Origin of the sequence: Nostoc sp. (assembly GCF_036917815.1) — a bacterium.
Lineage (GTDB): Bacteria > Cyanobacteriota > Cyanobacteriia > Cyanobacteriales > Nostocaceae > Nostoc.
The window spans coordinates 1-57,671 of sequence record NZ_JBALEK010000102.1 but is presented as its reverse complement, the minus strand read 5'-3'; the positions used below and the strand labels follow the sequence as shown (position 1 = coordinate 57,671).

The 57,671-nt window shown below is 40.2% G+C and carries 39 protein-coding genes and 1 pseudogene (1 of these 40 running past the window's edge); 25 read left to right on the top strand and 15 right to left on the bottom strand.

What is annotated here, in order from left to right; translation table 11 throughout:
• The 12 genes from V7K97_RS31425 to V7K97_RS31370 all read left to right on the top strand — a co-directional run.
• On the top strand, nucleotides 1-1,752 hold the final stretch of the coding sequence (locus V7K97_RS31425; RefSeq protein ID WP_334804895.1) for an amino acid adenylation domain-containing protein. It extends 3,528 nt beyond the left edge of the window; only the last 1,752 of its 5,280 coding nucleotides appear in the window; the start codon falls outside the window, past its left edge; it ends in the stop codon at nucleotides 1,750-1,752.
• Entirely contained in the window at nucleotides 1,749-7,541 is a 5,793-nt protein-coding gene (locus V7K97_RS31420) for an SDR family NAD(P)-dependent oxidoreductase (protein ID WP_334804894.1), read from the top strand. The genes V7K97_RS31425 and V7K97_RS31420 overlap by 4 nt, the downstream gene beginning before the upstream one ends.
• Before the next feature lie 111 nt (nucleotides 7,542-7,652).
• Entirely contained in the window at nucleotides 7,653-8,873 is a 1,221-nt protein-coding gene (locus V7K97_RS31415; protein ID WP_334804893.1) for an aspartyl/asparaginyl beta-hydroxylase domain-containing protein, read from the top strand.
• Between the two features lie 15 nt (nucleotides 8,874-8,888).
• The gene (locus V7K97_RS31410) at nucleotides 8,889-10,484 is read left to right on the top strand and encodes a condensation domain-containing protein (RefSeq protein WP_334804892.1); all 1,596 of its coding nucleotides are present in this window, start codon (nucleotides 8,889-8,891) and stop codon (nucleotides 10,482-10,484) included.
• An 8-nt stretch (nucleotides 10,485-10,492) separates the two neighbouring features.
• Nucleotides 10,493-11,521 carry a TauD/TfdA family dioxygenase gene (locus V7K97_RS31405; RefSeq protein WP_334804891.1) on the top strand — a complete coding sequence of 343 codons (1,029 nt, stop codon included), beginning with the start codon at nucleotides 10,493-10,495 and terminating at the stop codon, nucleotides 11,519-11,521.
• Nucleotides 11,522-11,540: 19 nt separating this feature from the next.
• Nucleotides 11,541-15,911, top strand: a complete 4,371-nt coding sequence (locus V7K97_RS31400; RefSeq protein ID WP_334804890.1) for a non-ribosomal peptide synthetase family protein — start codon at nucleotides 11,541-11,543, stop codon at nucleotides 15,909-15,911.
• Nucleotides 15,912-15,956: 45 nt separating this feature from the next.
• Nucleotides 15,957-16,715, top strand: coding sequence for a class I SAM-dependent DNA methyltransferase (locus V7K97_RS31395; protein ID WP_334804889.1), 759 nt, complete (start codon nucleotides 15,957-15,959; stop codon nucleotides 16,713-16,715).
• A gap of 40 nt (nucleotides 16,716-16,755) precedes the next feature.
• Complete coding sequence (locus tag V7K97_RS31390) at nucleotides 16,756-18,192, top strand: aspartate aminotransferase family protein (RefSeq protein WP_334804888.1); 1,437 nt, start codon at nucleotides 16,756-16,758, stop codon at nucleotides 18,190-18,192.
• Between the two features lie 293 nt (nucleotides 18,193-18,485).
• Entirely contained in the window at nucleotides 18,486-19,847 is a 1,362-nt protein-coding gene (locus tag V7K97_RS31385) for a nucleotide disphospho-sugar-binding domain-containing protein (RefSeq protein ID WP_334804887.1), read from the top strand.
• Nucleotides 19,848-20,168: 321 nt separating this feature from the next.
• Complete coding sequence (locus tag V7K97_RS31380) at nucleotides 20,169-21,131, top strand: class I SAM-dependent methyltransferase (RefSeq protein WP_334804886.1); 963 nt, start codon at nucleotides 20,169-20,171, stop codon at nucleotides 21,129-21,131.
• An 85-nt stretch (nucleotides 21,132-21,216) separates the two neighbouring features.
• Nucleotides 21,217-21,441, top strand: a complete 225-nt coding sequence (locus V7K97_RS31375; protein WP_334804884.1) for an MbtH family protein — start codon at nucleotides 21,217-21,219, stop codon at nucleotides 21,439-21,441.
• A 281-nt stretch (nucleotides 21,442-21,722) separates the two neighbouring features.
• Nucleotides 21,723-23,756 (top strand): acylase, encoded by a 2,034-nt coding sequence (locus V7K97_RS31370; RefSeq protein WP_334804883.1) that lies wholly within the window; start codon nucleotides 21,723-21,725, stop codon nucleotides 23,754-23,756.
• 667 nt (nucleotides 23,757-24,423) lie between these two features.
• On the opposite strand, the gene V7K97_RS31365 is transcribed toward V7K97_RS31370, so the two are convergent.
• A complete protein-coding gene (locus V7K97_RS31365) occupies nucleotides 24,424-25,353 on the bottom strand; it encodes a carbohydrate ABC transporter permease (RefSeq protein WP_334804882.1) in 930 nt (309 codons plus the stop codon).
• 228 nt (nucleotides 25,354-25,581) lie between these two features.
• Between V7K97_RS31365 and V7K97_RS31360 the strand changes: the two genes are divergently transcribed.
• The 7 genes and pseudogenes from V7K97_RS31360 (at nucleotide 25,582) to V7K97_RS31330 (ending at nucleotide 34,077) form a co-directional block, all read left to right on the top strand.
• A complete protein-coding gene (locus V7K97_RS31360) occupies nucleotides 25,582-26,244 on the top strand; it encodes a GIY-YIG nuclease family protein (protein WP_334804881.1) in 663 nt (220 codons plus the stop codon).
• Nucleotides 26,245-26,579: 335 nt separating this feature from the next.
• A complete protein-coding gene (locus tag V7K97_RS31355; protein WP_334804880.1) occupies nucleotides 26,580-26,729 on the top strand; it encodes a helix-turn-helix domain-containing protein in 150 nt (49 codons plus the stop codon).
• Nucleotides 26,730-26,885: 156 nt separating this feature from the next.
• Nucleotides 26,886-29,519, top strand: a pseudogene (locus V7K97_RS31350) (tubulin-like doman-containing protein); the annotation flags it as partial.
• Nucleotides 29,520-29,667: 148 nt separating this feature from the next.
• Nucleotides 29,668-31,188 carry a phosphate ABC transporter substrate-binding/OmpA family protein gene (locus V7K97_RS31345; protein WP_334804879.1) on the top strand — a complete coding sequence of 507 codons (1,521 nt, stop codon included), beginning with the start codon at nucleotides 29,668-29,670 and terminating at the stop codon, nucleotides 31,186-31,188.
• 174 nt (nucleotides 31,189-31,362) lie between these two features.
• A complete protein-coding gene (locus V7K97_RS31340) occupies nucleotides 31,363-32,400 on the top strand; it encodes an ABC transporter substrate-binding protein (protein WP_334804878.1) in 1,038 nt (345 codons plus the stop codon).
• A gap of 36 nt (nucleotides 32,401-32,436) precedes the next feature.
• The gene (locus tag V7K97_RS31335; protein ID WP_334804877.1) at nucleotides 32,437-33,273 is read left to right on the top strand and encodes an ABC transporter permease; all 837 of its coding nucleotides are present in this window, start codon (nucleotides 32,437-32,439) and stop codon (nucleotides 33,271-33,273) included.
• Between the two features lie 24 nt (nucleotides 33,274-33,297).
• Nucleotides 33,298-34,077, top strand: a complete 780-nt coding sequence (locus V7K97_RS31330) for an ABC transporter ATP-binding protein (RefSeq protein ID WP_334804876.1) — start codon at nucleotides 33,298-33,300, stop codon at nucleotides 34,075-34,077.
• Between the two features lie 41 nt (nucleotides 34,078-34,118).
• On the opposite strand, the gene V7K97_RS31325 is transcribed toward V7K97_RS31330, so the two are convergent.
• On the bottom strand, nucleotides 34,119-34,895 hold the full coding sequence (locus V7K97_RS31325) for an ABC transporter ATP-binding protein (RefSeq protein ID WP_334804875.1): 777 nt from the start codon (nucleotides 34,893-34,895) through the stop codon (nucleotides 34,119-34,121).
• A gap of 87 nt (nucleotides 34,896-34,982) precedes the next feature.
• Nucleotides 34,983-35,456 (bottom strand): DUF4385 domain-containing protein, encoded by a 474-nt coding sequence (locus V7K97_RS31320; protein ID WP_334804874.1) that lies wholly within the window; start codon nucleotides 35,454-35,456, stop codon nucleotides 34,983-34,985.
• Between the two features lie 77 nt (nucleotides 35,457-35,533).
• Here V7K97_RS31320 and V7K97_RS31315 point away from each other — a divergent pair, with 77 nt between their 5' ends.
• The 3 genes from V7K97_RS31315 to V7K97_RS31305 all read left to right on the top strand — a co-directional run bounded on the left by V7K97_RS31315 (nucleotide 35,534) and on the right by V7K97_RS31305 (nucleotide 37,043).
• Nucleotides 35,534-36,001, top strand: a complete 468-nt coding sequence (locus tag V7K97_RS31315) for a VOC family protein (RefSeq protein ID WP_334804873.1) — start codon at nucleotides 35,534-35,536, stop codon at nucleotides 35,999-36,001.
• Between the two features lie 40 nt (nucleotides 36,002-36,041).
• Entirely contained in the window at nucleotides 36,042-36,620 is a 579-nt protein-coding gene (locus V7K97_RS31310) for a Uma2 family endonuclease (RefSeq protein ID WP_334804872.1), read from the top strand.
• 147 nt (nucleotides 36,621-36,767) lie between these two features.
• Nucleotides 36,768-37,043, top strand: coding sequence for a hypothetical protein (locus V7K97_RS31305; RefSeq protein ID WP_334804940.1), 276 nt, complete (start codon nucleotides 36,768-36,770; stop codon nucleotides 37,041-37,043).
• Here the strand turns inward: V7K97_RS31305 and V7K97_RS31300 are convergent.
• The 12 genes from V7K97_RS31300 to V7K97_RS31245 form a co-directional block, all read right to left on the bottom strand.
• Nucleotides 37,034-37,702 carry a Uma2 family endonuclease gene (locus tag V7K97_RS31300; protein ID WP_334804871.1) on the bottom strand — a complete coding sequence of 223 codons (669 nt, stop codon included), beginning with the start codon at nucleotides 37,700-37,702 and terminating at the stop codon, nucleotides 37,034-37,036. The two genes, V7K97_RS31305 and V7K97_RS31300, sit on opposite strands and share 10 nt — an antisense overlap.
• Before the next feature lie 416 nt (nucleotides 37,703-38,118).
• The gene (locus V7K97_RS31295) at nucleotides 38,119-38,757 is read right to left on the bottom strand and encodes a peroxiredoxin (RefSeq protein WP_334804870.1); all 639 of its coding nucleotides are present in this window, start codon (nucleotides 38,755-38,757) and stop codon (nucleotides 38,119-38,121) included.
• Nucleotides 38,758-38,927: 170 nt separating this feature from the next.
• Nucleotides 38,928-40,109, bottom strand: coding sequence for a hormogonium polysaccharide biosynthesis glycosyltransferase HpsP (gene hpsP, locus V7K97_RS31290; RefSeq protein WP_334804869.1), 1,182 nt, complete (start codon nucleotides 40,107-40,109; stop codon nucleotides 38,928-38,930).
• A 168-nt stretch (nucleotides 40,110-40,277) separates the two neighbouring features.
• Nucleotides 40,278-41,453 carry a hormogonium polysaccharide biosynthesis glycosyltransferase HpsO gene (hpsO, locus tag V7K97_RS31285; RefSeq protein WP_334804868.1) on the bottom strand — a complete coding sequence of 392 codons (1,176 nt, stop codon included), beginning with the start codon at nucleotides 41,451-41,453 and terminating at the stop codon, nucleotides 40,278-40,280.
• Nucleotides 41,454-41,505: 52 nt separating this feature from the next.
• The gene (gene hpsN, locus V7K97_RS31280; protein WP_334804867.1) at nucleotides 41,506-42,486 is read right to left on the bottom strand and encodes a hormogonium polysaccharide biosynthesis glycosyltransferase HpsN; all 981 of its coding nucleotides are present in this window, start codon (nucleotides 42,484-42,486) and stop codon (nucleotides 41,506-41,508) included.
• 435 nt (nucleotides 42,487-42,921) lie between these two features.
• Nucleotides 42,922-44,073, bottom strand: coding sequence for a glycosyltransferase family 4 protein (locus tag V7K97_RS31275; protein ID WP_334804865.1), 1,152 nt, complete (start codon nucleotides 44,071-44,073; stop codon nucleotides 42,922-42,924).
• Between the two features lie 11 nt (nucleotides 44,074-44,084).
• Nucleotides 44,085-45,740, bottom strand: coding sequence for a hormogonium polysaccharide biosynthesis protein HpsL (hpsL, locus tag V7K97_RS31270; protein WP_334804864.1), 1,656 nt, complete (start codon nucleotides 45,738-45,740; stop codon nucleotides 44,085-44,087).
• Nucleotides 45,741-45,775: 35 nt separating this feature from the next.
• Nucleotides 45,776-46,543 carry a glycosyltransferase family A protein gene (locus V7K97_RS31265; protein WP_334804862.1) on the bottom strand — a complete coding sequence of 256 codons (768 nt, stop codon included), beginning with the start codon at nucleotides 46,541-46,543 and terminating at the stop codon, nucleotides 45,776-45,778.
• Nucleotides 46,544-47,275: 732 nt separating this feature from the next.
• A complete protein-coding gene (locus tag V7K97_RS31260) occupies nucleotides 47,276-47,683 on the bottom strand; it encodes a hypothetical protein (RefSeq protein WP_334804861.1) in 408 nt (135 codons plus the stop codon).
• Nucleotides 47,684-48,023: 340 nt separating this feature from the next.
• Complete coding sequence (locus V7K97_RS31255) at nucleotides 48,024-48,458, bottom strand: CAAD domain-containing protein (protein ID WP_334804859.1); 435 nt, start codon at nucleotides 48,456-48,458, stop codon at nucleotides 48,024-48,026.
• Between the two features lie 181 nt (nucleotides 48,459-48,639).
• The gene (locus V7K97_RS31250) at nucleotides 48,640-49,101 is read right to left on the bottom strand and encodes a BON domain-containing protein (protein WP_334804858.1); all 462 of its coding nucleotides are present in this window, start codon (nucleotides 49,099-49,101) and stop codon (nucleotides 48,640-48,642) included.
• 122 nt (nucleotides 49,102-49,223) lie between these two features.
• Nucleotides 49,224-50,483, bottom strand: coding sequence for a histidine kinase (locus tag V7K97_RS31245; protein WP_334804857.1), 1,260 nt, complete (start codon nucleotides 50,481-50,483; stop codon nucleotides 49,224-49,226).
• A gap of 468 nt (nucleotides 50,484-50,951) precedes the next feature.
• On the opposite strand from V7K97_RS31245, the gene V7K97_RS31240 reads away from it, so the two are divergent.
• The 3 genes from V7K97_RS31240 (at nucleotide 50,952) to V7K97_RS31230 (ending at nucleotide 57,419) form a co-directional block, all read left to right on the top strand.
• Nucleotides 50,952-54,146: an MFS transporter gene (locus tag V7K97_RS31240; RefSeq protein ID WP_334804856.1), complete on the top strand. Its 3,195-nt coding sequence runs from the start codon at nucleotides 50,952-50,954 to the stop codon at nucleotides 54,144-54,146.
• 316 nt (nucleotides 54,147-54,462) lie between these two features.
• Nucleotides 54,463-55,110, top strand: a complete 648-nt coding sequence (locus V7K97_RS31235; protein ID WP_334804855.1) for a calcium-binding protein — start codon at nucleotides 54,463-54,465, stop codon at nucleotides 55,108-55,110.
• Between the two features lie 1,019 nt (nucleotides 55,111-56,129).
• The gene (locus V7K97_RS31230; RefSeq protein WP_334804854.1) at nucleotides 56,130-57,419 is read left to right on the top strand and encodes a calcium-binding protein; all 1,290 of its coding nucleotides are present in this window, start codon (nucleotides 56,130-56,132) and stop codon (nucleotides 57,417-57,419) included.
• The last annotated feature ends 252 nt before the right edge of the window (nucleotides 57,420-57,671 follow it).

Below are 57,671 nucleotides of genomic sequence, written 5' to 3'. Positions count from 1 at the left end.
GTGGGAATCTGCGTGGAGCGATCGCTCGAAATGGTGATCGGAATTTTAGGCATTCTGAAAGCTGGTGGCGCATACGTGCCACTTGATCCAGCATATCCCCCAGAAAGATTAGTTTTCATATTGCAGGACGCACAGATACCAATACTACTGACCCAGCAGTGCTTGATAGAGAATTTGCCGAAAAACTACACCAGGGTTGTCTGTCTAGATACAGATTGGGAAAGTAGAGTTCAGGAAAGTCAACAAAATTTAATTAGTAATTATAGAACTGATAACTTAGCTTATATAATTTACACCTCAGGTTCAACAGGCCAACCTAAGGGTGTTTTAGTCAATCATGCCAATGTTGTCCGTCTATTCGCAGCAACTGAGTCCTGGTATCATTTTAACCAAGAGGATGTATTTTTACTTTTTCATTCAATTGCCTTTGATTTTTCAGTTTGGGAACTCTGGGGTGCCCTGTTGTTTGGTGGACAGTTAGTGATAGTACCGTACTCGTTAAGTCGTTCACCTGAAGATTTTTACAAATTCTTGTCAACCCAGCAAGTGACAGTACTTAACCAGACACCTTCAGCTTTTCGCCAACTCATACAGGCGGAGGAATTGTTGGGAGATACCAAAAAGTTGAGCCTACGACTGGTCATTTTCGGTGGAGAAGCTCTAAAACTTCAAAGCTTAAGACCTTGGTTTGAACGACATGGCGATCGGTTTCCACAGTTAGTCAATATGTACGGTATTACAGAAACAACTGTCCATGTGACATATCGTCCATTGACGATGGCAGACTTAGAAATTGCTCCAGGGAGTGTTATTGGTCGTCCAATTCCTGACTTGCAAATTTACTTGTTGGATCAACATGGACAGCCAGTACCTATTGGAGTCATGGGTGAGATGTACATTGGTGGTGCTGGTGTGGCACGAGGTTATTTAAATCGACCAGAACTAACCGCCCTTAGGTTTATCCCCAACTCCTTTGGTGATAAACCAAACGCACGCCTTTATAAATCAGGCGACTTAGCCCGCTATCTGTCCAATGGAGATATTGAATACTTAGGACGCATTGACCATCAGGTTAAAATCCGTGGTTTCCGCATTGAACTAGGGGAGATTGAGGCGATGCTAGCTCAACACCCAGGTGTGCGGGAGACTGTGGTACTGGCTCAGGAAACCCAACCTGGTGACAAGAACTTAGTGGTCTATGTTGTTCCCTGCAACAAGCAAACACTGACAACCAGTGAACTACGTAATTTCCTTTTGAAGCATCTGCCAGAGTATATGGTGCCATCGGTCTTTATTATGCTGGAGGTGCTACCACTGACATCGAACGGCAAGGTAAACCGCCAAGCTTTGCCAGCACCAGAAACTCTCCGCCCAGAGTTAGAAGCTGCCTATGTAATGCCACAAACTGAAATAGAACAAGCGATCGCTACAATTTGGCAAAAAGCTCTCAATATCGAGAATATCGGCATTCACGACAACTTCTTTGAACTCGGCGGTCATTCATTACTTCTGCTGAAAGTGAATAGCCAATTACGCGAAATATTCAAAACCGATTTATCAATGCTCGATATGTTTAGATACCCGACTATTAGCTCACTTGCAGAGTTATTTAGTCCAACGAAAAATAAAATATCATCTTTCAGTGAAACTAATATTTCAATAGAAAAAATTGCCGATGGAAAATCTCAACAAAGAAAACGTCTGCAAAAAATGAAGTCGATCATGAATAATCAAGGAGCTAATGAAGAATGACTATCCCCACAACATCTACTCACATAACTGGTTCCGAAATAGCAATTATTGGCATATCCGGGCGGTTTCCTGGGGCTAAAAATGTTGATGAATTTTGGCAAAATCTCCAAAATGGTACAGAGTCAATTTCAGTTTTTACTGATGAAGAACTGTTAGCTTATGGGCTAGATGCAGCTACACTCAATAATCCTAAGTTTGTGAAAGCACGGGCTGTATTAGAAGATGTAGAACTTTTTGATGCTGCATTTTTTGGCTTTAATCCTAGAGAAGCGGAAATTACAGATCCACAACATCGTTTATTTTTAGAATGTGCATATATTGCCCTAGAAGATGCTGGCTATGATTCAGAAAGTTATCAAGGTTCTATTGGAGTTTACGCCGGGGCTAGCTTCAGTGGATACTTACTCAATGTTTATTTAAACAAAGATATCGTTGGATCTATAGATAATCATCAACTGGCGATCGCAGGTGACAAAGATTATTTAACTACCCGCGTTTCTTACAAACTGAATCTACAGGGTCCGAGTTTTACTGTCCAAACCGCCTGCTCTACCTCATTAGTCGCTGTGCATTTAGCCACTCAAAGCTTACTCAGTGGGGAATGCGATCTAGCTTTGGCAGGTGGGGTTTCCATCAGTTCTTTTAGAAAAACTGGCTATCTTTATAAGGAGGGAGGAATTAATTCGCCTGACGGACATTGCCGCGCCTTTGATGCTCAAGCCCAGGGGACTGTCGGTGGTGAAGGTGTAGGCATCGTAGTTTTGAAAAGATTAGAGGATGCTCTAGCAGATGGAGATACCATTCATGCCCTGATTAAAGGTTCCGCTATTAATAATGATGGATCTTTCAAAGTTAGCTACACAGCACCACGAATAGACGGTCAAGCCAAGGTAATTCAAACCGCTCAAGTTGTTGCCGAGGTTGAACCTGAAACGATTACCTACATTGAAGCTCATGGCACAGGAACATCATTAGGAGATCCCATTGAAATCGCGGCATTAACGCAAGCTTTCCGAGCCAGCACTGAAAAAAAAGGCTTCTGCGCTATTGGCTCAGTCAAAACTAACATTGGACATTTAGATGCTGCTGCTGGGGTAACAGGTCTAATCAAAACCGTCCTAGCCCTGAAGCATCAACAAATACCGCCTAGTTTGCACTTTCAAGAACCTAATCCGCAGATTGATTTTGCCAACAGTCCTTTTTATGTCAACACCAAACTTGCCCAATGGACAACAAACGGCACTCCTCGCCGTGCTGGAGTCAGTTCTTTTGGGATTGGCGGCACTAATGCCCATGTAATTTTGGAAGAAGCACCTGTGGAGGAGCAGCAGGAGAGGCAGGGGAGGAAATATCATCTCTTAGTTCTTTCTGCAAAAACGGAATCGGCACTAGAAACAGCTACGGCGAATCTGGCTCATCATCTCAAACAGCATTCCCATATCAACTTAGCTGATGTGGCTCATACCCTTGGTGTCGGTCGTCGAGCTTTTGAGCATCGCCGGATGGTGGTATGCCAAGACATCAATGATGCGGTGCAGGTGCTTTCTACTTTAGATGCACAACGAGTTTTCACTCAATATCAACAGCCTGCCAATCGTCCTGTAGTGTTTATGTTTTCTGGGCAAGGAACGCAGTATGTAAATATGGGTAGAGAACTCTACGAAAGTGAGCCAACTTTTACACTTGCAGTTGATCGTTGCTGTGAATTGCTGAAACCACATCTAGGTTTTGATTTACGCCATATACTGTATCCAAATGAGGCAGCAGAGGTAACAGAGCAACTCAAGCAGACATCTGTCGCCCAGCCAGCATTATTTGTCATTGAGTACGCCCTAGCTCAATTGTGGATGACATGGGGTGTACACCCAGAGGCGATGATTGGTCACAGTATCGGAGAGTATGTAGCGGCTACTTTAGCTGGAGTTTTCTCGCTGGAAGATGCTCTAATGCTAGTGATAATTCGAGGACGACTGATGCAGCAACTTCCTAGTGGGGAAATGCTCTCTATCCAACTTCCCGAATCAGAGATACAACCATTACTAAATAGGGAATTGTCTTTAGCCGCAAGTAATGGGCCTTCATACTGCGTGGTTTCTGGTGTAAGTGAAGCGATCGCACAATTCCAACAACAGCTAGAAGCCAAAGGTGTAGCCTGTAGGAAGTTGCATACTTCTCACGCCTTTCATTCTCCCATGATGGAGCCAATTCTCCAGCCATTTACAGAGCATCTACAAAAACTCCAACTTCATCCCCCGAAGATTGAGTTTATCTCTAATGTCAGTGGTACTTGGATTACTGTAGCCGAAGCAACAGACCCCAAATATTGGGTCAAGCATTTACGGCAAACAGTACGCTTTAGCCAAGGGATAACTGAGTTAGTCAAAACACAGGAGCGGATCTTTTTAGAGCTGGGGCCAGGAAGGACTTTAAGTACTTTTGTCAAGCAACATCATCAAGATCAACTGGTGGTACTAACTTCAATCCGTCATCCGCAAGAGCAACAGTCAGATATAACATTTTTACTCAACTCCTTCGGGCGACTCTGGCTTTGTGGTGTCAAAATAGACTGGTCTAGTTTTTATGCTCATGAACAACGCGATCGTATCCCCTTGCCGACCTACCCGTTTGAACGCCAGCGTTACTGGATTGAAGCCCAAAAACAGTCAAGACAAACGGCAGTTGAGTTGAGTAAATCTCTCATAGAGGCTTGTAAAATAAAGGCTCGTGCTAGCATCACCGCACTGGATGAGCAAACTTATTTGTTAAAAAAACAATACTTAGATAGTTTGTGTACTGCTTATATAAACCTCACCCTCCAGCATCTAGGTGCTTTTAGCAACCTTAATGAACGGTATTCTTTTGAGGCGGTGTATGAGCAATTTAAAATTATTCCTCGTTATCGGCAATTGTTCTATCGCTTTTTAGATGTACTCGTAGAACAAGGTCAATTGCAACAAGAAAAGGATTTATTTACAAACCTTGTTCCCTGTTCTACAGACTTTATTAATAGTCTGGTAGAAGAAGTTAAACTCAGATACGTAGATACACCCCATGAGCTAAATATAGTCAGGGAATGTGGCGAGAATCTGCTGGATGTATTGATTGGTGAAAAAGAACCCTTAGAGTTGTACTTTGCAGTAAAAGACAACAAACCAGAAATTGCCAATTCCGAATTGCCTCTGCATACCCATTTAAAAGGGATCATGCGGGCAGGTGTGGAACATCTGGTAAAGTTATTACCGTCAGATGTTAGCCTGAGAATTGTAGAAATTGGTGGTGGACGGGGTATTGCGACAACAGAATTGCTACCTGTGTTACCATCTGAACGCACCAACTACACTTTTACAGATGTCGGTGGTTTGTTTTTGAATCAAGCCAGACAGAGGTTTAGCGCTTATCCATTTGTTGAGTATCGTTTTCTAGATATTGAAAAACCTCCGGTTGAACAAGGGTTCAATAACCATAGTTTTGATGTGGTGGTAGCTGTGAATGTGTTGCACGTAACCCGGAATATGGCAAAAACTCTGGAGAATGTGCGATCGCTATTAGCTCCTGGAGGATTTCTGTTATTGTGGGAAATAACTCAACCACAATTAGACTTTGATCTCACCGATGGTCTGCTGATGAATCCTTTGGAGGATGAAGGACGCAGCCGTGGTAATCCATTTTTATCACAAAAGCAATGGCAGGAAGCACTACGCTCTCATGGGTTCGTTGAGGTTGCGGCTGTTTCGGAAACTGAAGCTTTCGGTGAACAGGTTTTGGTAGCTCACATTGCTGCATCGGTAACTGACTCAGCAACTACAGCATTTACCATCACGAAGCAAAAACAGAACCAAGATTTATTGGCTAAAAAGTCACATATTGCTGACTGGTTTTACATTCCTTCTTGGAAACGTACCATGCCACCGCAGTCTTTTCAACCTGGACTTGAGGGAAAACCAGGATGCTGGTTAGTGTTTGTGGATGAGTGCGGCTTGGGTGAAAGCTTGGTAAAACGGCTATTACTTGAGAATCAAGATGTTATTACTGTCAAAGTTGGAGAGCAATTTCAACAGAGTAGCGAATATCCTCAACGCACATATACGATTAATCCTGAAAAAGAGGATGACTATAACATCCTGCTCAAAGAACTTCGGAGTTTGGGTAAGATTCCCAAAAGGATTATTCATCTGTGGAGTGTGACACCAAATAGTTACACCAACTCAGCAATTGAAGCTTTAGGCTGGTCGAGTCTATTGTTTTTAGCACAAGCTATTACAGAAAATAATCAAACAGATGCTTTAGAAATTAGTATTCTCTCCAACAATTTGCAGGAAGTAACAGGTTCAGAAATACTGTGTCCAGAAAAGGCGCTGGTTCTTGGAACTTGCAAAGTTATGCCGCTAGAGTATCCAAATATAACCTGTCGTAGTATTGATGTTGTAGTTCCTGTAGAAAGTGGTCAAGAAGAACTCATCCAAACCCTAATAGCAGAATTTACGACCCCTACATCTGACCAAATTATTGCTTACCGTGGACGTAATCGCTGGGTACAAGATTTTGAACCTGTTCAATTAGATGAAACCATTACTGAAAATCTCCGCCTCAGAAAACAGGGAGTGTATCTCATCACTGGTGGATTAGGAGGTGTTGGTCTGCTGCTAGCAGAATATTTAGCACAGACTATGCAAGCAAAATTAATATTATTGGGGCGTTCAGCTTTTCCCGACCAAGAAAATTGGTCTGAATGGTTATCGACTCATAACCAGCAAGATAGCATTAGCCAAAAGATCCAAAAATTGCAGGCGATGAAAGCATTAGGTGCAGAGGTAATGGTAGTTAGTGCCGATGTTACCAACCTTGAGCAGATGTCAGCAGTGCTTAACAAAAGTAATCAGCGATTTGGTGAAATTCATGGAGTAATTCATTCCGCCGCGGTTTTCGGTGGGGGAATGATGCAACTCACAACAAAAGAAACTGTAGCCAAAGCTTTAGCCCCAAAAGTGCAAGGAACACGAATACTTGAAACTCTATTTAAGGAGAATAACCTGGATTTCTTTGTACTCTGTTCATCACTAAATTCATTTATTGGCACATCTGGAATGGCAGATTATACAGCTGCAAATGCCTTCCTTGACTCCTTTGCTCACTACAGCACTTCTAAATATGTAACATGGAAATTTATTAAATCTATTAACTGGGATAGATGGAACAGTGTAGGAATGGCAATTGCTGTTGAAGCCCGCCATCAAGAAATCACGGGCGAAAATTTAACAGCACGAATGGTTGATTTTGAGGGCATAGAGGCATTTAAACGTATTCTGAGTACTAGCACATTTTCTCAAATAATTGTATCAACACAAGATTTTACCAGCTTAATTAAGCCAAAAGAATCTGCTAAATCTTTGGAAGAAAAATTAGCCCAGCTTCGTCAATCCAAACCTAATCACCCCCGCCCTAACTTGGCGAATGCTTATATCGCTCCTAGTAATGAAATTGAGCGAACCCTTGCTGACGTTTGGCAACAACTTCTAGGTATTGAAAAAGTCGGGATTCACGACAACTTCTTTGAGTTAGGAGGAGACTCTTTATTTGCTACTCAATTAGTTTCTGAACTGTGTAGAACTTTTCAAATAGAACTTTCTTACAAAGGCTTCTTTAATAGCCCGAATATAGCTGAATTAGCTGAAGTTGTTATCCAAAAACTGGCTGAACAGACAAATTTAGAGGAATTAGCTCAAGCTTTAGCAGATATTGAACAACTATCACAAGATGAGGCACAGGCATTAATTGCTTCACAAAACTAAGTAATTAGCTTGATTGAATCTGATATCAATCATTTAGTTGTTTATAAAGTACACCAACTAACGAATTTTAAAATATGCTGCAATCTCTAAAAATCAAAAGGAGATATTCTCATGCTTAATTTGTACAACTTAAATGGCAAAAAATACATATATCAATTGTTGATATGTCAATTAAGTATTTTTTTCACAGGTTTGTTATTTGTCTTATTGTTTGTACTTAATTTGGATGGTTGGATTGATATTTCCGATACAATTATTAGCATACCTTTATTATTTTTCTACGGTATATTAGCTTTGTGGATAGGATTATTTTGGAAAGCTTTATCAAAAATAACATTTAGCCATAGCTCTTCAACCAGAACGATTTTTCAGCGATGGTTTCTTATACCAATAACTGCCTTCTGCCTGATTGGTGCTTACACTACTCATACTCTGTTGTTACTTCATCAAGGCAATAACCATTTTGTAATTGCTTTTATTCCATTATTATTGGCTGGAATTTTAGGAGTATTTACCACATCATTTTTTGTGGCAAAGCTTTTATCTACCATAAAAGATGACGAAAAATTATACCTTCGGAGTCAAAAGTTACTGAGCGAGCTTAAGGAGAAATTTGGAACCAGTCCTATTAAGCGAATAGAGCTTTCAATCAACATGGCTTCTGGTAAATCAGTTGCTAGTCCTACTCCCGATCAACAAGGATTTCAAGTTATGGGACTGATGTCTAAACCTTGGTATGATATGAGCGATTTACCTGGTGCAAAATTGTTAGAGAATAGCTATGAAATAATTAGGCAAGAAGCCCTTGAAGCTATAGAAAATAAAGCAATACTACAACCATATCATTACTTAGGTGTCAATCGAGGTGGATGGGATTCGATCGAGCTAATAGAGGCAGGTAAGAAAGTAGAAAAAAATAGTTTACATTTCCCAAAAACAGTATACTTATTAGAAAATATTTCAACTCATACAAGATTAACAGATGCAGCATTATCAGTCTTAAAGCCTGGGGAAGTCATTAAACCTCATCGTGATCCAGATAATTTCCATATTACCTGTCATCTCGGTATTGTCATTCCTAACAAGTGCGGTATTAGCGTTGCTGGCGAGTCACGTACTTGGGAAGAAGGAAAGTGTCTATTTTTCGACTCTTCCTATGAACATACAGCATGGAATGATAGCGATACTCCAAGAGTTGTTCTGCTGTTAATTTTTTACAAGCCTGAACTGACAGATATTGAAAAGGACTTTTTACAATATGTTTTTATTGAGAATTTTCCTGATAGAATGATCACCTCTTTAGAAGACCATCTTGTATCTCAACAAAGGTAGAGCCAGGGAATTAAAATGAGTGACCTTTCGCAACGGATAGCTGGTCTTTCCCCAGAAAAACTTCAGCTTCTTGCACAACGCCTTCAGAAGAAAAAAGAGATTGTTTTTTCAGGATCAAAAATATGTTCTCAAAGTCGAGATTCCAACTTATTCCCTCTATCTTTTGCCCAGCAAAGATTGTGGTTTATCGACCAATTGCAACCTGGTAGCAGCGCTTATAATATCTCTCAGCCCATGCGTATTGTCGGAGCGCTAAATGTGGCGGCGCTGGAGCAAAGCTTTGATGAAGTTGTGAGACGGCACGAAGTTTTAAGAACTACATTCACAGTAGTTGATGGACAACCTCTGCAAGTTATTGCTCCTAATTTGAGCTTCAAACTACCAGTGTTAGATTTACAAGAACTTTCTCAAAAGCAGAGAGAGGCTGAAGTTTTGAGACTGGTAAATCAGGAAGCCCAACAGCCTTTTAACCTAAGCAAAGGGTCTTTATTCCGAGTTACTTTACTGCAATTAGCGGCGGCAGAATATGCATTATTGTTGACGATGCATCACATTGTGGCTGATGGCTGGGCTATAGGTGTATTGATTCATGAAATCGCAACTTTGTATGAAGCTTTTTCTGTTGGCAAACTTTCTCTGCGAGACGCTACGCGAACACCGCTTTCGGAATTATCCATCCAGTATGTAGACTTTGCTGTGTGGCAACGAAACTGGTTACAGGGAGAACGATTAGAAACTCAACTTGCTTACTGGCAAAGAAAATTAGGCGGTAAACTACCCGTTCTGGAACTCCCTAGGGTTCGCGGAGCTTCTCTACGAGACGCTCCGCGAACCCTAACGCCTAGCCAGACTTTCTCAGGAGGCAGGGAAGCTCTGGTTCTACCCAAAACCTTATCTGAGAAGCTGAAAACTCTAAATCAGCGCCAAGGCATCACACTGTTTATGATTCTGCTAGCAGCTTTTCAGACTTTGCTGCATTGGTACACCGATCAAGAAGATATTGTTGTCGGTACTGATATTGCCAACCGCAATCAAGCCGAGACGAAAGAATTGATCGGATTTTTTGTTAATCAATTAGTATTGCGTACAGATTTATCAGGAAATCCTACTTTTATAGAGTTATTAGAACGAGTCCGCGAAATGACTTTGGAAGCTTATGCTCACCAAGATTTGCCCTTCGATAAATTGGTAGATGTTCTGAATCCAAAACGGGAGTTGAACCGTACACCTTTATTTCAAGTCAAGATTGTTTTGGAAAATACTCAAACCCCGTCTTTGGAACTTCCAGGCTTAACTATCACATCTTTGAAGGTGGAAAACAAAACAGTGCAGTTTGACTTGTTATTGGAGTTAAACGAAACAGATCGGGGACTATTTGGTGTATGGGAATATAACACTGATTTATTTGATCGGGGCAGAATTGTTAGGTTATCGAATAATTTTGCAACCCTTCTCAATAAGATTGCAACGCATCCAGAAACTAAATTAAGTGACTTAAAAATAATTCTCAATGAAGTAGATAATAAACAGCATCTCGCTAGAGAAGAAGTTTATCAAAATACTATCGAGCAGAAATTAATCAACGTTAAACGTAGAGCAAATAACAGATAATAAAAATCATGGCAAAAATCGAATCTCTAGGTTATGTGAGACGAAAAGCTGTTAATATATCCACAGAAGAGTTAATCAAAACTGAATTTCTCAAGCCAGATACTAATTTTCCTTTAGTAATTAAGCCTAGTGTGAAGGGAGTTAATCTGCAAAACTGGGCTAATAATAATCGGGAATATTTGAAAGCTGAATTATTAAAATATGGAGCAATACTTTTTCGTGATTTCAAAGTTAATTCCATAGAAGAATTTGAGCAAATTATCGCAGCGATTTGTGGAGAAGCGATGGAATATCGTTATCGGGCATCTCCGCGAACTCAAGTAGGTGGGAGAATTTATACTTCAACTGACTACCCAGCCGATCAAAGTATTTTTCCTCACAATGAACACGCTTACTCGCCTACCTTTCCGTTGAAAATCTTCTTTTTTTGTATGAGTCCAGCGCCAGAAGGAGGGGAAACCCCGATTGGTAGCTGTCGAAAGGTTTTTGAGCGAATTGATCCAATTATCCGCGATCGCTTCATCCAAAAGCAAGTTATGTATATGCGTAACTTTGGTGATGGATTTGGTCTTCCTTGGCAAACTGTATTCCAAACAACAGACAAAACTAAGGTAGAAGAGTATTGCCAAAGCAATGGAATTGAGGTTGAATGGAAAGCAAATAATCGCTTAAGAACTAGACAAGTTGGGCCAGCTGTTATCAAACATCCTCAAACAGGTCAAATGGTCTGGTTTAATCACGCAACTTTTTTCCACGTTTCTACATTAGAACCAACAATACGTGATTCGTTATTAACAAGTTTGCCAGAAGAAGATTTACCAACTAACACATATTACGGTGATGGTTCTACAATTGAGCCATCAGTATTAGCTGCTCTGCGAACTGCTTATCAACAAGAAATGGTCACTTTTTGTTGGCAGAAAGGAGATATATTGATGCTAGATAATATGTTATCAATACATGCTCGTAAGCCATTTATCCCTCCCAGAAAAATTTTAGTCGGAATGGCTGAACCTTATACACCCCCAAGCATTTAACTAACATCAAGGTATAAATATGCAAGTAGAAAGTATCGAAGGGTTTAGACTTTCACCTCAGCAAGAGCATTTATGGTTGCTACAACAAATTGATCAAAGTTGGGCTTATCGTAGTGATTGTGCAATTTTGATTGAAGGAAATATTGATGTCAATAATTTAGAATTGGCGTTGCAAGATGTTGTCAATCGCTATGAAATTCTCCGCACCAGTTTTGTTTGTCTACCTGGAATGACTATTCCGGTACAGGTAATTACAGATAGCAAGGTCATTTTAGAGAATAAATCCGATATTAGTAATTTGAAGCCTCAAGAACAAGAGGCGAAGATTGAGTTAATTTTTCAGAAAATTAAACAACAAAATTTTGAGTTTGAACAAGGTTTAATTTTACATACATATTTCGTAACTATTTCGGCAGATAGGTATGTATTATTTATCAGTTTGCCTGCTCTCTGTGCAGATAGCGTAACCCTTAATTGTTTAGTACAGGAACTGGCTATTTCTTACTTAGGAAAATTGGATAAAGGATTATCTAAAGAACCACTTCAGTATGCAGACTTTTCAGAATGGCAAAATCAAATATTAGAAGCAGAAGAAACAAAAATAGGCAGAGAATATTGGCAACAGCAAAATTTATCTACTATTGACACTTTTCAGCTTCCTTTTGAAAGTCATCTCTCGAAACAACAGAAATTTCAACCAAAATTAGTAAATTCAATTATTACTCCAGAACTGGTAGCTAATATTGAAACATTGGCTCAGAAGTATAATACTTCTGCATCTAACTTTTATTTAACTTGCTGGCTGGTTCTGCTTTGGCGACTGAGTGGACAATCTGAGATAATCATCGCCAAGGAATTTAATGGCAGAAAATATGAGGAACTTAAAGGAACATTGGGACTATTTGCGAAATATTTACCACTTCATTGTCATTTAGAAGATAATTTTAAATTTAGTCAACTTTTACAGCAAGTGCATGAGTCTGTAGAATCTATCGACAAATGGCAAGAGTGTTTTACTTGGGAACAAATATTAGAAGGAGATAATAAATCAGATATTTTGCCTTTTTTGGCTGTGGGTTTTGATTTTACAGAAGAAGATACAAAGGATTGTGCAGGTAATATCTCATTTTCTATTTTCAAGCTTGATACTTGTACTGAGCGTTTCAAAATTAGACTTTCTTGCAAACGCCAGAATGATTTTTTTAATATAGAGTTTTATTATGACTCTAACCTCTTTTCTGCACAGGACATTGCAGGTTTATCAGAGCAATTTCACAAGTTAGTAGAAAGTGCAACGTATAATCCAGAAGGTTCAATCAGTGAATTAGAAATTTTAAGCGATCGCACACTCAATCAACTTCTCTTCGAGTTCAATCAAACTAATGCAGATTATCCCCAAAATAAGTGCATTCACGATTTATTTACAGAACAAGTAGAACGTACACCAAACAATATTGCTGTGGCATTTAACAATCAGCAAATAACTTATGCTGAACTTAATACACGGGCAAATCAATTAGCTCATTATCTCCAATATTTGAGGGTAAGAACAGAAGTATTAGTGGGAATTTGTGTCGAGCGTTCACTAGAAATGATTGTTGGTATTTTGGGCATTCTTAAAGCTGGTGGTGCTTATGTTCCCCTCGATCCGCACTATCCCCAAGAGCGTTTAGCCTTCATGCTAGAAGATACTCAGGTATCTATATTATTGACTCAGCAGCATTTACTGCAAGGCTTACCCAACCACAATGCACAGACAATTTGCTTAGATACCGATTGGGAAGCGATGTCTAGAACGGCCTACGCCTACACGCGCGAGAGTCAGGAAAACCCCCTGATAACAGTAGATGCTGAAAACTTAGCTTATATAATTTATACTTCTGGATCTACGGGTAAACCGAAAGGAGTTGCGATCGCACATCGGAACTTAGTCAATTCAACAACTGCACGTATTAGCTACTATCAACAACCTGTCAGCAACTTCTTGTTACTCTCATCCTTTGCATTTGATAGCTCTGTTGCAGGTATTTTCTGGACACTTTGTTGTGGCGGAACTCTACACTTACCAGAAGAAGGTATGCAACGGGAAGTACCTAAACTCATAGAGCTAATTTTCCAAAATCGGATTTCCCATTTATTAAGCCTTCCTTCTCTGTATGATCTAATTTTGCAACAAGCAAAACCAGAACAGTTAAGTTCTCTTAGTGCTGTCATAGTTGCAGGTGAATCTTGTTCACAAGAATTGGTAAAACATCATTCTCAATTGCAGTCTGAAGCATCTTTATTTAACGAATACGGGCCGACAGAAGCAACTGTTTGGAGTAGTGTATATTATTGTTATACCCCAAAAACAGAAACTCAAATATCTATTGGTTGTCCCATAAACAATACACAAATATATATACTCGATTCTCATTTACATCCGGTTCCTGTTGGTATTCCTGGCGAAATTTATATTAGTGGTGAAGGTTTAGGGAGAGGTTATTTAAATCAATCTGCAATTACATCTGAGAAATTTATTCCCCATCCCTTTAGTCAAAAACCAGGAATGCGCCTATATAAAACTGGGGATTTAGCAAAATATCTCACTGATGGTAATATTGAGTTTTTGGGGCGTATTGATAACCAAGTAAAAATTCGTGGCTTCCGAATTGAGTTAGGCGATATTGATACAGCACTAAATCAATATCCTGAAGTACAGGAAACAGCAGTTATTGCTCGTGAAGATGTACCAGGAAACAAACGCTTAGTTGCTTATGTAGTTCCCCAGCCAAAATCAGCCATTACAGTTAATGAACTACGCAACTTTTTAAAAGAAAAATTACCAGAATTCATGATACCGTCGGCTATAGTGCTGTTAAAAGAATTACCTCTAAGTGCCAATGGTAAAGTTGATAGAAAAGCCCTACCCGCACCAGAGCAAGTTAGATCAGACTTGATCGGAGATTTTGTTTCTCCTCGCACCCCTGTAGAAGAAACGCTGACTCAAATCTGGGCTGAAGTCTTAAAAGTTGAGAAAGTTAGTATTTACGATAACTTCTTTGAATTGGGTGGACATTCTTTATTAACAACTCAACTACTTGGCAAAGTTAAACAAGCTTTCAACTTAGATATATCTTTACGCAGTTTGTTAGAAAAACCGACTATAGCGGGTTTAGCGGAGAATATTGATCGAGTTTGTCAAACAGAAATTGATTACCCACCTTTGGATCTCAAAGCTGAAGCTGTTTTAGATTCAACAATTCATCCCCAAAATATCTTTAAGTTTATCCTTGAACCCAGTGCTGTTCTATTGACTGGAGCCACAGGTTTTTTAGGAGTATTTTTACTAGCTGAACTTTTACAGCAAACCAAAGCAGATATTTATTGCTTAGTTCGTTCCAAAAACCTTCAGGATAGCCATAAAAAGCTACAAATTAACCTAGAATCTTATGGAATTTGGAACAAACTTTGGAGTTCCCGAATTATTCTGATTGCTGGCGATTTGTCAAAGCCACTTTTGGGATTAGAAACTGAAAAATTCCAACAATTGGCAAGTACTATTGATGTGATCTACCATAATGGTGCTTGGGTACATCATATTTATCCTTACTCTATCCTGAAATCTACAAACGTATTGGGTACAGAAGAAATTCTGAAATTAGCTAGTCAAATTAAAACTAAACCAGTACATTTTATTTCTAGCTCTGGTGTTGTATCTGCAAAACTTGAATCGGGAATTAAATTAGCTAGAGAACAGGATAGCCTGAATGAAAACGAATTTCCTAATAATGGATATTGTCAAACTAAATGGGTAGCTGAGAAGTTAGTACAAACGGCGGCTGAAAGAGGAATTCCCATCTCTATTTATCGACCATCACGTATATCGGGACATAGCCAAATAGGGGTATTTAATACTAATGACTTTCTGTATAAACTGATAATCGGTTGTGTGCAATTGGGAAGTGCGCCAGATATAGATATTAGAGAAAATATAGTTCCTGTAGATTACGTCAGCAAAGCAATAGTTCATTTATCGAAACAGGAAGAATCTTTAGGAAAAACTTTTCACTTAGTGCATCCTCAAACTCTCCACTCAAATACACTTATCGACCATATTCGCTCATCTGGTTATGCAATTGAGCAAAATTCTTATGAGCAGTGGCGAGATAAATTACTCAATGTTACTCAAAGTTATTTTGAACATCCTTTATATTCATTAATACCATTTTTCCCAGCAAGACAAGCTGTAGAAGAAGATTCCAATTCAGAAGTTTTACAGTTTGATAACCAAAATGTCATCAATGGATTAGTCGGTACTTCCATTACTTGTCCTCCAGTAGATAATCAATTACTCAGCGCTTATTTTTCCTATCTGATTAAGCAGGGGTTTTTGGATAATAAAGTTTGAAGACAATAATTTAACTTTTTGTAATAGTTTCAGGAGTGATATTTTATGATTTTGACAACTCGTTATGATGATTATAATGTTCTTGCTCGCATATATAATGAAGATTGGTCATCAGGAATTTTTCAGGAAACATTACCAGTTTTAGAAAAATTGTTACTACCCCATTTAACTAAGGGAGCGCATATTCTTGATCTTTGTTGTGGTACTGGACATTTAGCACAACAATTACTCAAACATGGTTATAAAATTACAGGGATTGATGGTTCTGAGGAGATGTTGCATTATGCTCGTGAGAATGCGCCAGAAGCGAAACTAATCCTTGGTGATGCTCGATTTTTCAATTTACCAACTACCTTTGATCTAGTGGTTTCAACAACTGGTTCTCTAAACTATGTCATGAAACTTGAAGAATTGGAGTGTGTATTTAAGAATGTTTATAACGTATTAATTGACGATGGGATATTCTTGTGTCATTTCTTTTCAAAAGAAGAATATCAATCAAATTGGGACGGCAAAGTTTCTGGTGATGTAAAAGATGATTATGCTTGGTCAACAAAAAATATCTATAATTCAGAAAACCAAGTAGGTCAAATTTATTTGACTGTGTTTTCATTAGTAGAACAAACCTGGAAGCGTTTAGATAAAGTTATTTCCGAAAGATGTTATGCCAAAGAAGAAATTATATCGGCTTTAGAAACTGCTGGATTTAGCGAAATTAGTAGTTACGATGCTTATTGTGATTTACAAATATCTGAAACTCCTGGTAGTACTTATTTTATTTGCTATAAGCGTATATATACTTAATAGTACTTCTGTAAATTATTAAATCTGAAGAGAAAATTGCATGAATACACAACCAGTTACATTACATCAAAAATCAGACATTTTAACCGAACTTTTAGCTAAAGCCGGACTGACTAATCAGCAGCAAAAGTACTTACAATATTTCATCAATAGCTATAGCGATCGCACCAAAACATCAAAACATCTTTCCCAATCTTATCGCCCAGTTCTCTCTGACGATAAAAACTTAGGAGAATTCAATTTACTCTTCAAAGAAATGTATTATCCCATTGTTGCTAATCGCTCTCTGGGTTCCAAAATCTGGGATGTAGATGGAAATGAATACGTAGATTTAATGATGGGGTTGGGAATAAATCTCTTTGGTCATAACCCCCCCTTTATTAAAGAAGCCTTAATCGCCCAACTTGATAAAGGAATTCAAATTGGCCCCCAATCAGAAATTGTTGGCGAGGTAGCTGAGTTAATTTCTCAACTTACAGGAATGGAGCGGGTTTGTTTTAGTAATACTGGTACAGAAGCAGTAATGACCGCTATCCGCATTGCTAGAGCAGTTACAGAACGTCAGAAAATTGTCATATTTTCAGGTTCTTATCATGGTCATTTTGATGGCACTTTAGTTAACAAAAATAAGGCAGAAGATAATCAATATGCTATACCCTTAGCACCTGGAGTATTACAAAACTTTGTCAATGATGTTTTAGTTTTAGATTATGGCAATCCTAAATCATTAGAAGTTATTAAAGCACATAAGCAAGAATTAGCAGCAGTTTTAGTAGTTCCTGTACAAACTGCTAGACCGGCTTTACAGCCAAGAGAATTTCTTCAGGAATTGAGGAAAATAACACAAGAATCTGGAATTACCTTAATCTTTGATGAAATGGTAACAGGGTTTCGGATTCATCCTGGTGGCGCACAAGCTTATTTTGATGTACAAGCAGACATAGCCACCTATGGAAAAATTGTTGGCGGTGGGATACCAATTGGGGTGATTGCTGGTAAAAATATTTATATGGATGCAATTGATGGAGGTATGTGGAATTATGGCGATGCTTCTTATCCTCTGGTAAAAAAGACGTTTTTTGCAGGTACTTTTTGTAAGCATCCGTTAGCGTTGGCTGCTGCGAAAGCCGTACTAATATATATGCAAAATTCGGGGTCTTCTCTCCAACAGAATTTGAATGAACGGACAACGCAATTTGTTATAGCTTTGAATAATTATTTTGCAGCTGATGGAATACCTCTACAGATGGCGAATTTTGGCTCACTATTTGGTTCTGCATCTGTAGAGCTTTCTGAGGGAAATTCTGCTGCTTCTGTAGTAATGAGCTTGTTAAAATATCATCTTCTCAATAGGGGAGTTCACCTATTAGGTGTAAGTGGTTATTTATCAACAGCCCATACAGATGAAGATATTAACTACATTATTCAAGTCGTTAAAGATAGTGTCAGTAATCTGCGGGAAGGGGGCTTTATATAATTTTAAGCTGGGACATTGTAATTTTCGAGTTATCAATAGGGACTGACAAGAAATAAATTATCCAAATAAACGTAGACGCGATAGCGGCTTGCCGCAGGCTACCACAGAGACAATAGAGTTGCCAGTGCGCCCTTGCGGTTAAGAGACTTGTTCGCGTAGCATCTCCCCCTGGGAGAAGCAACTGGCGCAACACAGAGAAAGGAGAAATAGAGAGGGTTTTTTGGTCAGTTTTGGGACATTTTTTTATTTGCAAGTCCCATACTTAAACTAACAGTTTTGGTGGTATTTAAAACATGGCAACTATTGCATTTTGTATTTTCAATTACCAAGGTGAATTAAATAGTACTTTGAAACTAGCAAAAACACTACGTTTGCTTGGGCATCAAGTTTTGTATTTAGGGTTGCCAGATTATGAGGAAAAAGTTTGTAGCTACGGATTTACATTTATGCCAATTCTAGAAAAATGGTTTCCCAAAGGATTTATGAAACAGCTAGAACTTAACGAGTCAAATTCAAACAGGCTTCAATTATTCCTAAAGCAGCTAAGATACAGAAAAGGTCTAAAGTCTTTAATTAATTCATTAATTAAAGGAGAAAATAGAGAAATACACACTCTACTAAAATCAGCTAATCCTGATTTGCTGGTAATAAGTACATACGAAGAACTCTACTCTACCTTCATAGGAATGATAGCCTATGAATGCCAAGTTATGAGTATATACTTTACGGATATGTTTACCTCATTACCATTGCCAAATCTCCTTCAAAAGGAGACGTTTTCAAACTTTGACAATAATTTTATTGCTAAATCACTTGATTTCAAAAACAAATATATTTATCAAAATTTACTCCAAGCAACTAAAAAGATAATTACTTTGCTGAGTAAAACAGATTTTTCTGAGGAAGATTTGATCACAAAATTTGCAATTAATAGGAAAATTCCTCTTGACCTATTAGATTTATCTCAACCAATACCTTTAAAATTAACACATCTGGTTTTATGCCCGAAAGAATTAGATTTACCTAATATTTCAAGAGAAAAATGCTATTATGCTGAAGCTTCAATAGACTTGCAAAGAGAAGAGCCATCTTTTATCTGGTCGGATTTAGATAAAAATAAGCCCCTTATTTACTGCTCTTTAGGAACTACAGTAAACACCTTTTCTACTTTAGGTATAAGTAGAATTAAAGACTTATTTCAAAATGTGATTGATGCTGTATCGCTTAAAAATGAATATCAATTAGTTTTATCAATCAGCGATTATATTAGTGTTGAAGACTTAAAATATATACCTGAAAATGTAATAGTTGTTAATAAAGCACCACAATTAGCACTTCTTAATAAAGCATCTATAGCAATCATAGCCGGAGGAATAAACACTATTAAAGAATGCATATTTTGCGGAGTACCAATGATTGTATTTCCTGTATGGGCTGACCAACCAGACAATGCAGAAAGAATTGAATATCATGGTTTAGGTCTAGTTGCTGATGTCAAGAATACATCTGCTAATATCATTGTCAATTTAATTGAGAAAATAGAAAATGATTTGTTGTTAAAACAGAGATTAAAACTCTGGGGAGAAAAATTTCAGGAGATAGAAAACTCTGGGAAGGCGACGAAATTTATCTTGCAAATGTTAGAGGATGTTTGAAAAGTCCTTCTCCTGGTAGCAAAACGTTTTAGATACCCCTAAATCCACGCCACGTGCTTCTCCCAAGGGGAGACGCTGCGCGAACAAGTCTCTTAACCGCAAGGGCGCAGTGGCTCCCCGATAAATTGGGGGACTTTGATTCCGCTTCCCCCCTTTTTAAGGGGAGCCAGCGCGGTCTTGGGGTCTCCCCAAGTAGAGCGACTGGCGTGGGTTAGGGGGGATCAACAAGTGCCTAAAATCACAGCTAAATACTTTTCAAATAACCTCTTAGAACAAGGTTAACATCTCCTAAGCAAAATTTGAGTTAATACGGAACAAAAAATGAGTTACTACTTAGAAGAAATCCCGTCTTCAGATAGAGTTAAATATCTCGATCAAGATAATTATAGTGAAGCGATCGCTTTTTATCAGCGAGGTATTGAAACTGATCCTAGCTTGATGTCAAATTATTGGCATCTATGCTTGGCGCTACTACTTCAGGGAGAAGAATCAGAGGCTAAGGCTACTTGGTTATCGGTGATGGAACAAGCAGATGATATAGAGAAAATTAACACTTGGACACTAGAAATTGTTGAGTTACTAACGGCAGAAGCTATAAAACGCGAAGCTATTTCTGACTTGGAGTTTGCTCAAAAAATGCACGGTTATGCTGCTATTGCACGAGGTGAAGCATGGAAAAAAGTCAAAGGATATAAGTTTACAACTGATTGGTTTATTCAAAATCTCCCAATCTGGGAACGGTATTTAATACACTTAGCTAATCAGCCTGAAATTAATGTTCTAGAAATCGGTAGTTGGGAAGGTATGTCTGCTTGCTGGCTTTTAGATAACATTCTCACTCATGAATCATCAAGAATAACGTGCATAGACACCTTTGAGGGAAGCGTTGAACACAAGCTTGAATATGACGATAGTTATCTAAAATATGTTGAGGAAAGATTTGATTTCAATATTTCTCAAACCAAAGCTTTAGAGAAGGTAACGAAAATTATTGGTAAGTCGCAAGATGTGATGCGATCGCTCCCTTTTAATCATTACGATATACTTTATATTGATGGTTCTCATTTAGCAAGTGATGTCCTCACCGATGCTGTCTTAGGTTGGGGACTTGTTAAGGTTGGAGGTGTGATTATTTTTGATGACTATGATTTTGAATTTGATGATAGTTTAAATGCAGGACAAGACACAAAAATTGGCATAGATGCTTTTTTGAACGTATTTCATAAAAAAGTCAATATAGTTTATCAAGCTCATCAAGTTCTAGTTGAAAAGATATTGTATTAAGAGGCATTTTATTGATAAAATGCTGGATTAATATATATTCTCAGGTTTTCAGAGAACATAAATAATCAATTATCAGGCAATAAAAATGTATCAGAACGAAACAGAAGACATGACAATTTACAAAGTTGTAGTAAATCACGAAGAACAATATTCAATCTGGCTTGCTAACCGAGAAAACCCTTTGGGCTGGAAAGATGTAGGCAAAACTGGTCTCAAGCAAGAATGCCTTGAATATATTAAGGAAGTATGGACAGATATGAGACCTCTAAGCCTCAAGAAGAAAATGGAAGAATCTGCTCATCAGACTTAGGCATTGTTTGAAAAGTATTAGTCAAAATGGCGATCGCGTAGCATCTCGTAGAGATCATCTTGATTTTGATTCCTGAATTCTGACTTTTGAATTCTTCTTAAATACCCTTTTTTAGCCTATCTAGACAAATCGACAGTCTAAATTATTGGGGATTATTCAACAATCCCCATTCATTAACTCTAATGTTTATTAGCAAAATACAGTTGTTTGGTTTTATAGGTTTAAAGTCGAATGGCAATAAACACTATATCTTGAGAGTTTTACCATTTTTACTTGCGCTCATGTTTGTTTTGGTAGTAGGAAACCAAAGCTTTAGTTCTTCGCCAAAAACAACTGAAATACTTTGGGATACTTATGGTGTGCCGCATATTTATGGCAAGGATAACCAAAGTGCCTTTCAAGCTTTTGGTTGGGCGCAGATGCAGAGTCATGGCAACCTGCTTTTGCATCTCTACGGTCAAGCACGGGGACGCGCTGCCGAATATTGGGGAGAAAAGTATTTAGAATCAGATCGTTGGGTACAAACGATGGGAGTACCAGAACGATCGCATTCTTGGTACTTAGCACAAAATCCCAAGTTTCGGCGTTATCTTGATGCTTTTGCTAGTGGAATTAACGATTATGCTCAGAAACATGGGGATTTGATTGCTGATGAAGTTGAAATTGTGCTACCAGTTAAAGGCGAAGACGTACTGGCTCACCTGATGCGGGTAATGAATTTCACTTTTATTGTCAATCCAGAAGAAGCCGCAGGTGTAACAAAAAATGAGTCACAAGCAGGGTCTAATGGTTGGGCGATCGCACCATCACATTCTGAAAATGGTCATGCTATGCTGCTAGCTAATCCCCACCTGCCTTGGTCAGATTTATTTCTGTGGTATGAAGCACAAATTACTGCACCAGGAATTGATGCTTACGGAGCTACACTGGTGGGAATTCCCGTTTTAGCGATCGCCTTTAATGATAATTTGGGTTGGACTCATACAGTAAACACCCTTGATGGCTGGGATGCCTACGAACTAAAACTAGCTGATGGTGGTTATCGCTTCGATGGTCAAGTCCGAGCTTTTAAGACCAAAACCCTGTCTTTGAAAGTGAAACAAAAAGACGGTACGCTACGCTCAAAAAAACTTGTAGTGGAAAGTTCTATCCACGGGCCAGTCATATCACGGAAAGATGGTAAAACTGTGGCACTGCGTGTTGTTGGTCTTGACCAACCAGGTGTACTACAACAGTGGTGGGATATGGCACGCTCCCAAAACCTTACCCAGTTTCAAGCTGTAGTGCAACGATTACAACTGCCGATGTTTACAGTGATGTATGCAGACAGAGAAGGGCATATCATGCATCTGTTTAACGGTCAAGTACCAATTCGTCAACAAGGCGATTTTGAATACTGGCAAGGTTTAATTCCTGGCGACACATCTAAAACCTTATGGACAAAAACTCATCCATATCAGGATTTACCACGCGTAATTGATCCAAAAAGCGGCTGGTTACAAAATACAAATGACCCACCTTGGACAACAACGTTTCCTGAGGTTCTCAACCCAGATAATTATCCCCCTTATATGGCACCGCGCGGGCCAATGGAGTTTAGATCGCAACGTTCGGTGCGGATGCTAGCAGAGGATGACAAAATCTCTTTTACTGAAATGGTTTCCGATAAACATTCAACACGTATGGAACTGGCAGATCGGCTTTTGGATGACTTGATTCCAGCCGCCCGAAAGTACGGAGGCGAATTAGCTCATCGAACTGCTGATGTACTATCAGCTTGGGATCGACAAACCAATGCAGATAGCCGAGGTGCAGTACTATTCGCTGCTTGGGTGGATGCGATAGACTTCGATAGTGTATTTAGCAAACCCTGGAGTGAAGACGCTCCACGGACTACACCTGATGGCTTGGCTAATCCTCAAAGTGCAGTCACAACACTCTTAACTGTTGCAGCTAAAGTGGAAAAAACTTATGGAAGCCTAGATGTAGCGTGGGGAGATGTTTTTCGGCTACAGTCTGGTGATGTCGATTTGCCTGCAAATGGTGGTGATGGCGGACTTGGTATTTTCCGCGTCTTCAATTTTGTTCCACTGTCAGACGGGCGCTTCAAATCTGTTTCTGGTGATTCCTATGTTGCGGCGATTGAATTTTCTCAACCTGTAAAAGCGATGGCGCTTACCAGTTACGGTAATGCAACTCAACCAGGTTCACCCCATAGCGACCAGTTGAAATTTTTAGCCCGCAAGCAGTTGCGACAAGTTTGGCGATCGCACCAGGATATTCTATCCCATTTGGCTGAACGCAAGGTATTCTAAAATCCAATATGGTTCAGTTAGTGGTCATTGTGGTCAGCTAAACCATATCTATCTTGAAACCTGTAGTTTTTCCCTGACGAAAAGGATTTGCCCTCATCCCCCACCCCCTTCTCCCAGATATGGGAGAAGGGGAGCCAGAATTTCAAAGTCCCTCTCCCATGTCTGGGAGAGGGATTTAGGGTGAGGGCAAAACTACGGTTCTCAACTTAGATGAGGTTTATACCGCAATACGCTTGGGTTAGCGCCAAAAACCTTAAACTCTGTAGGTTGGGGAGCCAGCGCGGTCTTCTCCCAAAGGGAGAGGCTAGCGCCTTTCCTTCGGAACGCTCGCTGACTTACTTAGGGTGTATTTCAACAATCAAATATGAGTCCCAATACCCTTGGGTTAAGGCTAGTACTATGAGTGAAAGTCATTTTTTTAACGTAGACGATTCGGCTTCCCGCAGGGTACCGCAGAGGCAATAGAGTTGCCAGTGCGTTGGGCGGGTTCCCCGACTTGTACCCCTCCGGGGATCTTGCTACGCGCAGCGTCTCCCCTTCTCCCAAAGGGAGAGGCTAGCGCCAAGGGAGAAGCAACTGGCGCGACACGGAGAGAGAAGAAAGAGGACGAAAAAATTGCTTAACCGAACTGTATTGATATGAGTTCTATATTTAAATTAAGTCAATATCAAATTCTGATATTATCGTCTCCCTGCTGATTAATAACTAATCGCAAAATTGACAACCCCAAAATTATCAAAAATAGCACTAGTCCAATTGTGCAAGCATAGCTAATTTCCAAATTGTTGAAGGCTTGCTCATATAGATAATAAACAATCGTTTTCGAGCTATTGAGTGGTCCTCCTTGAGTCATAATGTATACTTCTTCAAACACTTTGGTCGCAGAAATTGCCGAAATCACCGCCACTAATGCTAAATATGGTTTCATCAAAGGTATGGTAATATCCCAGTGTTTGTTAATACCATCCGAGCCATCAATGGCTGCGGCTTCGTACACATCAGAGGGAATTGATTGTAACCCCGCTAAATAAATCACCATATAGTAGCCTAGTCCCTTCCACACGGTGACAGCCATCACGCTGGCTAGAGAAATTGGTACAATACCAAGAATTTTTGCTGGGCTAGTTAGCCAAGGAATACCTTCTGGAAAAATACCTAAAACTTTTAGCAACTGATTCAGTAATCCGTTTTCTGCATAGAGCCATTTCCAAGCTATTCCCGCAACCACCATTGAAATTACTACTGGGGTATAGTATGCTGCTCTAAACCAATTCATCCCCCGTAGTTTCTGATTTACCAAAATTGCCAGTACTAAAGGAGCAATTACTAAAATTGGGACTACACCCACAAGATATAGAAAAGTGTTTTCTAAGGTTTTCCAAAAAACTGCATCTTTCCAAAGCTTGAGGAAGTTGGCTAAACCTATCCATTGTGGCGGTTGAGCAATATCTTCGTAGCTGGTAAAGCTGAGGTAAAACGCTTGCAATGCAGGCCAAAAGACAGTTAACCCCAAAAGAACTAAGGCGGGTAGCAAAAATAAATAAGGGGTTAGTCTTTGTTTGATGAACATCAAATTTTTCGGTGTAAATTGATTCATAGGAAGTTTAATAGTTGTTTAGGCTTTGTCAGAATAATTATAGGACTTACGCAAAATATCTCTCAAACTCTGATTTCTCTGTGTTCTCCGTGTCTCTGCGGTTCGTTATTCCATAACTCTTGCGTAAGTCCTAAAGGATTTGGAGATGTGAGTAGATTTAAGCTTCAATATTTGAAGGGCATATATTTGCTTTGCGATCGCTAATTAATAACTCGGAGATCAACTGCGATGGAAACTCAGCACAACGCGCCAATTGAACATCAAAATGTCCCCATAAACCACCGTGGACTACATGAATTTTTGTACAGTTCTGAGGATGAACACACCGCCATTGAGGTGAGTATAACTCCTGAACTGCCAAACAATAGCGCTGAAATCATTGACCTTGAAGCTTGGTGTGCGGCTGCTGAGAACGCAAAAATTGCAGGTGTTTACGCAGTATTGGACGCAGAACGTCTCACCCAGTACATTGGCTATTCTCGAAATGTGTTGCTTTCGCTAAACAGTCATGTCACCCAAAATGGTGAGCAAAAGTGTACTTTTGTGCGTGTGCAAGCATTCAAGTTCCCCAAGCGTCAAGAAATGGAAGATTTGCGAGATGCGTGGATAGCAGAACTCCAAAGTACGCCACCTGGTAACGCAACCGATTGCGGAATGTGGGCTAGCACGGTAGGGAATGCTGCGAAGGCGGTAATGTCAGAAGCCCAACTTCAAGCCTACGAGGAGAAAAAGCTAAAACTGCGGAAAGCAATGGCTGACACAACCCTTTCTAAAGAGTCAGAAACAGCAGATGCGAGTGAAGCCGAACGTCAGCGCCTACTTGAAGCGGCTGTGAAAAATGATGACTGGAGTATAATTATCGACGCACAGACACAAGAAACTAAGTCTTAGGTGTCAATTAAATTAGTTGTTTGTATTGAGAAATTAGTGTTTAGTTTAAATTAAACTTAGATGGTAGCACTTAGGACTTATGCAAAACTACACACGGTAGGGGCAATTCATGAATTGCCCCTACGGGTGTACCTCACGTGAACGAGAACCGCTATATAAAAACACATTTCAGTGTATGTACGGTGGTTGTGCAGATTTACCATGAATAATATGTAACAAAGAATATAGCATTAGCGACTTAAGCTAGTGAATTAAGTTTAGAAGTTAAATGACTGTCAAAAAACCCTTGGCTATCAACCAGCCAAAAGTCGCAGATCATTCGTGATCTGCGACTTTTGGCTGGGCTTACGCAAGAACAATTTGCAGCCACTCTAGGTGTTACCTATACCACGATTAATCGTTGGGTAAATAGACGCTCTAAACCGTCGCCGCTAGCGATGGAGAAGATTGAGAGGATGTTGGAGGAGATGGGCGGTCAGGGCTAGGATTTACTGGCGAAATATTTGCCGAATTAGTTCTGGCAACAGGTTTCTTTAGAAGAGAAATGCTTGTTCCGTTTGGATGTGAGCGATGGCTTGTAGCTAAACCACTATTCACGCAACGATACTCGCTTTGAAACTCAGTATAGCCCGAATCCGAGCGATCGCATCAGTTCCCAAAGTAGTCAGGATGTACCTTTTAACTTCTGTTACCTGGTTGGTAACAGCAACGATAAAGTAACTTTTCCTAGCCTCAACTCTGTTTTGGAGATGGTTTCCCAAAACATTTTTTTGGACTTCAGTTCTGGGTTCAGTCAATACAAAAAACTTGTCCGTGACAATATTCGCAAACATTGGGCTAGTCCTGATTCCAAAGGTTATCCTCAAAATTTTATTAGTTTTGGGCTTTCGAGCATTCAATTTCCTGTAGAGCGGGTTCTCAATGCTTGCGCCTTACGATTAGGAGGTCAGTTAATTACTTGGTGGACTAACCCTACTCCCGCCCCTGCGGCGATGCGTGATGTGATTAAAACAGAAATCCTGCCTAATTTACGATTAGCAGAATCTGAAAATGAGCATCAATTACTCAACAGCATTAGCCTTGGCGATAATATGAAACCCTACAGCAAGGAGGTGGCTGATTGGGTAGCAGGCTTACGCAAACGTCGCAACGACCTAAATATTCCCTTTGAGAATCTACAGCGCTTCATCTCAGTAGAACAGGACAAATACAAGTCTCACTTTTACGACAGTGATACAGACCCAAGGCGCTGGAGTGATTACTTTCAGAAGATGTGGGATAACCTGAACCAACTGATTCCTCAAAAACGCCAAGAACTCCGTCAAGTTGTCTACAAAATCATTGAAGACCGTTTTCGTGGGCCAAAGTTTGCTCGCCATTTCCTAGAAGTACTTCTAGACATCTTTACAGAGTATCGTAGCCAGTTTGACCAAGACCGACAAAAAAACTGGTTGCCTAAAGAGAATTCTGCAACTAATACTTTACAAGTTCTACTCAAGCAGATAGATGATCATGCTAAACAACTCATTGCACTAAATCGCAAAAGTCTAATTGATGAAGACTTCAAGGGAATTACACAGGCTTTGGAATCGCTGTATATATCAAAAGTAGAAGTAAAAGCCCGTACCTTGGCAGTATCTCTGTTAGATAGCTTGAAGGAAGAAATTGAGCGTTTACTGGTAGATTTGACTGCTTTAGAACGCAACTGCGAGATATTACAAGCTCGGTTTCTCGACCAAGAACAAACTTATGTTCGTGAAACTGGAGTACTAACAGTCAACGGAATTTTAATTTATGACAGCAAAGATGTAGACGAAATTTATAACAAGACTATTGCAGAAAAGCAGGAGAGTATCTACCAGACAATTTCGCAGCAGATATTGAGCGAGTTAGGGACAAAACTGTTTGATCTATACACCTTTGACAACTTGAGGCTCAAGGATTTGTTTGAGCGAATTTTGAATCGCTCTTTGGATGAATTTGTCGGTAGCGGTAAGATGCAAATCTCTACAGCTCGCAAGTTCCTGGAAGAGTACCCAACTGTTGAACAGCAGGAAGCTCAGATTAAAACTATCTTTGAAAAAAGTGAGCCTTTCTTACGCTTCAGTCAAGAGCAGGCTCGATTAGGTTGGGAAGATAGAGCAGAAAAGCGGCAAACCATAGTCGGTATTCAAGGCGGTAATAAACCTACAGACCCGGCTGTAAGTATAATACTCCCGATGATTCGTAAGACTAGCACACTTACTGATAAAGATATTCGTCCTTTAGGTGACTCTCACCACATTTACTTTGTTCAAGAAATTGGAGCCTTTCCTCTCAGACTGATTGAGGGGATGGATAGGATGCGGACAGTTTATCGGTCTGTGTCTCAGTCAGATAAGAATCCTTTGCATACCCATCAGGATTATCGCCAGTTTCAAGACCATATGCCGGCAACTCAAGCTGAAGTCCAGGCCAAACAAAATTTGATTCTGGCTCAAGTTTTTGGCTTAGTGGTTGAGGAAGAAAATTCAATTACTAAATACTCTGAAATACGTTTTCATTATCAAGACAAATTGACAGGGTTGAAAAAGACCCAGATTCTTGGAAATGACTGGCAAGAAGCCGAAGAATACCTCGTTAGTGACCATAATCGCAGAGTCCGGGAGATTTTGGAAGATGCACTACAAAATGTCGGTCAAAAAGCGGTTACAAAAGCCGAAAAACAGGGGCTTTACCAAAAACTTATGGCACATTTGAGAGAACTAGAAAAGACTCTTACCGGTGGTAAAGACAATATTAACTTCCGTAAGCAAGAAGTAGCGATCGAGGATTACGTAAAGACTTACAGCTTGTTTATTCCTGCTGAGACTATATGTGCATCTGTGCAAAAATCTGCTGAACTTCCCAAAACTTCACCAGCTAATTCTACAGCATCAGAAGACCTGGATAGTAATTTAGAAAAGTTCACCAAGTTAGTAGAAACCTGTTATCGTCGTGGCAATCCTTCTGAAAACCAAGTGCAAATGCTAGAGCATTTTCGCCAGAAGTATGGCGTTTCTAAAGCAACCTCTGACCAAATTATTGCTAAATTCTCCTGTGGGAATTCCCAGCAACAAGCTCTCTATGAGTATGGTTTGATGTATCGAGCTTTTCTAGAAAGCAATACTGAAATTGATTTTGAGCAACAGACACAGTTGCTTGAACTTCAAGAAGAATTAGGGCTGACTAATAAACAAGTTTCCACTATGGAAGCCAATATACAAGAAGAACTGGGATTAAAAGGAGCGAGATGAAAAGATGCTAAACGAACACAATAATATTACTTGCTCTAAGTGTGGTCATGATCGGAACGCCTCAACTCTAAAAAAGTGCGAAATTTGCGGAAACAAGCTAGATCAGAGTAATTCATCTACAAAAAGTAAATCTAAGAATCGAGTAGTATTGCCTTTAGCTCTTATTATTACTGCTGGTTTAGGTATAGGTGGTTTTTGGTTACTAAATAAAAAGTCATTCAACTTCATTCCGAGTCTCCAAAATAACATTAATAAAACCGATCAACTAACTCTTCTAGGTGACACCTTTAGTGGCTACAGTACCTTTCGGAGTAAAGAGTTTAAATCTAGCAAAGAATCGGGAGTTAACCTGCATTATGAAGATGAGTTCGATCAGGCTAAACGATCTGAACTTTTGAACCAGGGGAAAGCTAACTTATTAGTAACGACACTTGATCAATTTCTCAAACAAAAACCTCAAGGAAAAATTGTTGGGCTAATTGACCGCACAATCGGTGCAGATGCGGTTGTTTTGAATACAAAAAAGTATTCCAACTTGAAGTCACTTTTGGATCTTAATGTATTAATACAGCAGATGCGATCGCAGGGAAAGCAGTTGAGCATTACTTTTGCTGGTGATACCCCCAGTGAATATCTGGCTCTCATGCTAAGTACTAAATTTGATCAGTTCAAGTTGTCAGATTTTCAAGTGAATAAGGTAGCAGATGCTTCTGAAGGTTGGAAGCTTTTGCAAGACCCCAATCAAAATGTAGCAGTTGCTGTTCTCTGGGAGCCTTATATCACCAAAGCTCGACAGCAGGGGTATACAGTTGTCTTATCTAGCAAAGATGTACCTGGGGCAATTGTAGATGTGATTGTTGCCTCCAACCAGCTTATTCAATCTCAACCTGAGAAAATTTCCGAACTTTTGACAACTTACTATCGTCGCATTGATAGCAATCTTCGTGATACTTCGCAGTTCCAAAATCAGATTGCTGAGGATGGGAAACTATCACCCAGCGATGCCAATTTTGTTTTAGAAGGTATTGATTTTTTTCCCGCTCTTGAAGCTAAAGACTGGTTAACAAATGGCACATTAGAGAAACGAATTGGCTCTACGGCTGCGGTTTTGACATTGGCAGGTAAACTGAATCAGGTTCCTGAAAATCCCAAAGATTTGTTTACCTCTGAGTTCATCACTAAGGCTGCGAACAACAGTCAAAATCTGATTGAATTGGTGCGTGCTGATAACCCAGAACTAGCAGACAGGCTAACAGGAAAAGGAAAAGTACTTGCTTCCAATAACAAACTCAATGCTAACCAAATTAAAGCTGCTCCTAATATAGGGAATTTGCAAGTACGAGGAGATGTGAAATTTGGTATTGCTTCTGCTCAACTTGAGGATGAGGGTAAGCAAACACTCAATCAGTTGGCTCAGGAAATTTCGGAATTCAATCTGCAAACTGTAGCTGTAAGAGTAATTGGGCATACATCTCAGATTGGCTCTGCTGACTTCAACCAAAAACTTAGCCAACAACGAGCGCAGGTAGTAGGTAATTATCTACGTTTGCGAAATATCAAGCACAATATTGTGGTTGAAGGTGAAGGCTTTAGCCAACTGCTACCCGGCATTTCTCCAAATGACCCTCGCAACCAACGCACAGAAATTCGTCTAGTTAGGATTAATTAACTGAAGTCAAACAATTTTGGATTTTAGATTTGCGATCGCGAGGAACGAGCGCTTTTTAGATTCACTCCGACCATAAGGGGCTTGGTATGTACCAAAAAACTTTTTTAATCTAAAATCTAAAGTCATCTAATTGAGTTGTTCAGTTTAGCTTGCAAATTATCTAGAGGAGACTTAATGAAAGTTCGCAATATGCTGTCTTGGTTTTGTGTGTTTTTGGTCAGTTTAATAGTTACAGTCAGTTGTACCCCCTCCCAAACTCATACTTCAAACACTGCTTCTACTCCATCAGCAATTAAGGCAATTCAAATTGGGTTTAGTGCTTGGCCTGGTTGGTTTCCCTGGCAGGTGGCTCAAGAACAAGATTTATTTACAGCGAATAAAGTTAAAGCCAATCTAAAGTGGTTTGATGGCTATTTAGATTCCATCAATGCCCTAGCGACAACTCAACTTGATGGTAATAGCCAGACTCTGAATGACACCATCAGTTCAGTGGCGGCTGGAGCAGATTTAGTAATTGTGCTGACGAATGATAATTCTCAAGGCAATGACCAAATTATTGTGCGGCAAGGAATCAATTCCATCAAAGATTTGAAGGGTAAAAAGGTGGCAGCAGAAGAGGGAACAGTAGACCACTTTTTATTACTACTAGGATTAGAAAAAGCAGGTTTGACCCAAGCGGATATTCAGTTTCAACCTTTGGAGACGGGTGCGGCGGCGGCGGCTTTTGCTGCTGGTAAATTGGATGCAGTTGGCGTGTTTGCTCCCTTTACTAGCAAAGCATTATTACTTCCTGGAAGTAAGACTTTATTCTCTTCTACTGACTTTCCCGGTGCGATTTCCGATCACTTGGTGGTTACACGCAAGATGATTCAAGAACGACCCCAGGATGTACAAGCCTTAGTAAATACATGGTTTGAAACCCTCAAATTTATCGCAGCTAATAAACAGAAGGCAACAGAAATTATTGCCAAACGAGCGGGCACTAATCTAAAAGAATACCAACAATACGAAGCAGGTACTGCTATTTTCACCTTAGAACAAAATCTCAAAGCCTTTGCTCCTGGTAATGACAGGGCTTCCTTATCGTTTACCGCTAAGGAAATTAGTAAGTCTTTATTAAAAAGTGGTCTGATTAAGCAAGAACCAGACTTAAGTAAACTGTTTGATGACCGCTTTGTTAAAGCCTACGCTGATAAAGCTGGAAAGGTTTGAGGATCTTATGGGTAAGGCGTATGGAGGAGCGATCGCATGATTCAATCTACTGATGTTCAGCCACAAATGTTATCACCAACAGTATTTTGGCGGATTGCAGAGGACATTCCTAAAAGATTGACTGGAATTTTGGTCATCCTGTCCCTTGTCTTGCCGATCTGCTTGTGGTGGATTGTCTCTAGCTGGGTTGCTAGTAAGGGTGGAACCAATTCTATGTTCCTACCGACTCCTGTACAAGTTTTAGCGGCAATTCAGAGACTCTGGTTAGATGGAACATTGCTCAAAGACATCCAGTTCAGCATGTTTCGAGTGCTGACTGGTTTTTTCCTAGCAGCAGTCATTTCAATTCCTGTGGGGACACTCATGGGAACATTTGCTAGTGTGCGATCGCTCTTAGAACCGATCATTGGCATCATTCGCTATATGCCTGCGCCTGCTTTCATCCCACTGTTAATTTTATATTTTGGCTTGGATGAATTGCCAAAGATTCTGCTGATTTTTATCGGCACCTTTTTCTTTAATACGTTGATGGTTATGGATGGAGTAAAGTTTATTCCCAAAGAATTGATTGAAACTACATATACTTTGGGGGGAAAGCGCAGTCAAATTTTGTTGCAGGTAATTTTTCCCTACCTCCTACCTGCCATCATTGATGCCTGTCGAGTGAACATGGCAGCAGCATGGAATTTAGTTATCGTCGCGGAACTAGTAGCAGCGACTGAAGGATTGGGAAAAAGAATTAGTGTTGCTCAACGTTTTTTAAGAACTGATGAAATCTTTGCTGGACTAATTGTAATCGGTTTGATTGGTTTGGGAATTGACTTGTTATTCCGATTATTACTGAGAGTTTCCTGTCGGTGGGCAACGAAATAATTTATCTTCTATAACTATACATTTATGCATCTAGAAGTTGCTAATCTTCACAAACAATTTCAAACCCGCAACGGTACAATAGTTGCCCTCAAAGACATCAATATCCATATCAAAAAAGGTGAATTTGTCTGTGCTGTCGGGGCATCTGGCTCAGGGAAAACGACTTTATTACGCCTGATTGCGGGACTTGATACTCTCACTGCCGGTGAAATACGGGTTGATGGAGTGAAAGTCACAGGACCAGGAGCCGATCGGGGTATGGTGTTTCAAAACTATTCTCTCTACCCCTGGATGAATGTAGCAGATAACGTTGGCTTTGGGTTAAAGCTGAGGGGCGTACCCAAGCTCAAAAGGCAACAGCAGGTTTCTTACTACCTAGATGTGGTAGGCTTAACTCAATTTGCCAAGGCACTACCCAAAGAACTATCAGGAGGTATGCAACAGCGAGTAGCGATCGCTCGTGTTTTAGTATCTCAGCCTAAAATTCTCCTCATGGATGAACCATTTGGTGCTTTGGATGCCCAAACAAAAGAGATGATGCAACAATTTCTTCTGGAGTTGTGGAGAAATACAGGTACAACTATTTTTATGATTACTCATGATGTTGAGGAAGCAGTTTTTGTATCACAGCGAATTTATGTCCTCACCTCACATCCTGGAAGCATTAAAACTGAACTAACTATAGATTTCCCCATTGAGCGAACCTACCATATCAAAAGAAATTGTAATTTTAAAGAGTATAAAGAAACTGTGCTAGAGCTAATGCGTTTTGAAAGTGGAAAACATGTATTTACGGTAGCGTAATCACAATAATTTTATTATGAAAACTTTAGCGGACTACAATCTTAAACAGCAGAAATAGCACAAACTTGTAATCCCACAGGCGTCTGAATAATCACAGATTCCACACCGAAGACTTGAGCGATCGCACTTGGTGTCAGAACTTGTTTAGGTGTACCAACTTCCCAAATACGACCCTGTTTTAATAATGCAATGCGAGAACTATACCGGGCTGCTAAATTCAGTTCGTGTAAAACTGTGACGATAGTTAATTCCTGCTGCTGATTCAGTTCTTTAAGCAGTTCTAATAGTTGCAATTGATAGTTGATATCTAAAAAAGTTGTCGGTTCATCTAATAGTAAAACTCTTGGTTCTTGCGCTAGTGCTAAAGCTAAAAAAGCCCGTTGTCTTTCACCACCTGAGAGTTGTTCGACTAAGCGATCGCTTAATTTTTCTAGTTGCGTCTTTTTAATTGCAGCTTCCACTTTGATCCAATCTTCAGCCTTTAATTCCCATTGCCACCAAGATTGATGTGGCGTGCGTCCTAAACTTACTAATTGTCGCACTGTTAAGCCAACGGGAACCGTTTGTTGTTGCGGTAATAATGCCAATTTCTGTGCAACTAAATTTGGCGGTTGAGAGTGAATTGCTTTGCCATCAAGTAGCACTGTTCCCTGTTGGGGCGATAAAATACGACTCAGCAATTTGAGTAAAGTAGATTTACCTGAGCCATTAGCACCAACTAAACTCAACCATTCTCCTGTTTGCAGCGTGAGGTTAATGTCTTGAACAATTGGCACTAAGGCATAACCGCCTGTGAGATTTTGTAGTTCTAGTGGCATTTCAAAAATTCCCAAATGAGAAACTTCATCTTACAAGATTTGGGTAGATTATTTAACACTCTTTAGGACTTACGCATTGACAAAGTACTAGTCTAACTCGTACATCTGCTGATGTTTAACTAAAAGCTCTTGATATTTATCATTTGTCTTTGCTAATACCCACTTTGCTTGAAATATTGCTGCTGATTCCGCTTTAACTGGGTCTACTTCATCAGGAAGAATCTCTTTTTTGGAATCTGAAGTTTCCGAATTTTGTTTATATTTCCTACCGCTTTTATGATTAGCATAACGTCGAGAGCGAGTATAACCCATTTGGATAAACTTTCGTGCCATATCTGCGCCAACAAAATCATCTTGTTCTAGATAAACAAGGAACATATAGTAGATTTTTTCACTTGACTCTCTAGCAATATCAGGAGTTTTGAACCGCCAATAGGGAAGAATTTCTGATTTGTATGGTTCAACCAAAAGTACACCCTGCTCACCCTTGCCAACCCGATAGAGTTCAGGATGTTGGCGAAAATCAATATTTTTAAAGTCTAAAGAATAATCAAATGGCATGATAGATTTTTATTAGGAATAATAAACTTGAAGAAAAAAGTTCAACTTCTATCCTAGTAAAAAAATTTGGTTCTACTATGCTATCTAGCACCCAATCTGTGAACAGTGTCCTTGCACCAGGAAATCTGCGTAAAGTGCATCACATTGCCCTCAACGTCCAGGATATGCAAGCTTCCCGCTACTTTTATGGCACAATCTTAGGTTTGCATGAACTTACAGGCGACGAAGTACCCGCAACCCTGCTGGAACTTGTCGCATCTGGGAAAGTAGCCAACTTCATCACCCCGGATGGGACGATATTGGATTTATTTGGGGAACCCGATTTAACACCACCAAATCCAGATCCAGAAAAGACTTTCACCAGAGCCTACCATCTAGCCTTTGACATAGATCCGCAGTTATTCGATCGCGCGGTGACAGTGATCAGAGAAAATAAAATAGCGATCGCTCATGGCCCAGTCACTCGTCCTACTGGTAGGGGTGTGTATTTTTACGATCCAGATGGCTTTATGATTGAAATTCGTTGCGATCCAGATGTTCATTAAATAATTAATTATTTGTCAGCAAAAAACGGGAAGTACTTCTATGACAGCACTGACATTAAACCTTAATTCTGTTCTTAAACTGACAAGAGATCAGTTTTATCAACTGTGTCAAGAAAACCCCGATTTACAATTAGAACGCAATGCCCAAGGAGAATTAGTCATAATGCCACCAACGGGAGGAGAGACTGGAAGAAGTAACGTTAATTTAATTCTGCAATTAGCATCATGGAATGAACAAAAGCAACTAGGTGAAGTTTTTGATTCTTCCACTGGATTTACTTTACCAAATGGTGCTGATCGTTCTCCTGATGTTTCGTGGGTGGAAAAATCTCGTGGGGATAGTTTGACAAAAAAACAAAGAGAAAAATTTATTCCTTTATGTCCTGACTTTGCAATTGAAATAATGTCGCCATCTGATACCTTGAAAAAAGTTCAAGAAAAAATGTCTGAGTATATGTCAAATGGTTGTCGCTTAGGTTGGCTAATAAATCGAAAAAAACAGGAAGTAGAAATTTATCGTCCTGGACAAGATGTGGAAATTGTCAAATCACCTCAAGCTCTTTCTGGAGAAAGTGTTTTACCTGGTTTTGTACTCACTCTGAAAAAAATTTGGGGATAATAATGTTTGAAAATGCTCGGATCAAACACACGGTAGGGTAGAATGTCACTTAACTTAAACTGGATTTAGATCCCCGACTTCTTAAATAAGTCGAGGATCTAGGCAACAACAAAGGACAATAGTTAATCTACTATGAGCGTTAAACTTATGCAAATATTTAAAGTAATCGAAGAGACAATTACAAAACCGCCAATTCCACACGAACCATACAAGCAATCATTGAAAGCTTGGGCGATGTATTGTTTGCGAGACAAAGGTTTTAAAGTCGTTTATGCCCAAAATGCCGACTTTGCCATTGAAACTAAAGGCGCAGAAAAGCTCTATTTTAAAGTTTCAAATAGCGCCGATGATTTAGATAATTCTATTAATTGGATTGTTTGGGATAGTGTAAGCAAAAGCGTCAGTCTCATTATTCAAAAATAGACCATTTGATGTTCTGGCGAATTTAATCCCAACTGCAACACAGCCAATACTTGCTGCATATTGCCAGCAAGTAAATCAGACATTGACAACCATAAACCAGGAAATACTTGACTTTTGATAATTCCATCTGCGTCCACTTCTAAAGATACATATTCTCCTCGTTGCAGACGAAACCAATCTAATTTGTTTTCAAATATTTGCCAAACAATATATTCTTTTATCCCGTTACGACCATAGACTTTTTTCTTGTCATGTAAATCAATAGCAACACTGCTAGCTGCTATCTCTATTACGAGTTCTGGCGCACCTTCGATGTAATCATCATCACTCAAACGAGATTGTCCTTGAGATTTTGGCGTTATTAATAGCACTCCATCTGGTTGTGGTTCATTGTCTCGATCTAAGCGGACTGTTGGCTCAATTCCCAATCTCACACCAGGAGTAGCAATTTGGTAAGTCCACAACCAACCTATTAGATGACCGTGTGGTTCAGCATGACTTTCAAAGCGTAATGGGGATGCCAAATATACAACTCCTTCAATTAATTCTGCCTTTTGATAACGGGGCATTGCTTGATAGCGGCGCTCAAATTCGTAGCGAGTGAGGCGATCGCCATTTTCTAAAGGAGGAATTCGCTGCTTGAGTGATAGGTTGACCATGATTTTCTGCTCTACCAAGGAGTCTTACTTCATTATGCCTTGGTGCATATTTTTCTACACATTTACCAGCCAAAGGCTTACTCCCCTGACAGCAACAAAAATTTTTCCGCTTCCCTCTCCTCGTAGGAGCTATGGTGTACACACAAGTCTTCTAAGATTACTCCACAAGCTTATGATCCCCCCAACCCTCCGATAAATTGGGGGGCAAAAACCTCTCAAAGTCCCCCTTAAAAAGGGGGATTTAGGGCGATCTTTAACGATTTTGATTTGGAACAGAGATGTGTATACACGGTAGCCTCGTAGGAGAGGGTTAGGGAGAGGTAGGGAAGGGATGGGGATTAGGTCTGTATTGAACTCAACTAAGAACTGCTAATAACTTTCCGCCTTTGCTTTTTTATCCGAAATCATTTTCAGATTTACTTGTTAGGCTGAGGAGTTAGCCGCAGATAGGGTTTAACTTCCTTGTAACCTTTGGGAAATTTCTCTTTGAGTACTTCTGGATCTTTGAGTGAGGGGACAATTACGACATCCTCTCCATCTTTCCAGTCAGCTGGTGTGGCCACGCTATAGTTATCAGTCAATTGCAGAGAATCAATCACCCGTAAAAGTTCATCAAAGTTGCGTCCCGTGCTGGGAGGGTAGGTGAAAGTGAGACGGAGTTTCTTCTTGGGGTCAATCACAAAAACCGATCGCACTGTCACAGCCGCATTAGCATTGGGGTGGATCATATCGTAAAGGTCAGAAACCTTACGATCTGCGTCTGCCAAAATTGGGTAGTTGAGGGTGGTGCTTTGAGTTTCTTCAATGTCTCCCACCCAGCCTTTGTGAGATTCTACATCATCAACGCTGAGTGCGATCGCTTTGACATTGCGCTTGTCAAATTCTGGTTTGAGCTTGGCAACTGTGCCGAGTTCTGTTGTGCAAACAGGTGTAAAATCAGCAGGGTGAGAGAACAGCACAATCCAGCTGTCACCTGCCCATTCGTAAAAATCGATGTCGCCGTGTGTTGAGGCTTGCGTAAAGTTGGGTACTGTGTCACCTAGACGGAGAGCCATGTGAGATTCCCTGTAGTTAGAAAAGCATATATATTCTAGTATGCAATCATGACATAAAACCCCTATTTCCCAATCGGGCTTTAGCGGTTAGAAACAAAATGTTAGGTTGTCAGCACTCTCGGATATTAGGGATAGAGGTGGTAAAAATTAGTAAAAGGTAATGGGACTCTTTATCGGGCGGATGAATTCGTCAGAATTTCCTGGTAGGCTTGGATTGTTTGCTTTGCGATCGCATCCCAGCTAAAATTTTCTAATGCATATTTTTGGGCATTTAATCCCCGTCTTTGGCGTTCTGCGGGATTTTCCAAAGCTTCTTGCAGTAACTCTACCAGCGCTTGCACATCTGTTGCACCCACCCAACCCGACTCACTATCACGTATCTGTTGACAAATATGCACTTGGTCAGAAATGACTACGGGTACACCTGCTACCATCGCTTCAGCTACAGCAATCCCAAAATTTTCGTAGTAGGAAGGCAAGACAAATAAATCAGCAGCTTGTAGTAAACTAACTTTAGATTCACCAGTGACAAAGCCAGTAATTGTAGTGTGCGATCGCAGTGGTGAATTTTGAATTTGAGATATGATCTTTTGTTCATAATCTGGATCTTGGGGATTAGTCCCAGCTAAAACAAAATGAAACTTATAACCAACAGATAACAGCTTCTCTAGCGCCGGAATCAACAAATTTAACCCTTTTTTCGGGTCAATTCTTGACATAAACAGCACCAACGGTATATCCTCTGGTATTTCCAACTGACTATATATATTTTTAAGACGAGATTGAGGGGGAATCACACCCAAGGGAATCACCAAATCTGGCGTAGATACTCCAAACCGTTCTGATATTTTAGCTTCTTGATCGCTGGTAAAATGAATAGCCGCCGCACCAGCTAAATTTTCACGTTCTATCATTGCGACATAAAGCTGTTTTAATTGCTTTTTCTTCCGTAAATCAGCTGGATCGAGAGTACCCAAAGGACGGAAAATATAAGGTAGCTTTTGCTGACGACACACAATAGCAGCAGCACTAATTATGGGTGAGAATAGAGCATGAATATGTGCTATATCAAACTCATGAGCATGAAGTTTTAGCCAATTTAATAAATCTAGGGAAAATTTGTAGCGACGAAAGGGGGCGCAACGAAAGTAAATTATTTCATAGCCATCTTGTTTAATTGGGCGATTTAAAGGAACATCCAGAGGTGTTTGGCCATTATCACCATTACTGTCAGTTGTGAGAATTGTAACTTCCACTCCCTCTTTTACCAACGCGGGGGCTAATCCTAGTACCATTTGACTGGGACCGCCGTAAATCAGAGAAATTGAGGGGACAATTTGTAATATTTTCATTTTTTTGTCATTTGTCATTTGTCATATCATGTCCGGGCAATTAAGCATAATACCCGGAACCCCACCCCGCCAAAGCTGCGCTTGAGCTAACCTCCCCGCCTGCGGGGTGGGGTTCGGGGTGGGGTTCTTATTTGTGATTTATGCAAGAAGTCTACTAATAATCAACGACTAATGACTATTAACCAATTCTCGATAAAACTCTAATTGCTGTTTAGCTAAAGCTTTATTTGTGTATTTAATCATTGCTTTTTGATAACCCATTTCACCGAGAGTGTGAGCATAATATGGTTTATCTATTAATTGAACTAAGCAATTAGCGAGAGCTTGAGCATCACCTTCGGGAAATATTAAACCAGCATCACCAATTACATAGGGAATTTCACCAGAATCAGAACCAATTACAGGCACTTGGCAAGCCATCGCCTCAATTAGCACATGACCAAATTGTTCTTTCCAACCAACAGAAGTTAAGGTTTTAAACTTGTCAGTTGTTTCTGAAGGCAGTACTAAAGTACTCATTAAATTGATATAGTTTGCAACCTCGTCATGAGGGACACTTTCTACCAAAATTAACCGTTCTTTAATATTGTTTTCTGCCGCTATTTTGATTAATTCGCTTTGTAATTCTCCTCTACCCAGTAAGAGTAATTTCCAAGGTTTATTTTTCAAAGTGATTAATGCTTGCAAAAGTCTTAACAAACCCTTTTCTTGCACAAAACGCCCCACGAAACCTACAACAAAATCTCCTGTTTTAATGCCCAACTTAGCTGCTAGTTCTGGTTGAGCTTTGGGAGTAAATAGACTTTCATCTACACCCAGTTGTGGCATGACTTTAATTGCCCCTTGATATCCCTGTTGTCGCAAAACTTCTGCTCCATCCTGATTGCCAGAAATAATGCCGTGGCTATGGTTGAGGTTATATTTTTCTAATAAAGAAACTGGTAGTTTCAGACTATATGGTAGGTTCCACCAGGTAAAAAACAAATTTTTCGCCTTCAGTCCTAATAGTTTATTCAAGGCAATCATTTGAGTATAAGCCAATGCTCTAGAGCCTTGTTCTACCTGGATGATTTGGGGATGAAATTGTTTTAACAAAGATATCAAATCAGCACCAAAGGTAAGAAGTCCTTGATGATTTTGACTGAAATTAGAAACTGGAACTATTCTAAATGTGCCTTCATCGCGGTATTCCGTTTCAATAATTTTGTTTTGTACACCACCTGGTTTCCAACGCTTTGGAACTACAACCGTCACTTCAACTCCCGGTTCCAGTTGAGATAAAGCGCGTAATTTTTCACAGTTGAGGTCTACGATATAAGTGTGACTAGCAACTAAAATTTTCATTTTTCATTTATCCTTTGTTATTCACTAATGACCAATGACAAATGACTAATGCCTAAACTTGTTCATCCAATCGACTGTAAATTTGCCCATCGTTCCATATTGATTGGATGACAGTACCCAAGGCTTTGAAAAAACCCAAAGTGTAGAAAATAGCGCGAGTGGCAATTTTGATGGGGGAACCGCTTTTGTGACAAGGTGGGCGTCCCAGTACGTGACAGTCAAATAAACGGGCGTATAGGCGTAAAGCTTGAGTCGCAGTGAGGTTTTTCAGCCCCAGTAAGAAATGATTATGGTAAAAGGTGACTTGATATTTGAGCGATCGCATACTAATATCATGACAACCCCCAGTCTCTTCCCCTAAATGTACCAAATGGGCTTCGGGGTCGTACCAAATTTTATACCCTGTCTGTCGCACCCGCAAACAAAAATCTGACTCTTCGCGCACTGCACTACCGCGAAACCTCTCATCAAACCTCAACCCGTACTTAGTAAAAATTTCGCTACGAAAAGACATATTGCAACCCCTCGCTGTCAGCACTTGCTGGGGTTTGACGGTATGTACTAAATCAATATGATACCAAGCAATTCCAGGGTCCATAGCTTGGGGAGGCAGATATTCAATCTCTAAATTTCCTCCAGAATCACCTAATTTCATTCTGTCAAACACTCGTCCAGCCACAGCCCCCACCTCTGGGTTTTGCAAATAGTTTTTCGCATGGGCTACTAACAATCCAGGGGTTAGCTGAACATCATCATCAATAAATAATATTATTTCACCAGAAGACCGCCGGACAGCATAATTCCGCGCCCCTGGCAAACTCGCCCAATCTAAGCGCAACCATTTAATTTTACCTGCATCCGCCATTTCCTCTAGGTAAGCTTGAATTTCTGGTTGGTGTTTTGCGGTTTGGTCTACAACTAAAACTTCAAAATTTGGATAGTCCTGTTTTAAAACATCCACAATACTATCTCGTAGCGCTTCCTCACGCCCGTAGGTCGGGATTACTACAGTAATTAATGGCCAATTATTCATGATTTTTATTAAGTAATTTTACTACTTCTATAATAGCCTTGTAAAAATTAATTTTCATGAAATTCAGTAAGTTGCTATTGCTTTTATCGAAACAGAATTCAGGAGTCAGGCGGATAGATAGTGCAGCGTAAAGCCTTCGGCATGGCTTCGCTTAGAGCGAGTCCGCATACTCCTACAAATAAGCCAGCTATCCCTCTTTCATCAAATTGGGAATCAAAAAAATAATTCCCTAATTTTAAAATCCAGATATGCTCAAGGTTTAAACACTTTATTGCTAACAAAACATTGAAAACATTTTGAAGCATAAAAAACGCTTAAAGCCTTTTTAAATAAGGGTTTTAAAGTTTTGACTTGCCTAGAGTGATGGAAGATTGATAGCAAGAGCGCCTTGAGTCTGACTTCTGAATTCTTCTTGAATTAGATTCAATCAATTGTTTACACTGCTGCTGTATAGAGATTATCAAATAACTCATTTTGTTTTTCAGAGTTATGCACATTTTGTACTTGGGCTAATGCTCCTGCACTTAAAAATTCATAATGTTCTTGTTTATCAGTTCTATCAAGAAATTGGATGATTTGTTGCAATGCTTGCTCTGCTAAATAGTCGTATGTGCTATTGACAATTTCCCAATATTCATCAGTTTTAGTTTTCTCTCCGTGCAGCCAATTACTCCAGTGCCTAATTTCGTTAATTGGTAATTCTAACATATAGCCATTTTCTCCATGACGAATAAACTCTGGCAAGGCACATACGTTAGTCGTAATTGCTGGTGTGGCAACTGAAAATCCTTCAATGATGCTAAAGCCATAGGTATCCTGTAGCGTCGCCATTAATTGAAAATGGCTTTGCAATAGTATCTGCATAACTTGATCATTAGGGATATATTTGTGAAAAACAACATTATTTAAATTCAGTAACTTTAAATCTTCCAGATATTTGTTGCTATCGGGAAAATCTGTAGGTACTCCTGAACCGCGTCCCAGTCCCGATATGATATGGATAGTCAGAGGTAAACCGAGTTTTTCAGCTTTCTTTGCTAGCCTTAAAGCAACAATTCCACCTTTTCTAGCAATGTCCTGTCCTACAAAAACAAGCTGTAAATTTTGGTCTGGCTGATAAGCTTTCGGTTGATTAACTCTGGCAGTATAGTTGGGATGAATTACATCCAATTTATTAATTAATTTTTCTTCTATCTTCCAGCCTTTTATCCGGTTAATAAATCTCAATTTTGCATAATCTGACATGGCTATAAGTTTTTGGCAGTTATCTAGCGCTAAACGGTTGTTTAATAATTCATAAATTACTGCCTCTTGTTTATTTTGAGGGTTCCTATATAAAAACCGATGATCTTCAAAGGTGAGAAACCAAGGCTTATTTGTATATAAAATTCTGTTGAAAGAATGAATAGCTTGGTATTTTTCCCATAAAGGTTGCCAAGGCAGAAAGCTTGCTAAAGGATACCAAAGTTTTTCTATAGGATATCTGCCTGTAGGAAAAGACTTGAGGTGGATTAGTGTATGCTTAGAATGACGTGGTAGGTTAGGAATTCTGATGTGGTTCTGACCGCATATAATAACTTTTGCCATTTTTATCTGATTTAAATTGTTTTGAGACGTTTTTTCTTTGTTTTTTGCTGGGGGTTGGTATCTTCTTTATCTTGTTTCTCCAATTCTGGCAATTTAAAAAGAACTCCAGCAAAAAACCAATAATAGACAGCAACAGGATCGACATCCAGAGGATAGTAGTAGGTGTTGTAGCTAATAAACAATATAAACACCCACAAAGCTGCTCCGTAACTGCGGAAATTACGGTTCTTTATGGAGCGATAGGTTTTAAAGCCAATAATTGTTAAAGTTGTTACCAAACCCAGAAAAGCGAGTACTCCAATAATTCCCACTTCATAAAGTACTTTGGGGTAATAGGTTTCCACAAGCTTAGTTTGACCCAATGCCCGGGCAGAGTTCGTTGCTCGACCTAAGCCACTTCCCAACGGACCGTCTACGTTTTTCCAATTTTCTGCAAATTGCTGGACGATAAAATCTTGAGGTGGTGAAGCCTCCCAGCGACCCGTAAAACTCTCGGTTCTCTCTTGCACGAGAACAGGGTTAGTCACCATTGCAATTCCCAAAATCAAGGCAAGTCCTACACCTATGGGGATAAATCGTTTCAGGTTGCCAATTTGACCAGTGAGCAATAGCAAAATCCCGAAGCAGATTGGTACTAAAGCTAAGGCGATTCTCTGTCCAGAGACTACAGCATTAATAAAGACTGTCACTAAAGAACCTAAACCAACCAGCCGCCATATTGGGGAGGGGTCGGTGAAGCCCGTGGCAAAGGTAAAAAAGGTGCTGGAAATTAAGAACCATGCCCACTGCCAAGGGGCTACAAATGTCCCTGGTAGGCGAACAACTCCTTCTTCGGGACTATATAAGAGCGCTCCACCAAAATAACACCGGGCATCTAGTGATGTGACAAATAGGGCATTTCCTTCAAGACCTCTAGTGCCATGACATACACCAGTTAGTAGTAACAGGTATTGAATCAATCCCAGCACACAGCAAATCAGCGTCAGGGCAATCTGAAGACGGGATAAAAATAGAAAATCCCGCTTATCGCGAATTAGATAGTAGGCACAACCAATCAGGGGGACATAGCCTAAAAATACTTTCAGTCCCAGAATTCCCATTCCTAAGGGTATTTCTTTCTCTGCTTTTTCTAATAATCCTACGCTAGGCGGGTTAAACTGTTGGCCACCATTAACAAACAACAGTGTTAGCAGACTACAACCCAATACAATGTAAAGTGGGATTTTAATGCCTTGGGGAATAATTATGGGTAGTCCCTGTTTCCGGCAAGTCTGCCAAAGTCCAATTAGGGCTGGAACATAAAAGGCATCCTTAGCTAATTGGAGTATGGGACTATTGCCCAAATAGTAGGTGATAGTACCCCCAATAGGTACGTAAATGATGAAGGCATATAGGGCTTGGCGCGGGTATTTGTAGGAAAGAGAGATAATGATTATCCCCAAGGCAGCAGGAACTGCTGCTTTAATTCCAGCGACGAAAAAAAGCAGAATACCAACGAAGACAGCAACAAAGCTGGCGGTGGTGAGTAAGCTAGTGAGTTCTTTACGCCCTTGGGCTGCTTTGCGCTTTTGGGCTAACTGTTCTTTCAGGCTAAGGGTAGAAGTTTCCTTTTTAGTCTGCTTTTTCGAGTTTTTAGATTGCTGAGATTTAGATTTGAATTTTGGCATACTGGCACTGTAGCCGATCATTCTCAGAGAATCTATTATAGTTGACAAATTTCTGTGGATTGCTGTAGATTGTATAATCCGAATTCATCTCTAACTGATTGACTTAGTAATTTGCGATTAAAAATACTAAATCTCAATCTTTTTGAGTTATCAAAAAGATTCTCACCTGTTTCCAAAATATAAACAGCTCCGGGAAATGGTAATGATTTAATGGCTTGTGCTTTGTTATTTAAAATATCTCTGACTTTGGCGTGGTCTATATAATATCTATAGTATCCGTAGCCACGATTATATTCACCGATTTCGGGTAAATCATTCAAATCATATCTAATAATGTTACAACTGCCGCACATTTTATAGAAGTTGCTTCTTTTGATATATATGTAATTACTCCCTTCCTGATATTTATAACCTTTATTTATAAACCATCCATTAGAATCAGGGTGTTGTTGAATAAATTTAGCTAAGTTTTGACTCACACAATCGTCAGCATCAACTGTCATTGTGTGAGTAGGAGAAAATTGACGAGCATAAATCAATCCTTTTAAAATTTTACGCCCTTTATCCGTGTCCCCTTTTGCTACAGGGTCAGTCTCATTGGCAGGGGAAAAATCAACTTTAATATATGTGATGTGAGAATGAGTGAATTCTATTCTGGGCTTTTCGTGACAAACAACAATAACGCGAAAGTTAGGTGAGGTTTGATTGCAAACTGATTTAATGCATCTTTCAAATAATTGCGTAACACGCTCCCAGGAATTGGAAACTTGTGCACTTTTGAGTGGGATAACAAAAACAAGCACTGTATTATACAAATAGCTAAGAATATCGAGGTAGATAATAACACATTACGAGTGACGCTAGGACTTGGCAATAAGAATGCACCAGTTGGCGATTGGCCTAATTGTTTTTACCTTGATTATGACGAAAGACAAAAGCAAAAAAGGAGAACAACCCTAGTGGCTCTCCAGATCATCCTGACTTTTCACGGTATCTGGAAAACCTCACTTCTATTTCTCTCTCCTACAAGGAGAGAGACTTTGAATTTTCCCCCTTCCCGTGTCGGGAAGCTTGCTCGGGGGTTAGGTCTTTCATAGGCTTTTCCACATGACGTGAAAAGTCAGCCAGATCATCAAGGTGCATTTACTGAAATTATTTCTAATAATCTTATGAAGTTATCCGTAAATACCACAGAAATAAAATAAAAAAGAGAGCCACTTAAGCAGCTCTCCAGATCATCAGGGTGCATCTACTTACCACAGCATATCATTTTAGGTATGAGGGTTGTCACCAGTTTTTATATAAAGATTTTGTGAAGAAAGACCGGAAAAATACTTACTTGGGGCATTGGGGAAAATATTTAGGAGGATCTAGAACGCTTTGGTACTCAGAAGAGGGCTTTTCAAAGATCCTCTAGCATATTTCTGCAAATATTAGCCCATACATATAAATAGAGACGCAATGATTGCGTCTCTACAAACCACCTATTTAGCCTTATTACGTGTCAATGCACCCAGCAAAAACATAGTTGTTAATTAAATTATTCCTGGACCTCTACCGCGCTTGTCCCCGTTTTGTGTCAACTTGCCTTCCTCGTCCTGATTAATTTCTCCAAGTTCTTCAACACGTTCTGCCGTATCTTCTGCTGCTTGTTTGCGTGCATCACCCGGTTCTTCATAGTACATTTCCGGTTCAACTGCATAGTTGTTTAACAAACCTTCTTTGTCTACGGTATAGCCGTCAGTGGTGCGGATACTTTCTGGATCGGTTTGGTCATTAGTAGATGCATCTGACTCCCCTTCTTCTGTGGGGAGTGTTTTATACCTATCTCCTTCTCTTTCCATTCGAGCAGCTGTTTCTGCTGGGATAATGCCGCGATCATAAGTATCTACTTCCGCTCGATCAGATGAATCGATACCTTTCTTAACTGCTTCATTAGCCATAATTTATGTCCTCGTTAAAGAATGTATTAAATAACTTCAAAAACTAGATTAGGCTGTTTTTTATCTCCGAGCTACTATCTTTAGAAGTGACTTAAATTAAAATATAATGTGATGTTCTCTATCTTTTGATGTATCCGAAAGAATAATATTAATTCAGGTTATGGCGATTCTCGTTTAAATGGTTACTGAGTAGGGGCGAACAACTGTTCGCCTCTACTCAAAATTTGGTTGCTTAACAGACTTAATCAAGGCGCTCATGTTGCCCACCCCACAAGATGTTAAGAAAATTTTAATATGCAAATTAGATGTGTTTTAGCTTACTAGTTTAATGGGCAGTAATTTATTCCCCGACAAATTGATTTTTCAGGAATTGAATTTCATCAGCTAATTCTTGTCGAGTTGAAGACTTCACTAGATAACGAGAAATAAACCAAGTGGCGTAACTAATTCCAACTAACTCAAAGAGCGGTGATAGTAGTGGAATATCATTGATTGCATCCAGTACTGCTAGTACTACCTTAGCTGTAACAATGGCCGCCAAAATTAAAGCAACGGTTATTAGAGGCTGCTTGTAGTCTTGAAAAAAGCTACTTAAGTATTCGGGCAGTTGCTGCAAAAATTGAGAAATTTGTCTGCTAATTTGCTGCCATTGAGATTCCGATTCCCGGGCTGGTGGTAACTTTGGCAAGTTTACAGTATCAGTACCTTCAAGTGCTAGCATCCCTTGTGATAAGGAACGATTGACAGATTCACGTTGCTGTTGTTCGGTTTCCATAGTTTTTATTTTCGGCCACTACAATAGTTTGTATAACTGAACATCAATAATTATATTTATTCATGTCATTAGTTGTCAATTCTTAGTAGTCAGTTATAAGTATAACTGACCACTAAGACTGAGTAAGAGCATCGAAATTTATTTATGCCTACCTACTCAGTTTGATTTGTTGTTAGCTGCCTTAGCTTTTTGGTGGGGCAATAGTTGCTTTAACAACTACAATTTTGACACCTTTAATTTGCTTAGATAAAGGTTCAATCTTAGCCAACTCCTTCGCATTGTTCACAGTTCCGCCAACGGTGATAGTCCCATCATCTGCCGCATTAACTGTTAGTTGACTCTTGGGTATGTTTGCCTCTAACTTGGAGCGAACTTCACTTGCTAGATCACCTTTAGCTCTGGTTGTATCGCCACCAGTGGTATTGTTGCGCTGTTCGCGGGCGCGAATATCAGCATCAAGTTGTTTTCTACGGACTTCACTTTGTGCGTCTTGTTGAGAAGCTTGTGTTACTTGTGCTGTCGGTGTTTGGGGAGCATCATTAGCATTATTGGGTGCAGATTCACTTGTCTTAGCAGCGTTATCACAAGCGGCGACACTAAAAACCAAAAGACCGCTAATTAAGAAGGGGGTTAGCTTTTGCATAGGTTTAATTCTGAATCGGAAAGTGAAATTTGTTGATATTTGCGGCACAAGTGAGGAGCAAAGTTTCCAACTTATTGCTCCGGCAATTTTGGAGAATTAATCTCAGTTAAAACTACTTTGGGTTAAAGTATTTCATCACGACGGTCAATAATGACTACGGCAGGATCGTTTAGATCGGGCTCTGTTGAGTAATTGGTGCGATCGCTATTATGGGTTATTCGGTCGAAACCTGGGCGATGTTCACTGATCTCAGTAGCATCATAGATCGCAAATTCTTCAATGCCTCGATGTTTGAGAATCGCTTCCGCTTGGTGGATTTCAGCTTCCGTACCATCGATAATTACTAAGTAGTCGCCTCTTTGGAAGCGATCGCTATATACTCGCGCTCTATCTTCAGGAATTCCCAAGCCAACGAGTGCGCCAACAATACTCCCAGCTGCTGCACCGATGGCACCACCAGCCAATGTTGTCGCCAAAGCTGTGGCCACTGCGCCACCTGCAATCACCGGTCCGATTCCAGGAATTGCTAAAGTTCCAAGTCCAACTAATAAGCCAGTCAAGCCGCCTACAACTCCGCCTGTAGCTGCTCCAGCTTTTGCACCATCGTCTGCTTTATTACCAGTACCAACGTTTCTATCTACATCTATACCAGCGATCCCTTGACCGTTTGTATCTTTGGCAATGATGGAGACTCTATTTAAGGGAAAACCCGCATCTCGCAATTCTGTAATTGCTGCTTCTGCATCTCGACGATGAGAAAATACCCCGATCGCACGTTTAGTAACAGTACCATAAATAGGGGTTGGAGTGACATAATCAGCATTTACATTGCTAGCATCTGGGTTGTCGAAAATGCCAAACTCTTCCACACCCTGCTGATTTAGAATTGCTTCTGCTCTGAGGATTTCTGCATCTGTGCCATCGAGGATGACTAAATAGTGTCCCCGTCTTACACGTTCGTCGTAAACTCTGGCTCGTTCTTCGGGAATTCCTAAACCAATTAATGCACCAAGCAAACTACCGGCCACTGCGCCAATACCTGCGCCAGCGAGGGTGGTAGCTAGGGTAGTTGCTGCGGCTCCAGCCAGCATAACTGGCCCGATTCCAGGAATTGCCAAAGTGCCAAGGCCGACTAATAAGCCAGTCAATCCGCCCAAAGCACCGCCTGTAGCTGCTCCGACTTTAGAGCCTTCGTCAGATTTATTACCGACGCGATCGCGCACTTCAGCCCCAGCAATATCATCTTTGTCTCCATCCTGGGTAATGACAGAGATTCTATTCATGTCAAAGCCGACTTTTTTCAATTCATGTAGCGCATGTTCTACATCTCGACGATTAGAAAATACGCCTACGCCACGTTTATTCTGTACACCTACAACCATTATTTTCTCTCCTCAGCCAAAATAAATTATTCACTAATGTATAGCTCCTAATAACCCTTATTAATACATATTTCTATTTACCTTTCATCAATCGCTTGGAAGAATTTTTATCTCTATCATTAGACATAGGTGTTTTTATCTAAATGAGTAAAATAATCTCAAGTCTACAATTTAATTCGTGTTTACAAAAATATTTAGATACAAATTATTCTATCCTTTAAGATTTTAGCGGAAATTTCACACTAAAAAATATTGTTTTATATCTTGCAAACACCAACAGAAAAAGATCCCCGACTTCTTGAAGAAGTCGGGGATCTTTTTATTTTTCACTCATTTAGTTTCTAAATACGACTTTTGGCAAATAAACTTATTACCTAAGAAAGTGTCAAATTATATAACTGATAATTAAGGTAAGAAATAAGCCATTTTCTAAATGGATATTTAATTTAGTGCAAGTGAGAAAGTCCTATGTTTCAAAGTTTTTTAAGTATTTTGGGATGGAACTGGCTGCCTTTTGGATTAGCGCCGATAACTTTAGCTCAAGAAGCACTAACTCCAGAAGAAACATCACTTCTTTTTTCCGGTCCTAAATTCTTGGTAGCATTACTAGCTGGGGTTTTGATGGCATTTGCCTTTCAATTGTTATTGACAAACTTTTCCCTCGCTGTCGGAATTTCATCTTGGGAAATTGACTCAGATTCTAATGATGAATCAGAAGGTTTGGGTAAGACAATTCGGAAAGTTCAAGCTAAAGCTGGTGCTTGGGCGTTGATAACCGCTAGTATTGCATTATTTATTGCTTGTTTTCTAGCAGTAAAACTGAGCTTAATTGAAAGTGCATTTTTAGGCGCAATTATCGGTGTAGTCATTTGGTCTGCCTATTTCTCACTGGTAATTTGGTTGGGTTCATCGGCAGTAGGTTCTTTTATCGGTTCTATTGCTAATACTGTTACTTCTGGTTTTCAAGCTCTGATGGGTACAGCAACTGCTGGTATCGGTGCTAATGCTGCGAAAAAACAATTAGTTTCTACTGCTGAAGATATTACAGCCGCAGTTCGGCGGGAATTCACTTCAGGTTTTGATACTGAAGGTATTACAAATACGCTCAAAAGTTCTTTAGGTTCTCTGCAACTACCAAAGCTGGATACCAAAGAAATTCGCAATCAATTTGACCAGCTTCTTAAAGATACAGATTTACAATCTGTTGCGAATAGTGATTTATTGCAAAACATTAACCGCCAAACCTTTGTTGATTTAATCAGCAATCGTACAGATTTATCGAAAGAAGATATCAATGGCATTGCTGACCAATTTCAAGGTGCTTGGCAACAAGCTTTAAATCGCCAAAATCCTACAGAACAAGTAATTAATTTGCTTAAGTCTGCCACTCCCGAAGAACTGAATTCAGAGCAATTAGGTGAACGGCTTCAAGAACTGGTTACAGTCGGAGTTGGTAATGGCAATGGTGTGATTAAACAAGCTATTCGATATGGTTTGAGTGCTGCTGCACCAGCAGTTCTGGAGCGAGTCAACCTTTCTAATATCGATGTGAACAAAATTACAACTCAGTTGCAAAAGCTAAAAGAAAAAGTTCAAGATGTCGATGTCGATCAAATTACAGAACAACTCAAAAAATTTAGAGAGGAAGCAACTGAGCAAGTATCTGCAAAATTGCCAATATCACTCGAAAACGCGATTAAGGCAGATATAGAAGAGTACATATTGAATTCCTTTCCTTGGCACTTTAACCGAATTACCCTAGTAGATGAATTTAAAGAAGTCATCTATGACGTAAATGCAGATCCGACAACTGTGAGACGAGAGTTGGAAGAAATCAATCAAGAATATTTTACCAACTTGCTGAAGCAACGGGGTGATATCAGCGAAGCCAGGGTGAAAGAAATTGCTGAACAGATGGAAAGCGATCGCTCGGAAGTTTTAGAAACTGTAAAACAGGCTCAAACGCGTGAAAAAGGGCAAGATTTCCGCAGCCGCATCGAAGATTATCTACGTTCAACGGGGAAAGAAGAACTCAATCCTGAAGGTATTGAACGAGATTTTGCCAAGTTGCTGGAAGATCCCAAAGCTGGGTTTGAAGATTTAAGTAGCCGCTTCGGGCAATTTGACCGCGATACTTTTGTCCAATTGCTCCAACAGCGTCAAGATATCAGCGAAGAGGAAGCTAATAATATTGTTAGTCAACTCGAACGCAACCGCGATAATCTCTTGAATGGTGCTAGAGAATTGCAAGAACAAGCAAAGGTGAAAGCTGATGAACTGCGCCAAAGGGTTGAAGAATATCTGCGGAACACTAACAAAGACGAACTGAATCCCGAAGCGATCAAACGTGAGTTTAAAGTTTTGCTAGACGATCCGCAAGCGGGAATTAGCCTTTTACAATCGCGCCTATCCCAATTTGACCCCTCCGGGGTTCAGCAGTCGCTCATGGGGGAAACCCCCAAGACCGCGCTGCTTCACCGCGATACATTGGTACAATTGCTCAGTCAGCGTCAAGACTTGAGCGAAGAACAGGTAAACCAAACTCTCGATCAGCTCGAAGCAGTCCGGGATAGTATTCTGCAAGTACCGCAGCAAGCGAAAGAACAGTACGAAAAAACTACAAAAGCGATCGCCGAATATCTCCGCAATACCAACTTGGAAGAACTTGATCCAGAAGGGATCAGAGGCGATTTGGAAAAACTACTCGATGATCCCAAAGCCGGAGCCTTAGCACTGCGCGTAGACGCGGAGCGGCTTGTCGCCAGACATCGCTTATCTCATGTTGATCGAGAAACCTTGGTTAAACTCGTGAGTCAGCGCGGAGATTTGAGCCAAGAGCAAGTTAATCAAATTATCGATCGCGCCCAAGATGCGATTGGTGATATTATCAGAGCGCCACGACGTTTGGCCAAGCGTACTGCTCAACAAGCTGTAGATTTTGAAGCCAATCTCGAAGAATACTTACGTAATACCAATAAAGAAGAACTCAACCCAGAAGGAATCAAACGCGATTTGCAATTACTCCTATCTTCTCCCCGCGCCGGAATTGGGAATTTAAGCGATCGCGCCTCGAAATTTGATCGTTCGACAATTGTGGCGCTATTATCCCAACGTGAGGATATTTCAGAAGAGGAAGCTAACCGGATTGTGGAGCAAATTGAGTCTGTTCGTAGTTCTATCGTCGAACAATTCCAGCAGATTCAGCAGAGAGTGCAATCAGTTCTCGATGGGGTTTTTGCCAAAGTTCGCAACTATTTAAACTCCCTGGATCGTTCTGAACTCAACTATGAAGGAATTAAGCAAGACTTTGCCAAAGTTTTCGACGATCCACAAGCTGGATTTGAAGCATTGCGCGATCGCCTCAGTCAATTTGATCGTGACACCCTAGTTGCTGTCATCAGTTCTCGTGAGGATATTTCTGAGGAGGATGCTAACAGGATCATCAACCAAATAGAAGCGGCGCGGGATGGTGTACTGCAACGAGCCGAACGCATCCAGCAAGAAACCCAAAAACGCCTGAAAGCAATCCAAGAGCAAGCTAAAAAGCAAGCCGAAGAAACCAAAAAAACCGTTGCCAATGCTGCTTGGTGGATATTTGGGACAGCTATTACCTCCCTTTGTGCCAGTGCGATCGCAGTCAGTGGGATAACTCTACCTGGCTAAAATATCTCCCTCATCGGGAATTTTGATAAAATACAAAGTGGTATTCAGTCTTGACAAACGAATGCCACTTTTTTTTCACTTTTTTTATAAATAAAACAAACTACCCCCCAAGGATATAACATAAATATGGGCACAATTTTAATGCTTGAAACTGTTTCCTTTAGCCCTTTGGGAAAACCAAATTCATACTTTTAATCAGCAACCTAGTTTTCTGATCGTGAAGTAATGATGAAGTGATCGTGAAGTAATCGTGAAGCGATCGTTAAGTGATCGTGAAGTGGTTTTTTGAACCTCTAAGTTTAGGAGAAAATCATTAATGGCAACCACAATAAATTTCTTGGACATTAGCAGCAATTCCACTTCTTCTACTAGCGGTGGTGGTACTACTACTACTACTACTACTGTTAATGGTAATACCATTAGCATTAACAGTAGTAATGGCAACAGTACCATTGTTGGTGGTAATAGCAGCGATGTCCTCTCTGGTGGTAATGGCAACGATGTCCTGACTGGCGGTAATGGCAACGATACCCTTATTGGTGGTAATGGCAACGATGTCCTTATTGGCGGTAATGGCAACGATGTCCTCGTTGGCGGTAATGGCAACGATACCCTTATTGGCGGTAGTGGGGCTGACATTCTCACCGGAGGATCAGGTAACGATGTTTTCAAATACAACTCAGTTTCAGATAGTACTCCTGTTGCACGGGATATTATCACTGACTTTGTTGGAAAGAGTAACTTCGGAGGTGACAAAATCGATCTATCTGCGATTGACGCTAATACCATTCAAGGGGGCAAGCAAGCCTTCACTTTTATCGGGTCAAAAGCATTCACCGGAGCTGGTCAAGTCCGTTATGAAGGAGGCATCCTCGAAGCTAACATCAATGCCAATCTTGGCGCTGATTTTCAAGTTCGGCTTCTAGGATCGCCACAACTAGTGGCAAGTGACCTGATCCTTTAATAGATAGACCTGCCTTGAAAATAAGGCAGGAGCCAGGAGGCAGGAGAGAATGAAAATATGTCTTTCCCGCTTCTTATTCCTCAGTCCCCAGTCCCTATTTTCAAGGCAAGTTTCAGTGTTGAAGAAGAATTCAGGTGCAAAGCTGGAGACACTACAACCGTAATCAGAATCAATTAGTGGGGGATGAGCGCGGAAAAATGGCAAGTTTTGTGGCGGGGATTTAGACCACCGCCACAAAACTTAATTACGTTGGCTCATGCTTTCTCGTGTCCGCGTACTATTGGGGAAAAGCAAGCTACGCCCAGCGTCTCGTCGAGAGGGGCATTAGGATTGCTATACCAATAAAATATGTTTAATTGGCGTTGCATAAATGCGGGATGAATTGGCAGTTGAAACCATTGAAAACTCGTGACAAATTGAGCGAAATCATCCCATGATTCAGCAACGCCCTTTAACGCTCTTCTATGACTCTAGAGAGAGAATAATCCAAGCGATTAGAAATCGCGGCTACACTAACTCTCGTCCGCCTGCGCGGACTAACGCCAAAATAGGGTTTCAAATTTAATCTGGCAAGAGTAATAAAAGCTGGTCACGGGCGATCACCCGTAATGGATGTAAAGAAACATTTCTGTTTATTAGGAGAGCGTTAATTAAGTAGGTCGGCGTTAATAATTATCGTTGGAATAAGGTAGGGAGTAGGGTAAAAGAGCGTTTGAGCCTTGTTTACTTTTCTTCACACAGCTTGGTTTTATTGTACCGACTTACTTATTATTTCTTATATATATAAGTACGCTTGAGCGTAATATCATAATCTCGTTCAGTTATCTCTTTCCACTCGTTATTTATCCACCTTGTTTTCTCGGCGTTGGTGAATAAAAGTGTGAAATTCCAAAATTCAATTTGAAACTATTTCCCTTGCGCCTTTGGGGGAAACCAAATTCATTTAATCAGCAACGCCGTTTTCTGATGGAGAAATGACGAGGTAATTTTTTACCACCTAAGTTTAGGAGAAACTCATTATGCCAACCATTAACGGTACTAATGGCGCTGACAATCTTAGTGTTCCTTTTTCTAATTCTTTTGATCCTAATCTTATCAACGGGTTTGACGGCAACGATACGATTCAGGGCGGTTTTGGCGGCGATACGATTAACGGTGGTGATGGCGACGATAGCCTTGTTGGCGGCGGACACGGATTGATAAACGGCGGTAATGGCAACGATACGATTCGAGGCGGTTTTGGCGATACGATTAACGGCGATGATGGCAACGATAGCCTTGTTGGCAGCGGAGACGGATTGATAAACGGCGGTGATGGCAACGATACGATTCAGTCCGGTGGTGGGACTGAGATTCTCACTGGAGGATCAGGTAACGATATTTTCAAGTTCAACTCAGTTTTTGATAGTCCTGCTGGTTTTTCACGGGATGTGATCACTGACTTTGTTGGAGTTGGAAACAGTATCTCTCCAGGTGCAGGTGATCAAATCGATCTATCTAGTATAGCGTTCAACCAAGCCTTAACTTTCATTGGGGCTAGCGCATTCTCTGCACCCGATCAGGTTCGTTATTCAGGAGGTATTCTCCAAGTTAGCATTTTTGGGAATCAGTCGCCTGAGTTTGAGATTCAGCTTGCAGGATCACCACAAATAGTGGCAAGCGACATTATCCTTTCCGGTACTTTTAATGATAGCTCCGGTACTTTCAATGATAGCAATGACGGTACCAGCATAAGCTCAACTACAACTAGTGACGGCGGTTCGGGGATGGGCAACTCTAGTGTTAGCAGTGGTTTTGACGGCGATATCGTTGACGTTGGTGCTAATGACAATTACAACTATACTATTAAAGGCGGTACTGGCAACGATACTATTAACGCTGGCGGTACTGGCAACGATACTATTGACGGCGGTAGTGGCAACGATACTATTAACGGCGGTCGTGGCAACGATATACTCACTGGCGGTACTGGGACTGATATTCTCACTGGAGGACCAGGTAACGATATTTTCAAGTTCAACTCAGTTTCAGATAGTCCTGCTGGTGTTTCACGGGATGTGATCACTGACTTTGTTGGAAACGGTAACTTACCAGGCGATCAAATCGATCTATCTGCCATCGATGCCAACTCCACTATAGCGGGCAACCAAGCCTTCACTTTCATTGGGGCTAGCGCATTCTCCGCACCCGGTCAGATTCGTTATGTAGGAGATATTCTTAGCGGTAACACTGCCGGGAATCAGTCGCCTGACTTTGAGATTCAGCTTACAGGATCACCACAACTAGTAGCAAGCGATATCATCCTTTAACGTGTCGCGGAAGTCCCTAATACCTCACTCCTCAGCGATCGCTCTTATAGAAGTGGGGTTCTTGTTTTTGATTTATCCAAGAGGTCATGCTTGCTCATGCTCGATTGCGCCGCCCAGTCATGATAAAACCAGGTAATATCTACGTTCGCATAATCGCTTATAAGGGAGATGCTGAAAACCCCTGAGAAACAGCAACGTAGTTGCGTATTTCGTACTTCAGGCAGGGGATGAAAGCTAGCAGCACCGTAAACG

What these genes read in the sequence shown, in the direction of transcription:
- V7K97_RS31420 (WP_334804894.1), top strand. Translation starts at nt 1,749, where the DNA reads ATGACTATCCCCACAACATCTACTCACATAACTGGTTCCGAAATAGCA.
- V7K97_RS31415 (WP_334804893.1), top strand. Translation starts at nt 7,653, where the DNA reads ATGCTTAATTTGTACAACTTAAATGGCAAAAAATACATATATCAATTG.
- V7K97_RS31410 (WP_334804892.1), top strand. Translation starts at nt 8,889, where the DNA reads ATGAGTGACCTTTCGCAACGGATAGCTGGTCTTTCCCCAGAAAAACTT.
- V7K97_RS31405 (WP_334804891.1), top strand. Translation starts at nt 10,493, where the DNA reads ATGGCAAAAATCGAATCTCTAGGTTATGTGAGACGAAAAGCTGTTAAT.
- V7K97_RS31400 (WP_334804890.1), top strand. Translation starts at nt 11,541, where the DNA reads ATGCAAGTAGAAAGTATCGAAGGGTTTAGACTTTCACCTCAGCAAGAG.
- V7K97_RS31395 (WP_334804889.1), top strand. Translation starts at nt 15,957, where the DNA reads ATGATTTTGACAACTCGTTATGATGATTATAATGTTCTTGCTCGCATA.
- V7K97_RS31390 (WP_334804888.1), top strand. Translation starts at nt 16,756, where the DNA reads ATGAATACACAACCAGTTACATTACATCAAAAATCAGACATTTTAACC.
- V7K97_RS31385 (WP_334804887.1), top strand. Translation starts at nt 18,486, where the DNA reads ATGGCAACTATTGCATTTTGTATTTTCAATTACCAAGGTGAATTAAAT.
- V7K97_RS31380 (WP_334804886.1), top strand. Translation starts at nt 20,169, where the DNA reads ATGAGTTACTACTTAGAAGAAATCCCGTCTTCAGATAGAGTTAAATAT.
- V7K97_RS31375 (WP_334804884.1), top strand. Translation starts at nt 21,217, where the DNA reads ATGTATCAGAACGAAACAGAAGACATGACAATTTACAAAGTTGTAGTA.
- V7K97_RS31370 (WP_334804883.1), top strand. Translation starts at nt 21,723, where the DNA reads ATGTTTGTTTTGGTAGTAGGAAACCAAAGCTTTAGTTCTTCGCCAAAA.
- V7K97_RS31365 (WP_334804882.1), bottom strand. Translation starts at nt 25,353, where the DNA reads ATGAATCAATTTACACCGAAAAATTTGATGTTCATCAAACAAAGACTA.
- V7K97_RS31360 (WP_334804881.1), top strand. Translation starts at nt 25,582, where the DNA reads ATGGAAACTCAGCACAACGCGCCAATTGAACATCAAAATGTCCCCATA.
- V7K97_RS31340 (WP_334804878.1), top strand. Translation starts at nt 31,363, where the DNA reads ATGAAAGTTCGCAATATGCTGTCTTGGTTTTGTGTGTTTTTGGTCAGT.
- V7K97_RS31335 (WP_334804877.1), top strand. Translation starts at nt 32,437, where the DNA reads ATGATTCAATCTACTGATGTTCAGCCACAAATGTTATCACCAACAGTA.
- V7K97_RS31330 (WP_334804876.1), top strand. Translation starts at nt 33,298, where the DNA reads ATGCATCTAGAAGTTGCTAATCTTCACAAACAATTTCAAACCCGCAAC.
- V7K97_RS31325 (WP_334804875.1), bottom strand. Translation starts at nt 34,895, where the DNA reads ATGCCACTAGAACTACAAAATCTCACAGGCGGTTATGCCTTAGTGCCA.
- V7K97_RS31320 (WP_334804874.1), bottom strand. Translation starts at nt 35,456, where the DNA reads ATGCCATTTGATTATTCTTTAGACTTTAAAAATATTGATTTTCGCCAA.
- V7K97_RS31315 (WP_334804873.1), top strand. Translation starts at nt 35,534, where the DNA reads ATGCTATCTAGCACCCAATCTGTGAACAGTGTCCTTGCACCAGGAAAT.
- V7K97_RS31310 (WP_334804872.1), top strand. Translation starts at nt 36,042, where the DNA reads ATGACAGCACTGACATTAAACCTTAATTCTGTTCTTAAACTGACAAGA.
- V7K97_RS31305 (WP_334804940.1), top strand. Translation starts at nt 36,768, where the DNA reads ATGCAAATATTTAAAGTAATCGAAGAGACAATTACAAAACCGCCAATT.
- V7K97_RS31300 (WP_334804871.1), bottom strand. Translation starts at nt 37,702, where the DNA reads ATGGTCAACCTATCACTCAAGCAGCGAATTCCTCCTTTAGAAAATGGC.
- V7K97_RS31295 (WP_334804870.1), bottom strand. Translation starts at nt 38,757, where the DNA reads ATGGCTCTCCGTCTAGGTGACACAGTACCCAACTTTACGCAAGCCTCA.
- hpsP (WP_334804869.1), bottom strand. Translation starts at nt 40,109, where the DNA reads ATGAAAATATTACAAATTGTCCCCTCAATTTCTCTGATTTACGGCGGT.
- hpsO (WP_334804868.1), bottom strand. Translation starts at nt 41,453, where the DNA reads ATGAAAATTTTAGTTGCTAGTCACACTTATATCGTAGACCTCAACTGT.
- hpsN (WP_334804867.1), bottom strand. Translation starts at nt 42,486, where the DNA reads ATGAATAATTGGCCATTAATTACTGTAGTAATCCCGACCTACGGGCGT.
- V7K97_RS31275 (WP_334804865.1), bottom strand. Translation starts at nt 44,073, where the DNA reads ATGGCAAAAGTTATTATATGCGGTCAGAACCACATCAGAATTCCTAAC.
- hpsL (WP_334804864.1), bottom strand. Translation starts at nt 45,740, where the DNA reads ATGCCAAAATTCAAATCTAAATCTCAGCAATCTAAAAACTCGAAAAAG.
- V7K97_RS31260 (WP_334804861.1), bottom strand. Translation starts at nt 47,683, where the DNA reads ATGGCTAATGAAGCAGTTAAGAAAGGTATCGATTCATCTGATCGAGCG.
- V7K97_RS31255 (WP_334804859.1), bottom strand. Translation starts at nt 48,458, where the DNA reads ATGGAAACCGAACAACAGCAACGTGAATCTGTCAATCGTTCCTTATCA.
- V7K97_RS31250 (WP_334804858.1), bottom strand. Translation starts at nt 49,101, where the DNA reads ATGCAAAAGCTAACCCCCTTCTTAATTAGCGGTCTTTTGGTTTTTAGT.
- V7K97_RS31245 (WP_334804857.1), bottom strand. Translation starts at nt 50,483, where the DNA reads ATGGTTGTAGGTGTACAGAATAAACGTGGCGTAGGCGTATTTTCTAAT.
- V7K97_RS31240 (WP_334804856.1), top strand. Translation starts at nt 50,952, where the DNA reads ATGTTTCAAAGTTTTTTAAGTATTTTGGGATGGAACTGGCTGCCTTTT.
- V7K97_RS31235 (WP_334804855.1), top strand. Translation starts at nt 54,463, where the DNA reads ATGGCAACCACAATAAATTTCTTGGACATTAGCAGCAATTCCACTTCT.
- V7K97_RS31230 (WP_334804854.1), top strand. Translation starts at nt 56,130, where the DNA reads ATGCCAACCATTAACGGTACTAATGGCGCTGACAATCTTAGTGTTCCT.